The organism is Candidatus Gracilibacteria bacterium (genome assembly GCA_041660965.1).
GTDB lineage: Bacteria > Patescibacteriota > Gracilibacteria > BD1-5 > JAGOOR01 > JAGOOR01.
In genome coordinates this window covers 173014-230684 of sequence record JBAZVH010000001.1, presented here as the reverse complement: position 1 = coordinate 230684, position 57671 = coordinate 173014, and the positions used below count along the sequence as shown (strand labels likewise).

Genomic DNA, 57671 nt, shown 5'->3' with positions numbered 1-57671 from the left:
TGTGATGGTTGACGGAATGAGGAAACTGGTGCACGATGTATGTCGCCAGCAGAATTTCTCAATCGAAATGAAGCTGGTCCGTATTTTATCATTATGATCTATGCGTATAACATCTTTAAAATACAAGATGCTAATAAGTTTTCCTTGGACAAATTATGTACCGCAGAGACTGGTTCCGATAATACGGTACAATATCAAACTTCTGAGTCTTGTATTAAGAGCTTAATGGGCATTGTTCGTAATTTTTGACTCAGTCTGATAGTGACTATATTTTTTGCGATAATGCTGATAGCACTATGTTGGATTCTCTTAGCGCGTGCGATAAAACTCTGGATATATATTATGCTCTCGCCACTTTTTTGATTGGCATTTTTTACATGAGAATGACTCTGAACACCTGTCTGAGAGGGATGAGAATCTGGGATGGGTTCTGTTGGTTTTAAGGCATTTTTTAAGCTCGCCATGGTACCTGTGCTTGTCTCAGCGGTTCTTGCCTTTGGACTCCTTTTTGTCTGAGTCGTGCGGGATAATTTTCATAGCTGAGTTGGCAAGCCCAATGAACAAGGCGTAGAATATTGTACAAAAGAATGAGTAGGTAATATGGTGACATATTGTATTGTAGAAGAATCAAGTGCTGATGGTCCTGTTTTTACTTCCAGACTGCTCATCGGGACGACTCCTATGTTGACATCAGCCAAGGTAACAAAGGAAAGTACTACAGATTCTGTGATTATTCTCAATTTTTGAGATACGTTTTCAAATATTATCTGAGGCGCGGGTAATGCAAGTATCGCTTCAGCATGAGGTGCGACAGCAGGACTGATAGGTGGCGTGGAGGATATCTTTGCTCATATTATTTTGACGATGCTCGCTCTCGTATTTATGTTTATGTGAGTCAGTGTAGCTGCGAAGTATGATGACGTCACAAAAGCAGCTTTTGCGCCTTTTGAGAAACTCTGAAATAGTGTCGGAAACTTCGTCGCTCATTCACCGAGTTATCTTCCATTGCCACATCCAGCATTTGCTGCTTTGACGAATCCGGCTGCTCTCGAAAATATCGCACGCAGCATCAATACCAGCGTCACAAATCGAGATGCACAAATCGGGAAAAGTATGAGCGATATGATGTGAGGACAACGACAGTCATATGAAAAAGCTTACAATGACTTTAAATCTAGTGTTGGAACATTAGATAATGTAATAAATAAATATTTACAGACAACAGAGCGTGATCCAAAAGAGGCCAAAAATTTGGTCTTGGCAGCAATTGAAAAACTTCTACCAGATGAGAAAAATACTCCTGAGATGAAAGCATTTAAGGTATCTGTTGAAAATAGTAGAAACTGATCAGATATGGCTGGCATTCTCTGAGATCATCCAGCAGCTGTTGAAGCTGCAGGTCTTGGGACGCTTCGCGATGGTCTCTGAGCTCAAGCAAAGGCAGCCGAACAACCATTTCATAATGCAACGTTTGAAAATGACGGTACTATTAAAATGTGATCTAATAGGAATGCAGTGGCTAAAGATAATACCGGTAAATATACGTTTAATTTAGATCCATCCGAAAAAGCACACGTTAAAACTGTTTTAAAGTCCATACCAAATATTCCAGTAGAACCGGCTAAAATAGATGCTTTATTTAGTCAAGTGTTTCCACAACTCAGTATACCTAATACATTTGATTTCAAGAAGAAGAAGCTATTGCTTGAAGAGTTAAAAGCTGATATAATTAAATAATTATATTCCTCTTTTTTTGATATAAGGAAATATCTCTCTTTTGCCTTCCAGGTACTTCTCACTATAATGCTGGAATATGCAATTTCTCGCTACCTGTACTCCGTGAGTTGAGCGTCTGGTGCGCAGTGAGCTCGAGCGTCAAAATATTCAGATAACGTATGGTCAAGATCGATTGGTGGGCTTCTCGTGAGATATGATGACGATGACCACGGCGAATATATGGTCACGTACTGCCAATCGTATTTATATTGAACTAGATAAGATAGTTTTGACATCGTTTGATGGACTCTTCGCGTGTATCGAAAGTATCGACTGGAGCCAGTGGATACCAGGAAATACGCCCATCAATATCTCTGCGACAAGTATTCGTTCAGCACTTTCCAATACGCCTACGATTCAGTCGGTGACAAAGAAAGCCATTATTCGTCGACTCTCGAATGGAGATGATGAGTGGCATGAAAATATGCTGCATCAGCCAATCGAGATATTTATTCTCGTCGTCGCTGACGAGGTACATATCTTGATCAATACTTCATGACACGCACTTCATAAGCGTGGATATCGGACTCTGGCAGGGGAGGCGCCCATCAAGGAATCTCTTGCAGCAGCCATGATACTTCTCAGCGGTTGGAAATATATTAAACCGTTTTATGACCTGATGTGCGGAAGTGGCACGATTCCTATCGAAGCGGCGATGATAGCTCGCAATATCGCTCCAGGACTGCAGAGAGATTTTGATTTTCTGCACTTTCTCTGGTATGATACAGCTCTTCATACTGAAGCTCTTCAAGAAGCGAGAAAAAAAGTCTTCAAACAGTCCTACCAAATATTCGGAAGTGATATCGAGCCAGAGATGATAGCTATTTCCGAGGAGAATGCTCGTAGAGCGGGAGTAGGGGATACCATTACTTTTACCGCGAGACCACTTTCAGATCTTGAATGCATCGATGGAGGGCATCTCGTGACAAATCCTCCATATGGTAAACGGCTCGAAAGTGATGATCTTGATTTACTCTATCGTGATTTGGAAGATACATTTCTTACCTACCATCTGACTGGTGGTGTTATCACCACTTATGATGATTTTCCTCACCATGCTTCACTCTGGTCAAAGACGAATCTGATGAATGGGGGAGATAAATGTCAGTTTTGGAGGAAAATTTTACAAAAAGAAGAAAGCTAATAGGAGCGATAGTCATAGTAATAGTCATAGGTAGGAATTTTTTTAAAACTCCCCCTTATTTATGAGGGGGCTGAACAATTAGGATTAAGATTGGGGTGTCTTACTGGCTGCCTTTTCGTACTTTTGATGGCAAAAGTACGAAAACCACTGAGAGGAAATAAACTCGCTATCATCCAAGTTCAGCAGATGTTCTGAATGCATCCCGCTCAAACAGTGTTTCCTCTCAGACTCTCATCTCCGAATGGCAAGAAAACAAGTAGCTTGCCCCCTTGATAAAGGGGGGTAGGGGGGATTTTGAGATCCTGTCCGCCGAATGAAATAGGCGGAACAAAGGAGATAAAAACGGGGGTGTTTGAAAAGAAGGAGACAGCATTCCTGTATTACGCAAAAAAACGAAGAATATTTTTTATAAATCCACCCTGTGAAAAGTTCCCAGTCATAATGGTGCGAAGTTTTTGGACATCTTGAAAGGTTATTTTGCCTGAATGACGCTTTTCTCCGAAAGCTCCTGTATTCATGCTCTCTGTAAGGTCTTCCCAAAATGTGGCATCATAGATCATAGTATAGGCGGGGAGTTCTCGTAGAGAATCCTCAAAAAGGTCTATGATATCACTTTTCTCTCCTCGCATAATTCGTTCTAAAATCTGATATAGCTTCCCGAGAGAGAGATGAAAATTTTGATGGAGCACTTTGTAGAGTGTTTTTTCGAGGAGATCGTTCTTCGCTGGATGGAGACGACCTCGTTTGTGTTGTTCTCTAAAATAACTGGTTATGTATTGTTCGAAGAGATTTTCGAGAATTTTTTGGTAGGTATTTGTGACGACAAAGCCATCAAGCTCCTTGTTTCGTACAATATGATAAAAATTTATCTCTGAATCTATCAGAAGTTTTTGATTTTCCTCACCGAGTACTGCTGATTCCTCTTGGAAATATTTTGTAATTCTTTTTTCGATATGTTCGGGCGTTTCGGTGAGTTTTATACGTGTAGTATTGGTGGCTTCTTCTTTATGACGGCGGAGTTGCATATCAGAAAACTCCCTCCCAATCCACTGCTCAGCAGCAATGAGCTTTTCTCGGAGTTCTTGGTTTTTTTTGGCAAGTTCTTGGATGGAAGTATCTTTTTGTACCATACAGATACTACTCTAACATATATTTTCCACTATTTCAAGAATTTGTCTGAAATAAGTACTCCATCGAGGTGGTCTATCTCGTGTTGCACAACTCGGGCACCAAAACCAGTGATTTTTTTCTTCATTTTACGTCCTTTGATATCAATCCATTCTATCTCAATCGTCGTTGATCGCTCTATATTTCCTGTGATTCCAGGCAGACTGAGACAACCCTCTTCATCAATAAGAGTTGCTTTTGAGGAGGAGAGAATAGTAGGATTTATCATCACGACAAGAGGATACCCCTCCTCATCCCTCTGCGTAGGAAGCCCAGCCACGATAAGACGTTTATTGATACCGACTTGAGGTGCCGCCAGTCCTATTCCATGATGTTTTGGGTTTTTGATATAATTCAGCATCGCTTCACTTAAAGCTTTGCAAGTATGGAGTTCGGTTATTTTCACGGGCTTCGAAACTGCTCGGAGTATTGGGTTATCGGTTCATGTCTGGATGGTGAGTCTCATACAGAAAATGTATCAGAAAACTCTTAAAAGTAAAGCTTAATTGCTCATTTTTCTGCTCTCTAACGATATTCCTGTCTTCCTTTCAGTGCGTTCATCAGTGTCAAGCTATCCACATAGTCTATATATCCAGCATTTGGGAGTCATCGAGAAAGCCGAGAAATCCGAATATTTTGTGGGATATTTTCTCTGAGATAGAGCGCTGTGGCCTCTCATTCAAAATTTGGATTTGTCGCGAGGATGATTTCTTCGACACCATCAAGTCGTTTCATCAGGGATCCAAAATTGAGGTCCTTTGGTCCTCGTCCATGGAGAGGAGAGAGCGATCATCCCAAGACGTGATAGAGGCCACGAAAGACACCAGTTTGCTCTATCGCAAGAAGGTCTGCATATTCTTCTATTACACAAATGGTTTTACTATCTCTCGTGTCGTTTGCACAGTATTTACACATTTCCACATCTCGGTCCTTGAGCCCATGACAGAGAGGGCAAACAGAGATATTTTTTTCTACGAAGAGCAGTCGTTCGGAGAGTTCTTGAAGAAATCATATCTTTTTTGTCACGATATAAAAAACGAGCTTCATCGCTGTTTTTTCACCAATACCAGGAAGCTTTGCAAAAGCATCTATCAGCTGTTTGAGGGATTCTGGCATTTTTTAGGGAAGTGTAATATAGGTAATTTCTTTTAGATCTACTGGTCTCATTCTATCATCTTTTCGATAGAGTTCATCGGGGGATTCTTGTTTTGCAATCTTGGATCGTAGGGTATGTTTTGTCTGTTGCCGTTCTCGTCGGATACTCTCTATGCTGGTCATCTGATAACCACTATTTGCGTTAGCATTTAAAATCCATACATAGAGACCTCCGACCATAATAAGTAAAATAATCACGAGTCAGTAGGCACGAGAAAAAGAGATTTTTACCTTTTCTCTCGCCTCCTTTCTGATGGAGCGGAAAGTTTGTTCGATTTTTTCTGTAAAGTATTTATTCATACGGTATCCTTTTTAGAAAAAGAAATAGAGTTTCATTGTATGAAAAAACTGTATTTTTTCAAAACCAACTTTTATTGCTTTTTTATTTTCGTGCTGTTACTCTCAAAAGCGCACTTCTTGATCGAGGATTTGCTTGTATTTCTGCCTGTGTTGGTGTGATAGGTTTTTTTGTGATGATCTCGAGTTTTCATTGAGTGGTTTCCTGGCCAGTTATTTGGTCTACTTCTCCGTGACTGTTATTGCGAAAAAAGTTTTTGACGATACGGTCTTCCCCAGAATGAAAAGAAATAATCGATATATTTCCTCATGGAAGCAGTAAATCAGTTGCACCTGAGAGAAGTTTCTCAAGCGCTCAAAACTCATCATTGACCGCTATTCGGAGTGCTTGGAAAACCCGAGGAAGGGCATCACGAGAGATACTGGTGATTATCTTTGTGAGTTCTTCTGTCGTAGAGAGCGGCTGTATCTTTCGGGCTTCGAGAATTTTTTTGGTAATAAAGCCCGCCTTTGGCTCATCCCCGTAGACGCGGAACATCTCCGCCATCTTATCATAGGGGAGTGTATTGATGATATCTGCTGCCGTCGTTTCTTGACCGATATCGAGACGCATATCGAGTGGTCCATCAAAGCGAAATGAAAACCCACGTTCTGCGGTATCAAAATGCACACTGCTCACTCCGAGATCAGCGTAAACGCACGTTAATTCGTTTAGTTTGTTTAGTTCGTTTAGTTTGTTAATGGGTTGATAGGTTGATAGGTTCCGAATGATTTCTTTTATATCACGGAAGTTGCTCAGAATACAGTAAATGGTTGGTTGATTTTCGACTGATTTTTCTGATATGATTGAGAGGAGATGTTGTGTTGCACTCTTCAGATTTGCTTCATCACAATCGAGACCAATAAATACATCTCATTTCCCCAGTTTTTGTATCACTCATGTGGCGTGCCCACCCAACCCGAGAGTTGCATCGACGATGATATTCTTTCCAGTTTCAAAAATACGAAGAGACTCAATGAGCTCTTCGTATAAAACTGCAATATGTTTTTGAGTGTCTGACATTATTTTTTGCTACGTTCAGTTGTTGGTGTTACTGTAGTGGGAGCGGGAGTTGGTTTCATAGCATTTATATCGTAGATTGGCTCAACAATACAACCATTTTTAGGGAGTTGGGCCACTTTTTCTACGAGCACTCTGACCATGCTATCACATTTTTGAGCCACTTTAGCAGGATCATCGTTATCTATTTCTCGTTGTAAATTCTTAATAGCATTTTCATATCCTTTCTTAGATGCCTCAGCTGCACTTGCAAGAGAACATGTGAGATATTTGATAACTGGCTGACAGACTTTTGCTGATTGTGCATTATTTTCGATAGGTGTTTCTGGAGTTATGATGACGTCATCGAGATTTGGTTTACCACACGATACGAGGAATATTGATGCTGCCACAAGTGATAAGACGGTGAATTTGTTCATAAAAAAAAATTAGAAAGTGCGTAAAGGGTAAGATTTTTGTATGTTATGTCAATACATCCGTCTTGACATCATGAATCTCAAAATATCGTTTATCATTTCGGAGAGTGATATCAATTGTCTGAGTCGGCTGTACTCTATCTTCGAGTATATCCGGCCATTCTATGAGGCAGATATTTTCTGGATTCTCGAGTATTTCATCAGCCCCTATGCGTATAATGTCCTCTACACAGGTCGCACGATAGAGGTCAAAATGATAGAGATTTTTCCCATATTTCTGATAGTATGTATAGGTTGGTGAGACTATTGTGAGCTTCTTATCTCACATATGATGGCGGATAAGTGCTTGAATGAAGGTCGTTTTTCCAGCTCAGGGAACTCATCGGAGAAACACCCTATCACCTGGCGTGAGAGAGAAAATGTGTTTATCGATGTCAGAAAGAGCAACGTACATAGGAGAAAATTTTTTACGTGACAAGTTTTGATTCCAGAATACTTCATATTTTCTGACATATATTCTCTGTGGTCACTTCTTTTGCGTCTAGGAAATTTTGTCACATTTCCCTGAGGATAGCGCGCGTCTTTGCGCCATAGCTGATAGCTATTAGTGGTATATTTCCTACTGAAGCAAGTATGATACTATGGAGTCTCATCCCGACAATGCAATCACACATCGTATATGCGGCGAGAGTTTGCTCTATTGTTTGTGTGATGCTGACTCCTGGTAAGAGAAATTTTTGGAGATAATATCCATCATGCGCTTTTTCGTCATCTGGATGGAGCGAATGAGGTAGTAAAATAATATGATAATTTTTTTTCAGCAGTGTTTGTATGATATTTTTTACTAGTGTATCTGATAAAAATCCAGATCGCAGAGCCATACCTATCGTATGTTTATTTTTAGTCATCTTTGTTTTCTGAAATGTATATTCGAAGACAGGATCTTGCTTGATGGATGACTTATAGCCAACTTCTTGAATTTTTTTTTGGCTCTCAGTATCTCGGACAGTAATGGTTGCTCATTGAAATAATCCATGAGCATATTTTTGAAGCTCCTCTTTTTTGGTACTTACTCCGAGAGAAAGGTAGGTGAGTGGTTTCTTGAAAAATTTAATTATTTTTGCACGCATCCACCAGAGACGAAGAGGAGAATGTCACTCCTCAGAAATACTGTACAATAAACCACCACCACCGATATAGGTATGATTTGATTGTCTGATGACTTTGAGCGTTTGAAAAAAATATACAATATTTTTTAGAGGATTCTTTCGTATATTGGTTGGGAAATAGGGGAGTATGATGAGATTTTTTTCTGCGATATTTTGTGACCGAAAGAATCTCCATGTTCGAGCTGGGCTATGAGAGAAGAGGATGATATTCGTGTGTGTGTTTTTTTCTCTGAGCGCTTTTATCTCACATAGAGTAATCAGCTCATCACCGAGATTTTCAGCGCCTGTGGCGGTCATGAGGAGTATAGTGTTCATAAGAAAATGAGCGTACTCAGTTTACTCAGTTTACTCAGTTCCACAAGGAAATTCTATTTTTTGCATTTCAGTTTGAAATTCACAATCAAAAAAATACTTCCCAAACGAGAAGTATTTTTCTAAAAAAATAAAATAATTATTTTTTCTTAGCTGCCTTCTTGACGGCCTTCTTAGGGGCTGCCTTCTTGACCACTTTCTTTGGAGCTGCTTTTTTAGGAGCTGCTTTTTTCTTGACCACTTTCTTTGGAGCTGCTTTCTTAGCTGCTTTTTTAGGAGCTGGCATAGTAAAGAAATTAGGAAATAAAACACGTACAAATTTAGTATATATATTTTTTTATATATCCAATTATAGCACAAGAAAAAATACCTTTCCAAAAAACATATTTATATCACAAAATAACACTACAAAATATCGTACTCATTATGCGAGTATTTTTTATATCTATTTTTCTTCTTTTTTGTGGAGATATTTTTCGATATCATTTCGTATTTCATAGATCTTTGTGAGATCAGTGATAGAGGCGAGTTTGAGGTCGGGGATGCCGGATTGTCGTACACCGTAGACTTCGCCAGGACCGCGTAATTCCATATCAATTTCTGATATTTCAAATCCGTCATTTGTTTTTTCAAGTGCTTTTAATCTCTCGGAATTATTTTTATCAGTCAGAAGATAACAATACGATTGCCACTCTCATCGTCCGACTCGTCCACGGAATTGATGAAGTTGAGAGAGTCAAAAACGATGTGCATCTTCTATACAGACAACGGTTGCACGAGGATTATCTATGCCGACTTCTATCACGGAAGTGGCGGACAGAATATCATATTTTTTATCAAGAAAATCTTGCATGATCATATCTTTTTCTTCTGCTTTCATTTTTCCATGCAAAATTCCTATATTTCTGTGTGGAAAAATCATCTTGAGTTTTTCTGCAGTTTCGTGCACGGATATGGCATTGATTTTTTCATTTTCATTTACAAGAGGAGAGATCCAATACGCTTGAAAACCGAGCTCTATCTGTGCTTCAATCCATTTATACGCTTCGTGTACGTGATGCTCTGTAACGATTTTTGTGATGACTTTTTTTCTCTCTGCTGGATATTCACGGATAATGGAGATATCTTGATTCCCATACATCGCCATAGAGAGCGTTCGCGGGATAGGCGTCGCCGTCATCATCAGAACGTGGGGCATGATTCTGACATGATTGGTGGGGTTTACTGAGTTTATTATGTTTCCTAAGTTTACTGAGTTTCCTGAATCAAGATTTCCTTCATTTTGTATTTTGTATTTTGTATTTTGTACTTCTTCTAGCTTTTCTTCGTGTTTTAAATTTGAAGTGTATTCCGTGAGTTTTTCTCTTTGCTCGACGCCGAATCTATGCTGTTCATCGATGACGACATAGCTGAGCCGCTGAAATCGGACATCTTCCTGTATGACAGCATGTGTTCAGACTACGATAGAAATTTCGCCATTTTCGATTCATTGTTTGATTTCTTCTTTTTCTTTTTTCTTCAGACTGCCTATCAACAGCTTCGATGTGATACCATAGGGTGTCAGAAATTCTTCTAATTTTTTTGCAATCTGTGTTGCCAGTATCGTCGTCGGTGCCATATATGCTATCTGTCCTCCACCTCACTGTATCCAGTGAAGCATAGAGAGAAATGCTACAATTGTTTTCCCCGTTCATACATCTCACTGCAGAAGCCGTTGCATACAGATATCTTTTTCCATATCCTTGAGGATTTCAAAAAGTGTTATCTTTTGTTCATTTGTGAGTCAAAAAGGCAGTCTCTCAATAGCTTCTTTCATTCGCTCTACACTCAGAGGAATACTCGATACATGGCCTATGCTCGCATCTTGAATAATCTTTTTTCGTTGGATGGCACGATACTGGAGCTCAAAAAGTTCTTCGTATGCGAGCTCATGTTTTGCAGCTTCAAAATCCTGAAGCGTTTTCGGAGCATGGAGTGTTTTAATATTCTGTATTCTCGGTGCGTGTTTTCTTTCCTCTCGGATTTCCACTGGCAGTACTTCTGGTAAGAGTGGCAGATAGGGGAAAAGAAGGGGGATTTTTTCACGAAACCATTTTGTCGAGATTCACTGAATCTCAATATAGGTCGGGAGATATGCCTGTCGCTCTGGATCAAAAAATTCTATATCCGGTTGTACAAACGTGAGTTTTCCATATTCATATTTTGGCTTTCAGTGAATAATGATAGTATCTCACAGCTTAAGTGGTTTCTTGAAAAATGGTGTATGAAAAAAGACGCACTCAGTCAGCATACCATTACAATCTGATATGACAAACTTTGTGAGATTTTTTTGGTACTTCGTTTTTTCATTGACGATATTTATGAGTGTCACTTTGATAGTGTTTTTTTCTTGGATATTTACGTAAGCAAAGCTCTCCAAGACATCACTGGTATTTTCGAGACCTTTTGGGAAAAATAGCAAGAGATCTTCCACAGTTTCAATACCACTCCGGCGAAGTCGCTCGATATAGTTCTCTGTGGTATGAAGGAGGGATTTCGTCAATTGCATAGGATTTGTGTGTGGTAGGAAAATCAATAGAATTATAGTGTAATTTTTCTTATGACAATGAAAAAACATCTTTCTCCTGTCGCTGACGATGATTACTACGTGGTCGAAAGATCACGTATCGCTGAAGAAGCCAAAAAAGCTCATAGAATCCACGAAAAAGAGGTCGAATCCCATCTTAACTCTGTAATTCCTTACTATGAAGATGCCGACGTGGAAGAAGCACGGCTTTTGGTTTTACTCAATAATATCCTCGTCAATCGTTTCAAAGAGATAGGACTGGTCTATTGGAATATCTTTCGTCATGCACCGATTGAAATCCGTGACTATTCTGATATGTTTTGAGATGACTTGAACGCTTCTTCTGTGGAGAGAATTATTGCATTTCTCGAAGAAAAAAAGCATGACTCTGAAAATCTCATAGCTATCTGATTTGATGATCAGGATATTGGGGATGGGTTTGGGGTGGTGGGGGAGAGTGGTGATGGTGATGCTGATAGTGAAGAAGAACTCGAGCAAGTGGCGTAAAATATGATAGAAGAATCTGTGAGCCAACTTTCTCCTTGATCCTTCCCCTTTAAATCCTTCATTGGTACTCAGTATTTCAAGAGGGAGTTTGGCTACTGTTCCCGACTCACCCTGGATTCTCCCCCTTAAAAATTCACCAGAATTTTAGAGGGGGTAGGGGTGATGTATAGACAACAAGTACTGCGAAATATTTTATGGTAGAGAATTTAGAGTCAAAAATACTTGATAAACAATAAAAAATAGGATACTATTACACAAGTTCGCTCTATTTTCCGTTTTTTTATCAAGAGAGAGAGCTGCTATTTCCTTATTTTTCTTTTATGATACGCAAACGCAAACTTGCGATCGTGGTAGCAGGAGTACTCCTCCTTGCTGGTATAGCTTTTGGTCTTTCTGTGACAAATCGCGATGGACTGAAGTCTAGCATAGTCGGATCTGTTATGAGTCGTGGTGGGTTTGTCTGTACTCCACAAGCGGTCACTCCTGGTTCAATAGAAACGAGGCAGTATACTGCAGATCTAGCCGAAGTCCAACGTCTTCAAACACGACGTGAGGAATTGACCTTGGATACAAATGTTCTTGAAAACACTTGTAAAAATCTCAAAGGTCAAGCAAAAACTCAGTGTCAGAGAAATGTTGTCGAGCTTCGTACTGTAGAAAGACGACTGGGACTACTCAATATAGAAATTGGTCTGTATCAAGACTGTAAGGCAAATGATATCGTTTTCTCAAACCCTAAAACACGACTCAGTTTTTCTCCATATAGATCCTCCGTAGTAAATACTGTAGTTCCTGGAACAGTAGGTAATCTCTGAGAATGGACAGTATCAACGAATAAATGAACGGCTGCTGTTAAATATTTACAATTTCAAATGGTAAATATCAAAGGTGACACTACGTGTGATATCTTTGGCGAATACGAGCTTCGTAATTCTTCGGATGTGGTATTCTCAGTTGGGAAAGTGACTGATTCAATAGTACGATTTGATTTTTCTCCAATCTTTATTGCAAACACTAAAGCAAAGACAATAAAATTAGTCTGAAGTGGTGCTCCAACTCGTGGTGAAGGACATTTCGACGCTAAAGAGTGTATCATGGAAATGCGACCAACAGATATGGCACGTTCTCATATAGCAACTGAAGGTGATAATAGTGGATTTGGGCCATATGGCATTTTGTATGATGTTGTTGGAACCCCTGCAACATGTACCGATAGTGACGGTGGTCTGAATTATAATGAAAAAGGTAAGGTTCATGGTTTAGAAGCTCCCAATGTGTGGGATGATTGGGTAGATTATTGTGGCACAGCCGATGAGGAAACTGGGAAACTCGTTGAATATAGTTGTGAACAAAATAATTATGGAAAGAAAAATTTATATGAATGTCCAAATGGATGTAGTGATGGAGCATGTATTAATATATATTCATGGCAAGTTGGTCCTTGGGCGGCATGTGTAGATAATACTCAATACCGATCCGTAACTTGTTCAGACAGTTCATGACAAGTGGTTCCTCTTGTAAATTGTACTGGTGAGCATCCAGCCGTTTCACAACCTTGTATTGTCGTGCAGGATCCACTCTGCACCCTCTTTCCAGCATTGTGTATTTAATCTCGACCTTTATTAAAAGACCCACAGCAATGGGGGGGGGGGGTCTTTTAGTTAAAAACGTAACATGGCGGTTCGTCTTGGATTCGGTCGCTTCTCCGCCAGCGACCCGGCTCTCCTTGTTGAAAAGCAAAAAAATTTGCTTTTCAACTTCGGATTCTCATCCCTCACTCATCAGAATAAAATTGCCATAAAAAATCTCCTCACTTCGGAGGAGATTATTGATGTCATTACATGGCGGCGAGTGAGGGATTCGAACCCTCGCGGCGACTTTCATCACCCTACAGGATTAGCAATCCCGCCCCTTCAGCCACTTGGGTAACTCACCATGTAGAAAGGATTGTATGAAAACTTTTGATATGAGCAAATTTTATTTCTAAAAATTGGAATGATCATATATGAATAGGTTTTTCAATGCCTTCAAAATACTGGTGGATAGAGGATAAAATCGGTCTCTAGAACAATTCTCTCGATAAAAATTGACTTATTTGAAGTATCGCTATAATTCCCGCAAACTCTTTAATTTCCTTTTTGTATGTCTCCCTTGACTCTCGTAGCTACTGCACGTGATCCAAAAGCCGATCTCCGTATCGTCCGTGGTACAGCAAACCGTGGTGGTTCTGTGCCGGGTGTAGTCTATGGTAAAAAGGTGCCAAGCACACCTATCCTTCTCGATACTTCTGATCTTCTCCGCGTGTTTCGTGTTTCTGGATTTTCTCATATTATTGATTTGACTCTCGATGGAAAAAAACACCAAGTGATTATTCATGATGTTCAAGTACATCCTGTATCTGGAGATTTTCAACACGTTGATTTTTATGCTGTTGTCGCTTCTGATAAGCTCCACGTCACTGTGCCAGTGAAGCTCGTTGGAACGAGCCAGGCAGCCCGTGATGGTGCCATCATAGAACATGTTATGCAAGATATCGAGGTCCGCTGTTTACCAGCTGATATTCCAGCCGAGATAGAAGTCGATATTTCTGTCCTAGAAAAAGCAGGTGATATGATTCATATTTCTGACCTTACTATCGATCGCAAAAAAATAGAAATTTTGCACCATGAAGAAACGGAGGCAATCGTTATTGCTTCTGCATTCCAAGAATATGTCGAAGAAGTGGTTGTGGCGCCTGCTGATGTGGAAGTCTTGACTGAAAAGAAAGAATGAGAAGAAGGTGAAGCTCCTGTTGAGGAAACAAAAGCTGAATAAATTATATGTTAATTCGAATCGTCTGAGAAGGTCCTGATGCTGAAACACTTTTCTCTCGTGTGCAAATAGCTCTTGAGGAGTTATGACTTCTCTCTGACGCTATATTGGAGCGATACGATACGCCAGTATATCGAGAAGAGCTCCATATCACGACTACACCAGCACTTTGTATAGAAGAATCAAGCATTGATTTCCGAGATATGATTTTTGAATGAGTAGTGCCAGAACAAAATGAAGTGAATAATGTGATGATTTCTCTCTTTGGTACTGGGGAATCATCATCCAGCTGTGGTACGTGTTCGGGCGGTTCGTGTGATGCATGTTCGGGTTAGTTTTTATTTTTTTATTTTCATTGTATGAAAAAGATTATTTTTTTCCTCTTCGTAGGACTTCTCCTCTCTTCTTGTACGGGAACAGGTGAGTATAAAAATCTTACTACCTGTCTTGCTGAGAAAAAGGTGGTTATGTTTGGTGCCTCATGGTGTCCACATTGTGCGGAACAAAAAAAGTTATTTGGTCGTTCTGCAAAAGATATGCCATATTTTGAATGCTCAAAATGAAATAGTCAGGTCCAGGAATGCACAGAAAGAAATGTGATGAGTTATCCGACGTGGCAATTTAATGAGGAAGCTCTGAGAGCTCTTCCAGAAATCGCTCAGATTAATTTGCTGAATCCTGAAATCGATATTGTACGAGCTTCTATCAAGAGTATCCGTGATTCTATACCAGCTACTGATACAGCATCTCTCAAAATCATCAATGATTTTAGTGCTGCAACCGAGTCCATGATTGTTTCTGATTTGACGCCATTTGAAAAACTTACGAAACTCACCACTCTCTCTATCGGAAGCGATAAAAAGAGTGTTCAAAAAATACCTGTTTACACGTTGTGACGTATCGCAGGAGCTCGTCCACTCGATGAGATCGCTCTCTACAGTGGCTGTATGGATGCCTATCAAAAAGATATCGCACAAACTCCAAAAAAATAATACTTCTGCCCTCTTAATTTTTTATGAAATACCTGACTATTGCTATCATCGCTCACGTCGATCACGGAAAAACAACACTCGTCGATGCCCTCCTCAAACAAGGTGGTGCCTTCCGTGATAATCAAGCCGTTGAGGTCTGTGTTATGGATAGCAATGACCAGGAAAAAGAACGAGGGATCACTATCTATGCAAAAAATACAGCTATCCAAATCGGTGATACAAAAGTAAATATTGTCGATACTCCTGGGCATGCGGATTTTGGTTCAGAAGTAGAGCGTGTGCTCCGAATGGCTGATTCTGTTCTCCTGCTCGTCGATGCCTATGAAGGTCCGATGCCTCAGACTCGTTTTGTGCTTCGTAAATCTCTCGAACTCGGCATACGTCCTATCGTCGTTATCAATAAAATCGATAAACCAACGGCACGTCCTGACTATGTTCTCGATGCGGTTTTCGATCTTTTTGTACAGCTCGGAGCAACAGATGAACAATGTGATTTTGCTCATATCTATACGATTGCTCGTGATGGTGTTGCAAAGCGAGAAATCGTTGATACATCAGAAAATCTTCAACCACTCTTTGATATGATTCTGGAGCGAGTTCAGCCACGAGACAATGATGAGACAAAGCCATTTCGTATGCAAGTTGCCAATCTCGCGTATGACTCTTTTATGGGTCGACAAGGTATCGGGCGTGTGGCTGATGGAGTGGTGAAAACAGGAGCTAACATCTTCATTATTGGTAATGATGGTGTAAAACGAAAAGGGAAAATCAGTAAAATCACTACTTCTCTTGGACTTGTAAAAGCTGAAGTTGCAGAGGGTATCGCGGGAGATATCGTCTCTATCGCAGGTATTCCTGATATCTATGTGGGAGAGACCATTACAACAGATGAAAATACAGAAGCACTTCCACCTATTCATATCGATCCTCCGACCTTGAAAATGCAATTTTTCGTCAATGATTCACCATTTGCTGGTCGAGAAGGGGATTATGTTACTTCTCGGCACATCCGTGATCGTCTGGAAAAAGAACTTGAAATGAATGTGGGATTGAAGGTAGATTTTACAGAAGATGGGTCCTTCGTCGTTGCTGGTCGTGGAGAGCTCCATCTTGCAGTGCTTATAGAGACGATGCGTCGAGAAAAATTTGAGCTTCAGGTCGGTGCTCCAGAAGTTATCTTCCACGAGGAAGATGGTGTCAAACTGGAACCATTTGAAAAATGTATTATCAGTGTCCCAGATGAATCAGCTGGCTCTGTTATTGAGCAAATGGGAAAGCGACGAGGAATCATGCAGGATATGAAGTCTGAGAGAGGCCTTACAACACTTGAATTCTTTATCCCAACTCGTGGGCTCCTCGGTTTCCGACGTGAATTCACGACGATGACTCGCGGTGAAGGTATCCTCGCAAGTGCTTTTGATAAATACGCTCCCTATGCTGGCGATATGAATAAGCGTGATGTAGGATCGATGATTTCTGCGTGTGATGGTGCTGCTATGACTTTTTCACTCTTTAATCTCCAAGAGCGTGGCCCTATCTTTATCGAGCCACAGACTGAGGTGTATGAAGGTATGATCGTCGGAGAACATCTCAAAGGATCTGATCTCGTCGTGAATGTAACAAAAAATAAACAACTCACGAATATGCGAGCATCTGGTACTGATGAAGCGATGCGTCTGACTCCACCTCGTGTGATGAGTCTCGAAGATGCTCTCGACTATGTCGGTCCTGATGAGTATGTCGAGATCACTCCTACAAAGGTTCGTCTTCGAAAGAAGAAACTGAAAGAGAACGAGAGAAAGAGGGGATAAAGATAAAGAATAGAGAAGAAATAAAAAAGAAGAAAGAAGGAATTTTATATCTTACATCTATGAAAAAAGTCCTTTGAATTATTTGAACTCTTGCTTCAGGAAAAGATACTCTCGCTGAAATGATTTCAGAAGAATTTCAATTACCCTTCTATCAGATTAGTAGTACTCTTAAAATGATTGCACAAGAACGCGGAATGAGCCCAGATAGAGAATATCTTATTCGTCTTGGGAGAGAGCTGGCAGAAAAATATTGAGACGAATATCTCGCTCGGTATCTTGTTGAAAGAGCTCCTGAGGAGACCTTGGTTATAGCAGGCATGAGGCAGTTGGGGCAGATTAAATATCTTCGAGAAAATACTCATTTTATGTTAGTAGGAGTTGATGCTGATCCTCGGATTCGTTTTCAACGACTTCTAGAACGTGGTAAATTCTGAGATCCTACTGATTGGGAGGAGTTTCAGAGAATAGAATCTATGGAAGATACTTCTGATAATGCCCAAAAGATAGGGGAATGTCTCAAATTGGCAGATTATATTTATGAAAATAATGGTACTTTTGATAATCTTAAATCACAGATTCAAGTTATTTGAAAGATGTTTCATGTTCGGTAAAGAGAAAGTGACAAAAATATAAAATCCCTATAATCCTCCTATGATTGATTACATCTTGCACATCAATGGTCGAGGAGGGAGTGGCAAAACTACGCTTATCAAGATGCTGAATGAGCGACTAGGACTTGAAAAAACGCGTAATTTTACTACTCGAAAACCACGTTTTAAGTGAGAATCGGATTATCACTTTGTCACGGAAGAAACTTTTGTTGAATATTTTAAGCAAAGTAAGATCATCGAGTGTTATTATAAAGACTCCAGTCGAGCTCTGTATGGAACAGCAGCTCCAGAGAAGACAGGCATCTATCAGTCAGAAGTTGTCGCTCTTGTAGCCCTTAGGAAATGGTGTTTTGAGCACAAGGTTCCCTTTTTAAGCATTTATCTTGATATCGATACCCAGGTTCTTTTAGCACGTCTCAAAAAACGATCTGACAGCAACGAAACTCCTGACGAAAGACTCGAAGAAGATGAATATTATGAGATTTTTAAACACTGGTCTGATATCGTCTATGATTATAATAATATTACTGTAGAACAGGCAGTAGAAGATATTATTGGGATGATGCGGGGGGCTGGATTGATATCCTAAAAATTATACTCCAATTGAAATTGACTGTTTGTATCTTCTTGAAATTTATTGAGAGAAGGAGAATATGTTGTGACACTAATACGATTATTTTTGGGTGAGAATTGTAGGATACGGAGCCACCCATTGCCTCCGTAATCTTCTTCTTGAAAATCAGCAAGCATTTGATGCACATCGTTACCTGCGAGATTTTTATCAGTTCTCATATTTTCTGCGTGGACATGACCTGATACGACGAGTTGAAGATTTTTGTGGAGCTTCACAAAATCATTCCAGATATAGCCAGTATCTGTGCAGACATGGGGTTTTCTTCCAGCATCTTTATCCAAAAATGCATGCGTTGAGAGAAGCGCCTTATGGTCAGGATAGCGCGCTAGGGTTTCGTTGCCCCATTTGATTTCCTCTTTTGTTGGACAAAAATCGAGACTGATAAAGATATATTTTTCTCATGCGAGTGTCAAAAGAATATATTTATTATCTGTATCTTTCCCCATCTGTCCTCCCCACCATGGCCTTTGATTGTATCGTGAGATAGGGAAATACTTGTCATAGAGGGTTGATGGATGATCGTGGTTTCCGAGAGCAAGCAATACTGGCATATTTTTTTCATCGAGTTTTTTTATACCTTCGTCAAATGTTTTCCATTGTTTCTCATCACTGGCGACATTGACCTGGTCTCCTACATGTACCACAGCTTTGATATTGAGTTTTTCTGTGTTTCCTAGAATCCAATCTATTTGGCTCATAAAAATTTTTGGAAAGTTTTGGACTTCATTTTGTGTATCTGGGAGTACAATAACAGAAAAATTTTTTTCCGTTGAGACGGCATGTATAGGAAGGGGTCTTTGAGAGACACAACTACTGAGGACAAAAACGCAGAGAAGAGAAAGAAATATATTTTTTTTCATAGTCAGAGTATATCCTATTGTGTATTTATTTGCAATAAAATGCTATTTTTTTATCACTATCCCATAGAGAAAACCTGCAATAGCGCCAGAAAGATGTCAGAGAAGACTGATACTTCCATAGAGCCCGATACCAATATTGAGAGCGATCAAAAGAAGTCATCATCTGTATTCAGGATCACCACGCTTATAAAAATCGAGCGTATAAATAGTGAGAAGTGCCATCGCAAATCAGCTTCATCCGATAGTTGGAACTGGAGACAAAAACATCAAGCATGTTCCTACGAAAAGTGTTGTCCAGAGCCAGAGTCTCCAAGCATAGGATTTTCCATGCGTGATTTCTACGATTCTCCCGATAAATAAGAAGAAAATGACATTACTCAGAATATGAAGGATGCCTCAGTGGAGTAAGCTATACAGGATAAATTGTAGAATATGGTGTACCGGTGTTGCTGGAGAGGCATACATACCATATTGGATAACTGGTGGATAGAGCATAAAAGCTATGCCACCGATAATAGAGAGCAACGATATCACTGTAGTAGGACTTTTCAGGTTTATGCGAGGCGTGAAGATGTTCATACATTATTTTTTTCTTGTGTACCAGACGAGATCAAATTCTCCTTTATTTTCTCGTGAAATTTCGATGTAGAGATCTTGAAAATCTGGGAAATATGCATCGCCATCATATTCCTTATGAATTTCAGAGAGACGTATCTCTGAGCGTGGATCATCGAGAAAAAGCTGATAAATCTCAGATCCTCAGAGAATCAAAACATTTTCCTCATTTACCACAGCGAATTCTAATTCTTCCTTGGAGGTATAGATTTCTATCTGTCATTTTTCACCTCCGTCCACATACCATCTTCCATCTTGATTGAGAGTAGGGAAGTCTCCTATTTTTACAGAAGCTGGATTTCGTGTGAGCATAATATTGCGTCGTTTTGGAAGAATTCTTCCAAGTCACTCATACGTTTTTCGCCCCATGACAATCGTTTTTCATTGTGTGAAAGCACGAAAATCAGTCATTTCTTCAGGGATATCCCAGGGGAGTTGATTATTTTTTCCTATGACTCTCCTTTTTGTCATGGCAGCTACGAGTATATATTTCATTCTTTATATTTTATTGAATAAGTGGTCTAATCGCCACTCGGAAATACCAGATTGAACATCTTTTTTTGATTCTTTTGTGAGCATTATTTTGTCTCAAAATGTGTAGGTAATAATATCGTCATGATTGAGTAACGCATACAAAGGGACTTTTTCTTCATTGCGGTAAATATTTACAATATAGGGGAATTTTTCGGGTTCTAGATAAATAATTGCATCAAGCATTGTGAGACCAGGGGGCATATAAAAAACTGGTTTTACCATGCTATGAAGTGGTATTTTTTTTGCAAAAATATGTGTTGTCACACTTTCCATAAATGCTTCGGAATTTGATGTGGTTGCTTCATTAATAAGGTCGAAATCTCGAAATAATACTGGAGAATAGATGTTCGCAAGTTCTACAAAAGTTCTTCCAGCGATAATAGAGTCTTGTGTTTTTTTTGGGATTATTCTGATTTTCATCCTACGAGATCCACGAAAAATAACCTCAAAATGCAACCCGGAATATCCTGAAAAACGGGGATTATTAATAAAATTCGCTATTTTCCCAGACTGTATACAGTTTGGATCTTCTCGATGTCCTATATCATAGAGTATAGCATAGCAATCTCCTGGTTCCGCTACAACGAGGTCAGTTGCGCACCAGCCATTATTTTGAAAATATTCTCCATCACTGATGGAAAAAGGTGAGAGAAATTCCGTAGAATGGGTTATGATTTTTTTTGACCATACTTGTTGCTCTAAATATTCCTGTAATTCCTCTGATTCCGAACGCATACCCTCTTCTCTTGAGAGGAGAAAAGTTTCTAGGGTAATCCATTTCTCTGGCTCAAGGAGTTCCATACAGAGAGCTTGTAGAAAGTGGTATACCGAACGTAGTCAACATCTTTTTGCGAGGGGAACATAGATATTTTTTGTTTCTTCAGCGATGCGTTTTTGGCCTCCGGGATTTTTCCCAGAAATGGTAATCATATTATGGAAACGATCGAATATCTTGAGAAAGAGAATACGTATGTCTCTTTGTGATGCGGAGAGAATTTTTCGAATCGTTTCAAATTTGATTTGTTCTGGGGTAAAATAGATATCTTCTTCTTCATTTCATCCGCAACCTATTTTCGTGGCTCAGTCCACCAATATCGCTACAACAGGAGATATTTTTTCTATATCTTCCATGTCCGTTGTGGTATCTTCGATGGTGTCATGCAGCAGTGTAGCGGCTATCAATTCGGCATCGGGTTTGTAGGGGAGCATCATACACACGATGGTGAGCGGATGTGTAAAAAACGGTTTTCCCGTTTTTCTCGCCTGTCCTTTATGTGCTTTTTTTCAGAATTCATAGGCCTGCAGAATCAAGATTTTATCACTTTTTGTAAGATATGCTGTCCCTTCTTGTATTTCAGAAAACAAATCATCTATACTACGATCTTCATACCCCCTATAGTGATCTACATAGGTGTGGAAATTTTCAAAAAAAGTTTTTTCTCGATGCATAGATACATTGTCTGAAATCTTTGTAAAAAATCAACTCTTATTGCAAAAGGAAGCTCTTTTTGCATACTGTTTGTATGAAACAAGGATATATATGAGTCGATGAAGCATGACGATGAGCATGGGCATGACCCGTAGTGGCGGCTTGTGTTTTTTGGTCATGAAGGTGTCCAATACGTGGTATTCTCCAGGATTCAAAGCAGATGTCGCCATCCGAACGAGAACAGACGTATGATACCATTCTAGAACTTGCGAAAAAGAAAAAACTTTTCTTCGCAGTCTGAATTATTTTAAATGAGATTATTGATACAGTGTGAATTCGTGAGGCGAATCGGCTGGCAATGCTTCATGCATTGCAGGAAATACAAAAGACAGAATACAAAATACAAAATGACGGAATTCGTTTAATGATAGATGGGCGAGATAATTATCAGTTTGATATTCCCGATCTTCCAAAACCGGAATACGTTATTCGTGGAGACTCAAAAATTAAACAGATTATGGCGGCATCTATTATCGCAAAAGTAACACGAGATAGGATGATGCGGGAGTATGATCTTGCATTCTCATGATACGGATTTGCCCAACATAAAGGGTATGGAACACCATGACATCAGAAGGCGCTTCAGAAACTAGGCATATGTAAGATTCATCGAAAAAGTTATAAACCAATCCGAGAACTAAGTCAAAAGTAATAAATTTGTAAAGATAGTATATTAGGTATACTTTCCTTGTAACCCACTTTTTATGATTATACGAAACCCTGAGCAACGCGTTGCCATCCTCGTCGACGTGCAAAATCTCTACTACTCTGCCAAGAATCTCTACCATTCTCGTGTGAATTTTAAAAATATTATTCAGCTCGTGACTCAAGGACGTAAACTCACTCGAGCGATTGCATATGCAGTTGATACGGCCGAAGAAACCAACAAAGTCTTTATCGATGCTCTCCATGAAGGAGGATTTGAGATCAAACAAAAACCAATACAAGTCTTCGTCGATGGGTCAAAAAAAGCGGATTGGGATATCGGTATTGCTATGGATGCGATTCGTCTTGGCTCAAAAGTTGATTCTATCGTACTTGTTTCTGGCGATGGAGATTTTTGCCCTGTAGTGAATTATCTGCAACAATCGCAGGGGTGTCTCGTAGAGGTCATGGCCTTTGGGCGTACGACCAATAAAGAGCTTCGTGAAATCGCTGATGATTTTATCGATATCGAAGAATATCCCGAAGAACTCCTTTTTCGCTCAAAGCGATCTATTGGTACTAGTAGAAATAATAAGAAAAAATAATATGTCAGGGTACGATGATTTTGCTGAAACCTTTGGTGCGAGTCGCCAGGATATGCGATGGGGAGAGGTGAATATGCTGCTCGATGATTTTATGCAGTCTTTTAAAACTGAGGATATTTGGAAAATAGCTGATATTGGTTGTGGGAATGGGCGACTGCTTCGGCATATTCTGGAAGTGCCACAGTATCTTGAAGCATTTCAATCACATCATACCCATTATTTCTGAGCTGATCTCTCTGAGAAGCTTCTCCAACAAGCAGAGGGGGACCCTATTCTCACGCAAGCAGCCGAAGTCATCGAGTGGAAGCAGATGGATATGTGCGATATGGGGAAAGTATTTTCTTTGCCTCTTTTTCATGCATTCTTTTTTATTGCGAGTTTTCATCATCTAGAAAATTCTCTCGACCGTTTACGTGTCCTGCAAGACGCTAAAAAAATACTTCTTCCTGGAGGAAAAATATATATGACAAATTGGAATCTTCTTTCACCAGAAAATGAGCGTTACGTGACATCTAAAACTTTAGAATATCCTGATGGAAGTGCAGACTTTACTATCAAAATAGGGGAGTACCAGAGACTATACCATGCTTTTTCATTCGCTGAATACCAAAAACTTGCCGAGGAAGCTGGATTCACTCTTGAGAAATGTGAGTTTGGAGAGAGGAATAGTATTGTAGTATTTTCCCGCTAATATCATTAAGTCTTCCTTCAGAATAGATACTCAAGTACCTGAAGTGCGCTATATGATGTTTCTCCTTGTTTTAAGAGTCTTTGCACGAAACTTGTGTCATCCCCGAGAGTGATTATAGCTGGCTCTGTATCTCCTACTCCAGCTGTCGCCATCAGACCATTGCAGAGACATTTCCTTCCAACTGTATCTTCTTCTTCTCCTCATTTTTTGATATAATGATCCACGGGCTCGCTCGCACATCGATACCCTATACCACCGTTTGGTTTTTGATAAGCGGATCGAAGAGCACATTGATCACAGACACGTTCCCTCGTCTTATAGATAACCTCTTCAGACACGGTTCACTGTATCTGTGCGACTTTAAATGGAAAACCAGTTGGGGAGGCACGTTTATCTGTTATCACTCGGAGCATCCCATTATAGGCCATCTCGATTGCTTGCTCTCTCAGGTCTGGTCTTATGCCAGATTGCTGAGAAAATGCAAATATAGATCCTACTTGGATCCCGACTGCACCAAGATCGAGAGCTCTCTCTAGTCATTCCGGAGAGGCATATCATCCAGCGAGCCAATAAGGTAGTCATATCTCTCTCATTTTCTCAAAATCTACTGTATCTTTTGGACCATATGCTCTTTTATCTCTTGGAGGAGCATTATGCCCACCAGCTGTTGGTGCCTCAATGATAAATCCTGTCATAAGCCCGTGTATTTTTTTATTAAGGATTTGCGCTAATATATCTGTTGAAATAATAGGGAGAAATTTTGGCACTTTCACTTCAGGAGTTTCTTGATGAAAGAATTCTTTTGGATCAAATGTCATCTCATAACCATCTTGATTACCAATTACGGGGATATTGCATGTGGCTACTTTCCCTTCTGAAAATGCCTGAAAGATGGGTGGTATTCTGCGGGGTATTCCTGCTCACATCGTCACAAAATCAACATCTGCGAGCATAGCGCCATAGATAGAGGAGAGATGTGGCATGTCTATCTTATCGAGATAATTGATACTAACGGGATTGTTGTGCCCCCTTTTAGCGAGTTTTACAAAGGCATAGTTTGCACAGATAACAAGTTCGATGAGATGATTCGATGGTTGTACGGTAAAAACGGGTATTCCTGCCTTGGCATTATTATGGTATTTCTTGATAATCCTCTCAGCAACGTCTGGAAATGGAAAATCTGCGAGAGCTCGAATAATGTCATCAGCATCAGTATCGCCTATTTGCAACATTCGTGCCATCACTCTCTCAAGTGCAGTTCCTGATATAGTCCCAAGGGTTTCTCTGCCGGGTCTGCTCGCACCAGAAACGGTTGCTGCGAGAAGAGGGCTCGATACATTTGCACCCATGCCTCATTGGATAATTTTTGGTAACACATCTTCTCAAGGAGCTTCATTCATACCCCAATCATATCAATTTTATATATTTAGCAATTCTTTGTCTCAATACTATTTACGCAATAAAAAGCCGCCCCATAAAGAGACGGCCTTGAAGATATATGATAAGAAAAAATTACCAGCGATTACCGCCACCATTGTTTCCGCCACCATTGTATCCACCTTCACGACGAGGAGCACGATCTCCACCAGCAGGACGCTCCTCTTTTGGACGAGCTTCATTGACAGTGATAATACGAGCACCACGATCGTCAGCCACTTCTGTTTTACCATTGTGTGCTTCGATAGCAGCAGCAGCTTCTTCCTCAGTAGACATCTCTACGAGAGCGAAACCACGAGGTCTTCGAGTCTCTCTATCGAGAGGGATGAAAACATCAACTACTGTACCATTTTGAGCGAAAAGCTCTTGTAACTGATCAGCCGTAATACGATACGGAAGATTTCCCACGAAAAGGCGCTTGCCCATACGAAAAAAAGAAAAAAATAAACATCGACTGATAAGCTCACACGTTCGCGGGTTAGAACCACTTCACTAGTACGTTTATCTGACGACGCGCACAGTATAGTGCTTTATTTTGAGAAGTAAAGAAAAACATGTGTTTTCTTTGAAGGCAATTTTTATACTGCTGCTTGTGCTCCTACAAATCGTTCAATAAGAGACTTGATTTTGTCCATTATTGTTGCTGTTTTTGCTTTATTCTGAACCATCTCTTGATAGTTTGTTTCATTCAAAATATGAGGTGTATAGTTTGCGTTAAATCCGGCATAACTGTCGAGAGCATTAGTGAGTGTCTCTGCTGAGAGATTGTGCTCATTTGCAAGCGCTATCCGCATACGAGAGACATCATCTGCGATATCGATTGCTTTCTTTACCCCACGTTCATTTCCATAAAAAATACCGATATTATTCGAAGCCATTTCTTCATAATAGTAGAGATACATATGGTATACACATTCTTCATAGGAGGCAGAATCGAGTAAATCCTTACGATTAAATATTTTATCCTCATCTCCCGCGGAGAGACATTCGTGCTCCTTTATTTCTCCCTTGATCTCACTATTGAGCTTTTCGAGATAGGTGATAGAGGGTTTGGTAGGTTTATGGTCTTTTATGATTTGAGAATGAGCTGCATACTTTGATTTTAGTATGGCGCATTTAAAGAGAGTGTTTTGCGTTGTTCTATAGCTTTTTTTGATATCCTCAAAACTTTTTTTCTCTTTTGAAAGATCAGGATATTTTGCTGCATCATGTTTTTTTACGAGTTGTTTGCTGGTATTAAAATCCCATCCATCGGCACCTGCTCTATTTCCCAGGCACATATTTTTGACATTGCATTCATAGGAATATGGTCCGTCACTATACTCGTCAAATCCTGCTGTTTTAGCATTTGGATTACACAGAGCGAAAGCCTGTATAAAAAATACAAAATACAAAATACAAAATACAAAAAGAAAGGATTTTTTAGACATATCAAGAATAGGATTACTAGATAACGAGATTTGCTATGGGGCTCAAATACGGAACATAATTTCTCGATTGACGAATTCTTTTTCACGACCATATTTCAGACGAGAGAGTTCTGTGAAAGCTCGCATCAGTTTTGGGTCTCATTTTTCGAGGTAAATATTTTCTGGTATGAGACTAAATGCTCGTGAGACTTGTCCATCGATCATCAGTCGCATCACACCCTTAAATTTATCCATATTGACGAGGTCAGAGCCAGAAAAATTTGGTGCAAATTCTTTTTCGAGCTTCTCAGCATCTTCGGCTCAGACCTTGTAGCTCATCATCGAACCGACGTTACCAAAGACTGCATTTTTGAGGTTTACAGAGCTTTTGGTGAGTGCATCGGATTGCTCGAGCTGAGAAAGGTATTGATGACAGACATTCAGAGAGAGTCGGTATTTACGAGCTTCTGAGAGGATAGATTCGATACTATCTGTGACGAAGTTTTGGAACTCATCGATATAGAAGTAAAAATCTTTTCGGAGTTCTTTGTCGATTTTTTGTCGTGCCATCGCTGCACTCTGGATCTTTGTGACAAATATCATACCAAGCAGTTTGGAATTCAGATCACCGAGAGTACCTTTTGAGAGATTGATAAGGAGGATTTTCCCTGTATTCATCACCTCGTCAACCTGAAAAGAACTCTTGGTCTGACCGATAATATTTCGCAGGAGCTCATTGGTAATAAATCCAGAAAATTTTGCCTGGAAGTAGGGAATCATTTCTTTTTTCTCACGATCTCACATCGCTGCATAGGTATAGTCCCACCATGATTTGACGATTTTATTTTGGACGGTTCGTCGTCGCTCCATCTGAAAATTTTCATCTGTAAAGAGACGGACTATATCGGTGAGAGCACCACCACCAGGGTATTCCATCAGTGTGTGCACACCATTCAAAAAGTAGTCCTGAATACGAGGTCCAAAGATCTCATTTCCAAACAACTTTATCATCATCTTATTGGCATCCTGTGCGACGAATTCTCTCTCATCTTGGTCTTTTGCCTCGAGCAAATTGAGACCCATCGGACGGGCTGTATCGCTTGGATTGAAATAGATGACATCATCAGCACGACTACGAGGAATATGCGCGAGCATGCTATTGGCAAAATCTCCATGAGGGTCCATCACGGCCATACCATGCCCGAGTTTTGCATCTTGCCGAGCCATGGATTCGAGAATGGTAGTTTTACCAGTACCTGTCTGACCGATGACGTAGAAGTGCCTCATCCTATCTTCTGAGTGCATATAGATAGGGAGCTTTTTCCCACGGTAGACATTGTGTCCGAGGAGGATTCCTTCCTTTGGAATATTATCTGGTGCTTTTACGATTTTAAATTTTTGCCATTTTATCTCAGGCGTGAGATTGTATTTACTGTGAGGGAAGTGAAAAATAGAGGCGATTTCTTCGACATTGAGAATCATAGGACCAATCATCGGAACCATATTTTTCCAGTAAGGTCGAGCAAAGTTTCGATAGAGCATATTTCTCACAGTACGCGCGCTGGCGTGTTCATGCGAATCATGAAAATAGTTCGTATCTGGTGAGCGAAATTGTTCAAAAGAGGCGAGAATATTTTTCATCTGTATCTCGCAAGAGTGATGGTCTTTTGCGACTGTGAGAAGACGAATAACCGTGTCATAACCGACCTTTTTACTCTTTTCATCGATGAGTTTTACTTCCTCTGATTCGAGCGCAGATGGTCCTTCTTTTTCTTCTGGCTTATGTTCATTTTTCTCATCTACTTTCCAGAAATTGATAAATCATGTGAGGATGCTCATCGGTGAAAAACCAGTATCATGCCCATGTTTCTGGAGATGTCCGGCATGTTTACTGGCGTGCTTTTGCCAATGATTATTCGTCGGGCGGAGCATAATCTGTATCATACAGGCCTCATCTTCATCGAGTTTTGAGAGTGCGTTGGTGATATTGTTGATGGGATCAGATTCGAGCTTTTGATGTGTCTTTATCGGAAATATATAGTTATGTCCGAGTGTCAGGCATTCAGTCGCATAGTACAAGTCTTTTCATTCAAAGAGATTGATTTCTTCGACTTCCTCGACGACGGCATCGGAGAAGAAACTCGTCACTTGTTTTTCTACGAGTACCTGATATTTTTTTGGAAAGACGATAAAAAAGAGAATCTGATTTTTATACGCGATATATTCGAGCGAAAAGGTCTCTTGTCCACGGAGTTTATTCCAAAATTTCTTCGAATAGAGGGAATTCATCGCAGCAAGAAGCTGCTCCATCAGACCGATATAGTCTTTAAAATCCTTGCTGGTATCCTGTTTTACATCAGCATCACTATCCTTGCGAGGTATCAGGACCTGTAGATGGACTTTCTTGAGAGAGCGTGATTGGTCGATACTTTTTTTGTACCAGAAGACACCTATTCATCCGAGAAGGGGTACCAGTATAATAAGTGTTAAGAGAAACAGTGGTCCATTCATAGTCTATCGATGGGTTTAGTATACTCTCTTTATGCCTTTTTTGCAAGGATAATCTCCGCTTTTGGCAAGAGAGTACTTGCATTGAATTGGAAACGTGTACAAAAGAGTATTATGTTTATTCAGAAATATTTGACAAGTAACAGAGAGAGGATAAGATTGTTAAGTTTATTAAATGTTTTTATATGGTATGAGACGCAATCGAACCACGGTATCATTTTGACTATATTGCATTTCGTAGATTACGTGAAAAATACGAACCGTGTGATGGGGTGACAGATGCTGTGGTTAAGACTGTTTGCCAAATTCTAGAGACCCATGGGGGATGATGTTGGTTATCATTTCAACACAAGACTACCTGACAAAAACTTATAATTTTATATTTGGAGACTATTCATAGAGAACTTAGATTAGGCGCCCCAAAACAAATTGGTGACTTTAAAATAGTTCCATGAGATCATCAACATGCACAGCTCGGTTAAAATATTATTCTTAATTATATTATATGTCCTTGCAACATCTACCACCTCATCAAGCTCATTTGAATCCACTTGGAGCTGATGGTCCGGAGTCTTTATATTGAGAGGGGATACTTCCAATATCCGAGGTACTTACAGAAGCATACCTTATAGATGAGTATCGTGATCATATTATGCTAGTGATGGCCAAAAAATGAGCTAACGCAGAAGATATAAAAGATCTTGAGAAAGCTCTTATAAAAGCATTACAACACAATAATTATTTTTCCCGTAGATGTAAATTTACAGTTCTTTTACATAGAAATAAGCTTTTAGTGTTACTCTTGAATGCTCATTATGCAGAGCATATTAATGGAGCAAGAGCACTCCTTTCCGATAAGTGAGAAGATGCAAAATTTTATGGAGCAGGTAGGATATATGCCAACCGTAAAGATGAACCATGGTATCAAAATATTTGATGGTGATCAGAGTCATGTAAAGCCAATCCACCTGAGTGATTTGGTTTTGACAGACCACAACTCAGTGATCAAAATAGTTGAATACTTTTATTAAATATTCAGCAAGCTTGTCAAAACAAGATTGCTGAGATTGCTCAGAAGCATAGAACACCAATCGTTGAAGAATAAAACTTCACACAATCTCTACACAAAAAAGGAAAAGTGAGTATAATGTACTGAGCTAGAGAAAGAGCTAGAGCCAGAGAAAGGAATATTTTTATAATCCATTCTTCTGCTTCTGCTCTATCTATGGCTATTGTTCTTGTAAAGGGGGTGACCGGTATTCTATCGGTACTTGCGGTAACATAGTTGCTTTTCGGTAGATGTCTTTATCTCCCGTTATCACCAAAAAAGACACAATCTAAGTGCTAGCTTCAATGCTTCACGTGGACGAGTATTTGCTGCTGTAAAAAGCGTATTTACTCCTTCATTCGCTCTCACTGCCTAATACGCAGGAGTAGCAGTCATCCCCGCTTAGGCGGGAGCCAGGAATTTCCTGATGACACACGTTATAGTGGTGCATGAGGAGCCCTATAAGGTTTTAATTTCTTCATCGAGTTTTCTTTAGTCTGATAGGCACGGGAATTCGCGTATTATGTCTATCAACAAACTACGGCTGTTTGAGTGTTTACTTACGTACTTTGATTTTCTAAACACCTATAAAAGTAGATACTATGGTACTGTGTATCGAGACGTGAGTTCGACTCTCGCCACCTCCACCATTCTTCGCTCTTCGAGCTACGAATGGCGCAGCCATGAGTAGGAAAGAAAAATAGCGAAGAATGCCCTACGTAGTGCTCCGAAGCTTTAGTGTAGGATGTACGAAGGATGGGCAATGAATATTTTTCGTCATCCTGAACTTGATTCAGGATCCATTCCTGACTGCTCTTTGTACTTTTTCTGAAAAAAGTACCAAAATCATTCAGGGGACATAAACTCGCTATAAACTGTATTCATCAATTTTTAAATTTCATCCCGCTCAAACAGTATGTCCCCTAAAAACCCGTTTCTGTTTTTCGATTTTCATTTTTAAAACTATGTCCTGAAATGATACTTGAGCTGATACCGTGAGTCAAATACAGTCGGCAAAAGATGCTGGCTATGTTGTACCACCTGAACTTGCAAAGATTGGGGATGGTATTGCGGATATTCTTTCCAGATCACCATGTAATACTTTAGGAAGCATATTAGGATGGTCTTATATAGTCACATTAGCGGAAGGTGGTTTTTCAGATCCAGAAATTGAGGAGCTGTCACGATTTATGGTTTTGCTAGCAATTGATAGTGAAGATAATGATAGATGTCTTAAATGAACTTAATTATGCCTCACCTCGAATTTCCCAATCTCTCGCATAAACAGTCCTATCTGGAAATGATAGGGGAGTGGAGAGAGGCGGGAGAGGAGATTATCCCGAGTCGAGTATTTTCGGATGAGCCATTTGAGACATTTATTGAGACCATTTCTCGAGACGTTACTGATAGTCCAACAGGGGTAAATGCGCATCTCTTTTTTCTCATAGAGAATGGGATGCTTCTTGGTGCGATTCAAATTCGTCATCATATCAATCATCCAAATCTTATCGAAACGGGAGGACATATCGGATATGGGATTCGTCCGAGTGAAAGAGGGAAGTGATATGGTCAGCAGATGCTTCGTCTCGCCCTCGTGGAAGCGAAAAAACTCGGACTTGAAAAAGTACTTATTGCCTGCTATGATGATAATCTCTGATCTCGATGAGTTATCGAAAAAAATGGTGGTGTTTTTGAACACTTTGTCATGCAGAACGGACGGAAGAAACGACGATATTGGATTACACTCTAGTTGAGATATTATCCGAGAGTTGCGATAAGTGTCTCCATTCTCTCGACGAATTTTTCAAAATCTTTTATCTCGATATATTCCTCGGTCGTATGCATATTATGAACAGTTGCTCCGACAGAAACCCACTGCGTTTGTGGGTATTTTTGCGCGAGCATCCCTACCTCTACGGCTGCATGGGTGGTGACAGCAGGGAGTGGTTCATCATCTGCATCACGGAATACTTCCTGAATATTTACGACAAATGGAGAGGTGGCATCACTGAGCCATACAGGCGTATCCTGACTCATCGTCCATTCGGTTTCGGGAAGCGCAGTTACCAACTCTGATTTCATTGGCTCTATTCCGTCTATGAGATTGCTCCGTAGGAAATAGGAGGTGGTGATTTTTCCTTGTTTCATCGTGAGGAGTCCGAGATTCCAAGATGAGAGGGGAGTATTGTGACTTCACCATACCTGCACGCCGGTTCCTGCTTCTATACTATCTGAGAGTAGTGGGAGGACTTCCGTACGTCAGTACAGCGTTACTGGTTTAGTAGAGTCATTGGCCAAGATAGTAATAGATTCATTTTTGTACTTTGTTCGGAGGAGTTTCTGGATATGTCCGAGTTGATTGCGGAAGAGATTTGGATGACCAGAATAGCTGACAATGCTTTTTGCATTTCTCGGAATGGCATTATCCGCGTCGCCACCGGTTATTTCTCAGATGTATCTTATTCCTGAGAGATCTTCGATTATTTTTAGTATTTCTATGAGAGCATTCCCTCGATAATACCTGATATCCATCCCAGAATGTCCTCACCGCATCCCGCTGAGGACGACTTCAAATAGGTTCCCCTGATCTTCTTTTGTATCACTTCATCACTGTGGGATTTCTCTGGTTCCATGCATGAGAAGTGTCGATCCACAACCAATCCCGATACTGTCTGAGTCACACCAGTCGAGATTGAGCGCGAGCGGTGATCAAATCGGCAGCGTGATATCGTGCGCTCCGACGAGTCCTACTTCTTCACCTATGGTAAACACGAGCTCGAGTGTTGGACGGTCTTCGGTGTCTGCGAGTGCCATCATGGTGGCGATAGCGATGCCATTATCCGCTCCGAGTGTTGTCTTTTGCGCCATAAGCTTCCCATCTTTTTCGATGATCGTCACGCCTTGTGTCATAAAGTTATGGTGTCACACGGAGACACAGACCATATCCATATGTCATTGGAGACAGAGAGATTCTTCCTTGTTTCCTGGAGCTATCACGAGGAGGTTTCCGATAGTATCTTTTTTATAGTTCCATCATCTCTTCTCTGCCCATGTGATAATCCATGTTCTTACTTTTTCTTCATGGAGGGGCATACGTGGAAGTCGAGAGAGTTCTCGGAAGTAGGCGAGAGTGGTTTGATAGAGGTTCATACGCTGGATTGTATAATGATTTTTTGATTATACAAGCACAATAATAAAATTACTTTTGTTTGCTTTCAGTTTATTTTGTCTATAATTCGTTTACTTTTTTCTTATGTCTTTTATCCTCATTTATCAGTTGCTGTGGGTGGAGGTACTGCTTTTTATAGCAGGAATCGGGTATATCGTTTTCCACACCTTTCATGGTGTCTGGGCAAAATATACGCATGTGCAGGCCTCTGCACTTTTTCGCCGAAAAGAGCGCACGAAGAGTCTTCGTAGACATACGATGGAACAGAAAAAGGTAGAAGTACAAACACGCCGAGCAGATGTATCGCTGAATATCCCAAAGAAAAAACTCAAGGCGAGTGAAAAAAAGGCACTCGAAGCTCTGACAAAAAATATCAAAGCCAAGCTCGCTGTGCAAGAATACGAAGAAGCTCGGGCGGCCATCATAGAAGGGCTCATCATCGATCGTCATAATATGGAGCTCAATATCCTCCTCGCTCAGCTCTATGAAAAAGAAAATGATTTGGAAAAGGCAGAAATTCTTTTCCGTGATCTTCTACTTCATCACGATCCAGAAAAGGCGGGCATTTATGTGTATCTCGGGAACAATCTTATTCGTCAAAACAAGCAAAATCTGGCATATGATATTTTCAAAAAATGACTCGGAAAAGAGCCCCGTAACGCAGAGCTTCTCCATATTCTCGCAGAGCTCGGATATGAGCAGCATGAGTATGAAGAATCACTGCTCTATTCTCGAAAACTCTCAGAAGTACAGCCAAAAAATATTGAAGCATTTGAGATACTCTGACTTTCCTATCTGCAGGTAGGATCTGATCAAAAGGCATATGATGCGTTTTTGTCACTCCGAAAACTGGATCCATATAATCAGGTTGTACTTTCCTGGCTTCCAAAGGTGGAAGAAAGACTCGGCGTACATCCGGATTCAAAAATATTTGAAAACCAGGCAGAAAAAGTGAAAAGTACCAAAATATAATCTTGTTTTTGCACCGAAAGAAATCGTTGTAAAAAACGATGGTTATTTGGAGTTTTTGACTTGACGGTGCCTTCACAAAAAGGATATTCTCGTTCACTCAAATTTTTGCTTTATAAAACTCTTTTTATACATATTCTTTACAATATAATACTTCTTTCTATAATCACAGTATGCAATGAAAACTTCCACCTTCTGCACTAGAATCGGAGCGTAGCTTGCTCGGGTCTCTTCTTATCGATCGTGATAGCGTTATCAAGATATCAGATCTTGTTTCGAGAGGAGATTTTTACGATGATAATCACGGCGTCATCTATGAGGCCATTTTGGAGCTTTACAAAAAAAATAGACCGATTGATCTCGTAACGGTTTCCGAATTTTTATCAGGCCGTGGAGAGCTTGACTTAATCTGAGGAAATCAATATCTCGCTGATCTTACGATCGCTGTTCCGACCAGTTCTCATGTTTTTGAATACGCACAAATCGTCAAATCAAAAGCCATACTTCGTCGTCTGATCAATGCGGGAAATACAATTGCTGCACTCGGATACGATGAGATTATTGACATCAATGTTTCACTCGAAAAAGCAGAACAATCCTTGTTTCAAATCACACAGACATTTATCAAAAATCGACTTACCCATATTCGTGAAGTTCTCGATATGCGCTATGAAGAATATGCTGAGATTCATGAAGATCCCAAGAAGATCGAGAATACCCGTGTGATGACTGGTTTCCGCAATCTCGATCATAAGCTCCAATGACTCCGTGGTGGTGACCTCATCATCCTCGCGGCTCGTCCATCGATGGGAAAAACTGCCATGGCGCTCAATATCGGTCAACAAGTTGCAAAAAAACGTAATGTTGCCATCTTTTCGCTCGAGATGAGTAAAGAACAACTCACTGATCGTATGGTCTGTGCTGCAATGGGTATTGATTCTTGGAAGCTCCAAAAAGGAGAGCTCTCTGATGATGACTTTGCTCGTATTGGTGAGGCACTTTCTCAGCTTTCGACTTCACAGATTTATATCGATGATTCTGCGACTATGACACTTCTTGAGATCAAATCAAAATGTCGTCGACTCAAGATGGAATCAGGTCTTGATATGGTTATTGTAGATTATTTGCAGCTGATTCAGGGAACAAATCCGATGAATCGTGTGCAAGAAATTTCTGATATTTCTCGAGGTCTCAAATCGCTTGCTCGTGAACTCTCTGTGCCGATTATTGCCCTCTCACAGCTCTCTCGTAATGTGGAAAATCGTTCCAGCAAAGAGCCAATTCTATCCGATCTTCGAGACTCAGGATCTATAGAACAAGATGCCGATATCGTCCTCATGATCTATCGGGAAGAATATTATAACAATGCTGAAATGAGTGAAAATGATATGAATAAAGGCAAGACAACGATATTTATTCGTAAAAATCGTAATGGACCGATAGGGAATGTCGACTTTGCTTTTGATGCTAAATTTATGAAATTTAGAGAAATGGATATGAATCGAATTGGTTTTTAATCGATAAGCCCCAGATTTCTCGCTCCAGTGAGATATTGTGTGATATTTACACAAGCATTCTCTCCGAGTTTTTCATCAGCTTTATATGCTGTGTCTATCAGCGCGAGCACTTCGTCCATGGTATCTACCTGAATGGTCATATTGGCTTCTTCTGTAGTTACGAATCATTTTTTTAGAACAGAAGTATTCATAAAATCTTTGAGTCATTTGTATGCTTCTCACCAGAGAATAATAGGAGCATGGCAGATATGTCATACTTGCATAAGTTGCCATGTGTAGAAAAGTTCTAATAGTGTTCCGATGCCCCCAGGCGTTATCACAAAAACATCAGAAAGAAGTACAAAGGTATCAAGTCGTGCCGAAAAAGTTGAAACAGTTTCCGTGACATCGAGATAACGATTTGGTTTTTGCTCAAAAGGAAGTTCGATATTGATACCGATAGCGCTCGAATCATCACATCGCTCACATGCAAGATGATGTCCGAGTGAGGATGCTTCCATAGCCCCTGGTCCACCTCCTGTCACGATATCGTATCCTTTTAATGCTAGATTTTTAGTGAGTTCTGATATAGATATGTAGAGCTCATCTTCTGGTTTAATCCTAGCAGATCAAAAAATAGCTATCCGAAACCTCCCATCTTGCAAAATATGTTCAAGGTTTTTATGGTTGAGAATATCTTCAGGAGAAAGTAACTTTTTCATAGGTATATTTTCTGGAAAATATTTTTTCTTGATCCGACTATTTTTACAGTACTTCTTTTTTCCCGATTCTTTCGAGCTCTTTGTTGAGAAAGAAATTCAATACTGTACGAATGATGACGATGCCGCCAAGAATGGCTATTCTCTCAAGTGTTGGAGTAAAAACCGTTTCCAGTATATCAGCTGCTACGAGAAATTCAAGCCCGAGGAGGAGGTAGGTACCGAGTTTATAGCGGACAGTATCGATATCGAGATGATGGGTATTTTTAAAAAACTCCAATGAGAGATAGATTTTGAGAGACTTTAAAACCCCTACAAGTATGATGAGCACCCCGAGACTTCAGACCATAAGTCCGCACGTTTTGAGAAGTTCAGCTATAAGGATTTCATTAGTCATATCAAGTATTATTGTGTAAGTGTTTTTTCGGCTGATTTGAGCTTTTCTTGTTCTATTCGAGCAGTTTTTCTCGCTTCCAAGAGAGCAGCACGTTTTTTGGCTATCATCTCTGGTGTTTCTGCTTGAGTAGTACCGAGAGCACTACTTTTTAAAGAGTTCGTAGTCTTTGTGTTGGATTCTTGTGATGTGTCCTCTGAAATTGTTTTTTGACCAATATCGATACTTTTCCCCCATCTCGAGAGAATATTTATGTTGAGAATCTCTACAGCTCGGTCAATCGTATTCGTGGCGAGTGACATAATAAAAAGACTACCAAATATTGCGATACACCACGCTCCCACTTTGGCCATTTTCACACAGCCATTTATCAGCGCTTCGAGCCATGTAAGCCCCTGTTTTGAAATTATTTGGAGAGTACAGAGTGTTTTTTCAAAAAATGTTGCACATTTTGGTATCTGAATCGCATCTTCTCGAGATGTATTTTTTCATTCTTTTTTACAGATAAGCCCCCTTGGAGCAGTATCATCTGTTGCCGTAGGGTGCGTTTTATATGTACTGAGAATATCAGACATATCTGGAACTGGTATGGTATTGTGTATTTCAGTCATGCTATAGGGAGTATACTCTACTTTTTTCCACTTTGCAACTCTTTGAAAGAAAAATAAACGATAAAAAACTTGCAAAAAAAAGATACTCTATATTATGTTCACGTCGAAGACAGTAGGCCACCAGAAACAATCGTTATTTTTGCTTTGTGCTTTTTTAATCTTTGCTTTTTGAAATAAGACCTACCGAGGCAAAAACTCTTAGCATTCCACTAATAGAATACGCCTTTTCGGGTGTATTTTTGTTTTTCCTATCCGCCTAGGTGGATCGACAATTTTATTTCCTATCCCTTTTTTGTTATGACTGTGTCAAAGGCAAAAAAGTCTGAAACTCTTGCGGAGCTCAAAGCTGATCTCACTCGTGCTACATCGTTTTCTCTGGTTCAGAGCAATCGTATCACGGTAGCCGAGGTTAGCGTCCTCCGTCGTGGACTCCTTCCAGTAGAGGGCAAAATGATTGTCGCTAAAAAGACGCTCATCCAGCTCGCTATCAAAGAAGTAAAGGGTGTCGATATCCCTGAGGAGATGCTTCCAGGTCAGGTGGCCATTATTATGGCATTTGCTGACCCGATTGCTGTCCTCGGAACTGTCAATACTCACGCGAAGTCATTTGAAGGTGCTGATAAGCTCGTTTTTACGGGTTCATACCTTGAGAATGTTCTCCAAGATGCTCAGACGACACAAAAGCTGGCCTCTCTCCCACCTCGGGATGTATTGCTCGCAAAATTCATGGGTTCTCTCTTGTCACCCGTGAGCTCTCTCGCTCGATTTTTTGACGGCGCGAAGCAAAAACTTCAAGAGGCAAGCAAAACAACTCTTTCAGAGATTGTTGTTGCCAGTGCATAGTGGTAGTAACAGTTATAGGATGGATTTTTTAATATTCCTACCTATGACTATGACTTTTACTATGACTTCGTTTTTTATTTTTTTACTGTTTTAATTTATGACAGATCATGCACAAAAAGTTCTCGACCTCGTCGAGAAACTCACAATCGTCGAACTCGCTGAGCTCGTCGAAGCTATGGAAGAGAAGTTTGGTGTCTCAGCTGCTGCTCCAGTAGCTGCTGCAGGTGGAGCCGCTGCTCCAGCTGAGGATGAAGGTGGTACTGTAAGTGTGGTTCTCAAAGACTGTGGTGCCAATAAAATCGGCGTTATCAAGCTCGTACGAGAAATCACGGGTCTCGGTCTCGGTGAAGCAAAAACTCTCTCTGAAGCTGGGGGGAATATCAAAGAAAATATTGAGAAGAAAGAAGCCGATGAGCTCGTGGCAAAATTTAAGGAAGTTGGTGCCACTGTTGAGGTGAAGTAATCACTGTTGTTCTAATAATTTCTAAAAAATACCTCTCCAGAAATGGAGAGGTATTTTTTAGAAAGGAATCTCATTTTCCTAAAGATCATCGAGTGCATCATCAGAAGCTTCAAGCGTGAGGACGACATTGTCTTGTCATTTTTCTTCTGCCTTTTTGAGGAGGGAATCGAGTATTTGATGAAACCTATCAATATATTTTTGTTTATCTGCTTCAGAAAGTGTTGCGAGATGGGCTTCAAATCTTACCTTAAGTGTTGCTACGAGAGCAGCATATTGTGTTGATTTGAGTGCTTTAATATTTTCTCGAAGAGCTTCACGTTTTGTTTTGATGACGGCTTCGCAAGCAGTTTTTACAGTTGCTTTATCAGCTTCTGCAGCCGCCTTTACGCCTTCCTGACATTTGGCTCTTAATGCCTTGATCTCATCTCGAAATTGTTTCCTTGTATCTTTTACGTCTTCCTGAGTTTCTTTTTTAGTATTCTTGACAGTATCTTTTATTTCTTTTTTAGCATCATTTTTTGCTTTTACTTCATTCTTTTTTTCAGGATTTTTAATTTCTTTTTTATCAGAAGTATTTTTTCTCAGTGCTATCATTTGCGCAAAACACGTTGTTTTGATCGCTTCTTTTTCGGCTTCTGTCGTAGCCACCTTAAAATCTGCTTGGCATTTTTTTATGAGAGCTTCGATGGCATCTTGATTTTCTTTTTGTGCCGCTTCTTTATTTCTCTCTTCCTGTTTTTTTAGGGATTCTTTCCTCTTTTCTTCTTGTTGTTTGAGAGCTTCTTTATTTCTCTCTTCCTGCTTTTTAGTATCTTTTGCCGTCGTGCTCATGCTCTCGTCATGTCCACTCGTGACTTCTATGGAGGAAGTATCTGTACCAGTGACTTCCTGATCATCATCTGCCCATACAGAGACTGCAGAAATCGTCAGAAGAACACATGCAACCATCGAGAATATCTTTTTCATAGAGTGGGGGTTAAAAATAAAAAAGCTCGCACAGTGTAGCATAGAAAAAAACGATTGCAAGAGTACAGAGGATTTCTTCACAAAAAATCCCCCAAGAGGAGGATATTTGAGAGAAGAGATAAATATTATTTTTTTCCTTTTGCTATACGTGCATTGAATCGATCTACTGCACCAGTACGTACGATTCTCTTTTCACCCGTATAAAATGGATGAGAAGCGGAAGAGATCTCGATATAGACGAGAGGGTAGGTCGCCCCATCGACTTCGATAGTTTCTTTTGGGTGGAGTGTAGACTCTGCAATAAGAGTAAATCCTGTAGAGAATTCTTTAAAGCAAACCTTTTGAGAACCTGGATGAATATCTTTTTTCATAAGAATAGAGGTAAATATGGTGTGATTATAAAAAGAAATAGGGAAATGCAAGGTTTTTTCGTCTTTTTTCGAAAAAGTTTGAGAAAAATCGGAAATACCTATAATTCTCTTGCAGAAAAGCACAAATAAAAAAGCAGAAAGCACAAAGAAGGTAGTTAAAAAAATCATTTTTTATTATCTTTTCTTTTTTCTCTCTTATTTTGCTTCGCAAAATGCCCAGATGGTGGAATTGGTAGACACGACGGCCTTAGAAGCCGTTGCCGCAAGGTGTGGAGGTTCGAGTCCTCTTCTGGGCACCATTATAGACTAAAAAAGAGGACGAGAATCGAGTATAAAGAAGTGACTTTTGTCACTTCGACTGCGAGAGAGCCGTTCGCGGCGGAGAGCGAAAGAGTCCTCTTCTGGGCACCAAACTGTTTTGCAAGGCAAAACAAAAATAATAAAGAAAAGATAAAAGAGAAGAAAGAAGGAATTTTACTAATTCGGGAACAACTTAGAAAACCTAGAAAACTCAGTAAACTTTAGTATACTCATTAAACTGAATCAAACCTGTATTACACCACCTTAGACCCAAAAAATGCTCCATCTTTTGTGAGGCCTGCAAGCTTGGAAATATTATCAATATGGCACACTCCTATCGGGAGATGGTGTTCCCGGGCGAGAGCAATGGCTGTTTGATCGATAAAACGGAGATTTTTTGAGAGAACCTCATCATAAGTGACGGTATTATATTTTTCGGCTGTGGTATCTTTTTTTGGATCCGCAGAATAGATACCGTCCACATTCGTACATTTTATCATCATATCACAATTCATTTCAATTGATCGCAATACTCATGCAGTATCCGTTGAGAAATATGGATTGCCTGTTCCTCCTGAGATAATAACCACTTTCTTTTCTGAGAGATTTTGTTCAGCTTTTCTCGAGTAAAATGCTTCACCAACTGTCGAAATATCTCGGGCTGTATAGAGATAGGTCTTTTGCCCGTCCTGAGAGAGGGCATCTTGTATCAAGAGCCCATTGATAACTGTGGAGAGCATTCCGACCGCATGAGCCGTATTCTCTGATACGCCATGTTTATGAAATTCACCCCCACGGCAGATATTTCCTCCTCCGATGACGAGGGCTATCTCGTGAAATTCTGTGAGTTGGTGTATCTCGTGAACGAGCTTTTTGATATGATCATGGTCAAATCATTGACCACCATTGCCGAGAGCTTGACCAGAGAGTTTGAGTAGGAGACGCATAGAGTATATTAAAAAATATTGTGAGTATTATGTTCAATGATAGAAAAAATCAAACAAACTAGTAGAGAATATTTCTGTAGCACGTTTCACATACTATTTTTTCTGGTCTACTCGGTGCATAGGTTGTTATGATAGATTTCTGACATTGAGCGCACTCTCGTTGGTGAAAAGCTCGAGCATTTCGGAGTCCCATCCGTGCCTTATGTCGTTCATCTGGATGGAGAGAGGGTATGTTGACAGCATTTTCTATATAAAATGCGAGCTCTTGTGGTACGATTTTAAACGGTCGACCAGATATCGCACATTTAATAGTTTCTGCTAAGAGTATATCAATATTGTTTTGAGCTTTTTCATATCCCACTTGTTTTTCATCGTATTCTCGTATTGGAAGGGGGCGATATCCTGTACCATCAAGTGTCGTAGTCGCTCCACTGTGCCAATTCCATCCTTTCTCTTCTACTTCTTTTTCGGTAAGCGGAAAGTACTCGTTGGCAAGTGTTTCATTGTATCAGAAAGGAGACAGTTCATGAGGGAAAAATTCTCACCACTCTCCTGTACTCCTCATATGATCGACAATCTTCCCACAGAGTGTTTCATATTCCTGGACAGAGTAAGGGGTGTTGAGGATACAGTGATCCACATAATGCATATTTACACACCCAAAGCAGTCGTGTGATTTTTTTACTTCGAGACAGTACAAAAAATTTGTTCCCTTACCTACCACTCCTGAAAAGAGAATATGTTGCGATTGTCTCCCAATTGATACACCTTCATACATATATTCTGCTATTTCTCAAAAGTCAGAAACATCCATCAGATGATGACTATCAATGATGGACTCGCAGTATCGACAGTGTGTTGAGGAGTTGATATTAAATCCGAGACAATCAGAGACATTGTAGAGCGTATCTCAGATGCTGTTTTCAGCATTTACGTTATTGGTTGCTGGAAAAAAGCTTGCAAGGTAGAGTTGGCTATATCGTTTATCTATTTCTCTTTTAAAAGAAGTGTCTGTTATGTATTTTCAAACAATAGTCTTATATTCTTCTGGACTGACCGGACGATTCAGAACATGATATTTTTTATGATCGAGATTGATACAAGCGAGACAATGAGAGCATCCTTTTAAGAGCCGACTTTTGAAGCAGTATGTCGAATTGGTAACATATTCACACCATCGACAGGCAGCCGCATCATGACATGCGACACACTCATAACAATCTTTTGCCTTTGAACACGAAAGGCAATCAATACATTGTTCAGATTTCTTGATATCAGAACAGTAGTATGCATCAGTGACTTGATTGGCATTGCTGATAAGATAGCAGTTTTTGAGCTCAGATGTATGATTGGTATAGAGGGCATTATTTGTAGCGTTATGGGATGACCCTACGAGATTTTGATACGGGGTGGTCTTTATAAGATGATGTATTTGTTCAAAGAATGGTACGTCAAAATTCACCGGTATGCCAAACTTTTTTGGATCCCAAGAACGATCACTCCATGCCTCAATAGAATAGGTCGTCAGACCTCTGTCTGGCGCTATCCGAGAAATGATATTTTTTCCAGTGATGGCACAGGTATTTTTATAGAGAAATCGTTGATTATAAAAACTCAGTCGTCTCCTACGTCTCTCATCAAAACACAGTGTCGGACTCGGAATAGCATACTTTTTCCCTCCAAATATTGGTGATATGGTATCATAAAACTCTACATCTTTATCTGTCACAAAAAACTCCTCTCAGCTTATGCGGCAGATTTTCTTTTCAATAATTTTTTCTCAAGAAGGAATAATGGACATAAAAGGGGATTATCTGGTGCGACGTGATAATTGCTGTATTCACCAGGAGATTACTGATATGAGAAGTGCCACGAGAGATACATACAGCACCAGTTCATAGCTTACTCCAATATGGTTGCTTGTGAGGACAACAATAACAATTGCGATTAAATCACCAGTGACAAAAATAGGAAAGAAATATTTATAAGGAAGACGACTGAGTCATGCTCCATATGCGAGTAGATCAGTCACATAGATAAACAGAAAACAAGTAACAATAAACCCTTTAACACTCGAGATATTTTTCACGATTTTGTGGAGTAAGCCAGATTCATTTTTTGCTATATGATCCTCTACATATTTTCTTCCAAAATGTCGACTCAGAAAAAAAGCGATAGAATACCCTATAGCATCCCCGATAACAAGAAGTACTATCGCTGGCCCAACTCCAAAGAGAGATCATGCTACAATGAAGAGGGGTGTTCCTGAAAGAGGAGCAAACACGATAGTACTTATCTTGAGAAGAATAAATACTATTGGTGCTATAGCTCCCGATGATTGCACCAGATTTTGGAGATTTTCCTCTCAATAATATTTGATGCCATAGATACACAAGAGCAATACTAAAATACTTACCCCGATATTCTGTATGTATTTTATGAGTATTTTTCTCATAGTATTTTACCTATTTTCAGAAAGATACCGCTCAATCGTCGTGTAAATAGTCTGATCTACCGGAGGAATCAAAGCAGGTTTATGATATGATGTATACTGACTGAGTACTCCAGAAAGTTCTTTTTCTAGGTTTTCTTGGAGGATACATTCATGTCATTTTTTTTCAAATATCTTTGCATTGTAATATTGATGATTATTGCCAGTATGCGGATGGGGGACGAGGATCATATGGAGCCCAAGTGCTTCAAATTCAAAGACGCTCGATCCGCTCCGAGTCAACACGATGTCACAGGTATAAACCAGTTGAAAGTATTCTTTCTGGTCGTAGAAAAAATCATAGATGGTGACATTTGGAAATGAAGCGAATTTTTCTCGATACTGTGGATTTTTAGTTCCCAAAACGAGATGAATATCAAAATCTCTAGAAGGCGAATTGTCTTTCTCAAGCATCTTCAGAAGTATATCAAAAATAGTGCTCGATCCCTGTGAACCACAATTCACTAGGAGTTGGGTTCGTGGAGATAGAGGAGCTGGTTGTTGGGTTATTATTCCGATATCTTCTGATAAAAGCGGTCCATATCCGCAGATTTTTTTGCCTTCGAAAAAGGTCTCTGCTTCACGAAAAGTACAAAAAATACCACGAGCAAATCGAGCCACGAGTCGGTTTGCCAATCCTGGTACTGAGTCGGATTCATGGAGATAGACTGGTACTCGGAGCATCCATCCAGCGACAGCGACAGGAAGTGAGACATATCATCCTTTTGAAAAAATAGCTCGAGGTTTTTCATCGACGATGATGATAAGTGATTGGAGTATTCAAATCATTATCTGAAAAGGCACCAGGATGGTCTTCCATGAAAAATATCGTCGAAGTTTCCCACAAATTATAGGAGAAAATGGGATATTGTTTGTTTCTGCAAGACGTGATTCGATGCTGTCTTTTTCTCCAATCCATCGGAACGCCTGTTCAGAGAAAATTGATTTTTCAGAAGGAATATTTTTTTGGAGATAGTGTATCAGGTTCAGAAGTGGAAAAACATGTCCTCCTGTTCCGCCTCCGACAACAATCAGTGTTTTATTGGGTGTCATGGTGGAAAAAATCATGAAGTGAGTATAATGAAAAAGTTCTATAATTCCACTTAAAATTAAGAATCCCAGCGTCTTGAGGTGAGGTTCTTAATTAATTGATATTATACTCTTTATAGAATATAATATACTTATGAAACTCTCAAAAAAACATATGATTCTCGGTGGTGCCGCACTTTTAGCTGGTGCTGGATGATTGGTACACCAGAAAATGTCTCCCTCAGTAGCAGATAGCAATAATGCCAAAATCGCTGCTATTTTGGACCAATTGGATCCATCATTGCCTACGAAGGTAGACAAAATCAATCAGCTTACGGAGCGTTATGATATAAGCGACCCTACTGTTAGAGGATTGATAGAATCAGAAACGCGTCATATCCTCGATGTTCCAGATAATATTGAGCTCAATCTAGGAGATGGTACTGTATTTCATTTCCAGCATGAAAAAGGTGGTTCACAAAGGATATGGATTGAATCCCAGGAAACAATATCATGACATACAGTAAAAACCACTTTTACGGATACTAATTGAGACTGTGAGTTTGATGATTGTGAGGTTAAGGATGGAGCCAATGTGTCTACCCGTCCATGTGCACCTGAAGATCGAGAAGAAATTCGCCTATTGCTTGATAAGGTACTCAAAGCGAGCAAAAAATAAGCAGTGAGTGTTTTAGGTGTATAGATTATGATGCAAATAAAGATACGAAACCGAATGAAGAAATATTGACGTTACTAAATTTCTTTATAGGATAGGTAGGTATTTTTTAAATACTTTTTTATGCAATATACTCCTACTCATACGCTGTCCGTCGAAGCAGAAGACACAGCAAACCAATTTATGCGAAAGGTCTACGGATGGATGGCGTTTGCTCTCGCCATATCAGGCGGTATGGCATATTATGTCGCGACCGATCCAACACTTTTTAACTTTATTTTCTCACGAGGACTCTTCACTGCACTGATAATCGTCGAGCTCGGCCTGGTCATCGCGCTTTCATGGCTTATCAATAAGATCAATGCGTTTACAGCGACACTCTTTTTCGTGCTCTATTCACTCGTGACTGGTCTGACACTTTCCGTGGTGTTTCTTGCTTATCAATTTAATTCTATCGTCTCTATCTTTACCTCGACGGCTATGATATTTGCGGCGATGAGTATCTACGGCTACATCACTCGTCGCAATCTGACAGGCATCGGAACACTCGCAATGTTTGGGCTTATCGGTATCATCATAGCATCCCTTATCAATATGTTTGTCGGGAATGGTATGGTCGATACGATTATCGCTGGTATCGGCGTTATCGTCTTTATCGTCCTGACGGCGTATGATACACAAAAGATCAAGATGATGAGTCTCGGGCATACTGCCTGAACGGATAATAGAAAAAAAGCCGCTATCAGTGGTGCATTGATGCTCTATCTCGACTTTATTAATCTCTTCCTCAGTTTGCTGAGGTTATTTGGGAATAGGAGATAATTCTTACCCCCAAACACTTGGTCTCCTACTCTCGATAAGTTCTTTATTCGCTTGTTCAAATACTTGAGCGACTGTGAAGACTTTTTCTTCTCCGAGCTTTGGTCCCATAATCTGGAGACCGACAGGGAGGGCGAGCGAGGCGTCGTCACTAGGTGCAGCGTAGCCAGCAGGCACAGAGATGCCTGGGATACCTGCGAGGGCTCCTGGGACGGTGAAAATATCTGCCATATAGAGAGCGAGAGGATCATCAGCTTTTTCTCCTATTTTCCATGCTACCTGTGGTGAGACAGGGGTAGCGAGGACATCGACTTTGGTAAATACTTCAGCGAATTCTTGGCGTACCATCTCGCGAACGAGAGAGGCACGATGGTAGTACGCATCATAAAAACCAGAGGAGAGCGCAAAGGAACCAATCATAATTCGTCGTTTCGCTTCTGCACCAAATCCTTCTGAACGCGTATGACTAATCCAGTCGGCATAATCTCGGAATGATTCACTGGTGACATGTCCAAATCGTACACCATCAAATCGTGCGAGATTGGTAGAGACTTCAGAAGGGACGATGATATAGTAGGATGCGAGCGCATAGTCGGTCGTAGGAAGAGAGACTTCGATAAGTTCTGCTCCGAGGTCAGTGAGGGTTTTCTTGGCTTGTTCGATGACCTCTCGTGTGCCACTCTCGACACCATCTCAGAAATATTCTTTTGGAAGACCGATTTTTATTCATTTTAAATCCGTGCGTGACCAGATGTCAGAGGAGACTGAGATTCTTCCATCCAAGCTCGTTGCATCGAGAGGGTCGTGGCCCTGCATCGTATCCCAGATAAGGTGTGCATCACGGACATTGCGTGCGAGGACGCCCATAGTATCGAGTGAAGATGCCATCGGGATAACACCATACCGAGAGATGGTTCCGTAGGTTCCTTTGAAGCCGACGACTCATGAGAGAGAGGCAGGTTGTCGCACGCTTCCTCCTGTATCAGTTGCGATAGAGGCAGGCGCCATCCCAGAGGCGACAGATACTACTGACCCAGAGCTGCTTCACCCCGGAACTCGAGTGATATCCCAGGGATTTTTTGTGATACGGATAGCTGAATTTTCGCCTGTGGTTCCCATCGCAAATTCATCATTGTTTACTTTTCCGAGACTGATAATGCCCGCTTCTTTGAGACGTTTTGTCGCGGTCGATTCGTAGGGTGCGACATAGTTTGCGAGCATCTTACTCGACGCCGTGGTCGGTACTCCGACTTCACTATACACATCTTTGATGGCTATTGGAAGACCAGAAAGTGATCATTCATGTGCAATAGGCATGGCAGGCGTACGAAAATTGTATGCCTGAAGTGTCGGATCAAGCTCATCAGAGACATGTACAAAGTGTTCCCAAAGATCAGTTTTTTTGAGCGTGCCATCGCGGAGACCAGCGAGCATTTCGATGATAGAGGCGGAAGAGAGGTTCATACAGTGCTAAAAAGAGAAAATAAGGGATTTTATTTATGATGCAGATTTCTGATACACCAAATAGTTCGGTCGCCGATACCTGTGAGGTGTGGAGGGATTTCGCTGATGCTAAATTCGACATTTTTTCGGTCATACCCCATACTGATAAGGGATTGTATAATAGACTGGTCTTCTGGCGAATAGGTGTTTTCTGGTGTCCTTTTTCTTTGAGGAGCAGAGATGTTTTGAAGTGTCTCGGTATCGAGGGTGCCACGGAGTTCGACGATGATTTTGCTCGCGAGTTTTGGTCCGACACCGACGGCTTGAGTGAGGCGCTTGGATTCTCCGCTTGCTATCGCTTGCATGACTTCATTTTGTCCGAGATCGAGAAGAGAGAGCGCTCATTTTGGTCCGAGACCATTGACACTGAGGAGCTTGGTAAAGAGTTCTTTTTCTTCGTGATCGATAAATCCTATCAGCCGAGAACCCGCTTCTGTCTGATGATGGTAGATCCAGAGGCGGATCTCCTTTCAGATATTTTTTAGTCCGATGACTTTACCTGATACACTGACGGTGTAGCCGATATTATTTACGAGGACGATGATGTCATTTTTCTCGATATATTCGAGAGTACCGATGAGGAGAGCTATCATAGCATCAATAGTATGGAATTTGTGGTAGAATCAAGTTTCTTTTTTTCTTGTAAAATAGAGGAAAGACTTATACTTTTTTGTATGGATTCAAATATGATGTTCATTAGCATTTTCACTGGGGCATTTGGTGCTGGGTATCTGATTTATGGTATCAAACAACAAGCATTTGTAGCACTGGGGTGTGGTATTGTCCTCAGTGTATATCCCTATTTTATACCTAATATTTTTCTCTCAATAGTAATTGGGGTAATTTTTATTGTATTGCCTTGGTTCTGGAGAGCATAGCGAGAGTTGTATTTGCCCAGTATCTGCTATACTGATATGTACCTTATTTTTCTGGTACATTCTTAACTTTTTTTTATGAAAATATTTCTTGCTTTTTTGCTGGGAGTTATCCTTACAGTTGCATCATTTGGTTTGTATCAATTCTATGTTATCCAGAATAATACTACTGTTCCAGTTACAAAACCAGATATCACAATCCCAGTTACGACTCAGCCAACTATGCCAGTAAATACGGATACTCCAAAGACGAATTGTGCCATAGAAGAGATTGCGGGTACTGGCTATACTTTTTGTGCTCCTCTGGATCACAATATCACAAAAAATACTCTTCCTGATAATTCAAAAAAGTTTATTTTTACAAGTCGCACTACAGGTGATACTATCACAGTAGAAGAAAAACTCAAAAGTGTCTCATACACGGATTCAGATTCAAAATTTGGTGATGTAAAAGTTGCCTATAACACTCAGAAAAATATATGGGAGGCGACAGGAGCATGTGATTCCCCAGTTCCGTGTAATCGCTCATTGGTTACGAATCAACGAGTACAGGTATTTATCGGACGATCACGATGGTTGACCTATATTGTCCCTCTCGATAATGTTGGCATCCTCGTCTTCAATAGCACAGGTGGTGGATTCGTTAAACCGTTAGAGGAATTGATACAGACTCTGAAGATAACGAAATAGTAATTATTCTTTGCAATTCTTCTGGGCTCAATAGAATAATTCTATGATAGCAAAAATCTATTCCGTCGTTGTCTCAGGTCTCGACTGACAGCTCGTCGAGGTTGAGGTAGATATCCACAATGGTATGCCAGCATTTATCATCGTAGGTCTACCCGATGCTGCTATCCAGGAAAGTCGTGAACGTGTCCGTTCTGCTATCAAAAATTCTGATCTCCCATTTCCCAGAACAAAAATCACTGTCAATCTCGCACCGGCTGATATCCGAAAAACTGGTCCAAGTTTTGATCTCCCCATAGCGCTCGGTATCGTCGCTGAAGAATGCAAAATTCCTCAAGAACTCTTGAATGAAACTTTGGTAGTGGGAGAATTGGCCCTTGATGGAGCGGTGCGTTCGGTCGCTGCGATTCTTCCGACGGTGATTTTTGCACGAGAACATGGCTATAAACGTGTGATAGTTCCAGAAGAAAATGCCATCGAAGCGGCACTGATACCTGATGTCGAGATTATTCCTGCAAAAAATATCAATGACCTCGTCAAAGCCCTCGCTGGTGAGATACCGATGCCTATTCAGCCGGCTTCTTCTATCGCTGACATCGTCAGTCATACGCCAGAGGAAAATATCGATTTTTCACAAATTATTGGACAACTTTTTGCCAAGAGGGCACTCCTGATCGCAGCGGCAGGTGGGCATAATATCATCATGGAATGACCACCATGATCAGGGAAGACGATGCTCTCAAAGGCACTTCGAGGAATTCTCCCACCGATGGGCTATGAGGAGATAGTCGAGGTGAGCAAGATATATTCCGTCGCTGGAAAACTCTCACGAGAACATCCACTTATCACACAACGACCATTTCGATGTATCCATCATACTGCATCAGCGATTTCTATTATTGGTGGAGGACGAGATTCGAGACCTGGAGAGATCTCTCTGGCGCACAAATGAGTCCTCTTTCTCGATGAGCTGCTTGAGTTTCCTCAGGTGGTACTCGAGACACTTCGACAACCCCTAGAAGATGGTGTTATCTCGATAAACCGTGTACAGAGTAGCTGTGTGTATCCAGCGAGATTTATGCTGGTTGGTGCGATGAATCCGTGCCCATGTGGTTTTATGGGCGACACAATGAAAAAATGTACGTGTCCACCTTTTGCTATCGAGCGATACCGTGCACGACTCTCATGACCACTTCTCGATCGTATGGATATCTTTATTCACGTGCCACGTGTCAATGTTGATGATATCGCACAAAAGACCGTCATTGGACAGACTTCCGCTGAACTTCGAACTCAAGTAATCGCTGCAAGAGAGATGCAATTGAAAAGACTGGCTGCAACGGGCAAAACTTCCAATGCTGAGATGGGCAATAAAGAAATCGAGCAATATTGTCAGCTCGACACGGTCGCTTCAGAAATCCTTCAAAAAGCAGTTCAGAGACTCGATCTCTCGACCCGAGCATATTACCGAACTCTCAAATTAGCACGAACTATTGCCGATCTAGAAGGAGCTGAGGATATCAACCCCACTCATATTACTGAGGCACTTGGATATCGGGAGAGGAGTAAGTAGCAGACGAATCATGTAGTTATGCATCTATTGCTCAAGAGATTATTTTTTTGATCTTTTGCATTTTATTTTTTGTAGTAAGCATTTTCTTCCAAAAATTACCTTCTCATAATTGTATAAAAAATTTTTGAGATATTTTATTTCGTATTTTTTTTAAGCATTTTTTCCCATATTTTGGGAAATACAGAGAGAGGTGACCTCATGTATCATCCTTGCACACAGTATATTCTGAGAGAGTTCATCTTTTGGTCCAATCGTATGTCTCAGAAATAAATATATTTTTCTGATTACTGAGAACTCTCAAAAAACCCTGTAATTGATTTTTTATTCAATTATGTCTAATATGATAGATGTCATCATTGCATATATGTCTTCTTGTGAGTCATGAGACACAAAGGCGCATATAGATGTCATCATCGTCATATCACCAACCTTTCATAATCTCATTATATCAGCGTATTGCTCAGAAATTTTCTGTATGAAGGTACAGCAATCATGCTATATGGGCTTCGTTTGCATCTCTCGCTTTTTGTCGATCTCATGCATAAAATATGGTATTATCTTCTAAAGGGTGATGCTCGAAGAAATTATCTCACAGGATATAATCACAATCCAGTTTTAGTATCTTCGATTTTGACACAAAACGAGCTGCAAGATTATATGCTCTTGTTAGCTCCCAATGTGGTTCATCTTTGACGGAGATAATTTTTATTCTTGGATCTCTTTTCCCGACACTATCGAGACTTTCGTCAGAATCCCAGTCTACGATGATAATTTCATCTATTTCTGCATGTTTTAACCAGCTTCCTATCGCAACCGAGAGGTTTTTTGTCCTATTTTTACATGCGCAAATAGCTGATATTCAAGGTTGTAATTTCATAGGTTATTTCTTCTCAAAAAGTATCTCTGGTTTTGTAATTGTATTCAAGTCAATATTCATCGGTGTATCAAGTGTCGTATTTGGATTTATTCCCATGGCTTTCATCACTTTCCCTGTTGCTTCAGGAATAAAAGGGGAGAGGAGGAGGGTTGTATAATAGACATAGACAAGTCCTGTCACAAGAATTTTTCCTTTTTCTTCTCCAGATTTTTTCCAAGGTTCCAATCGATTAATTCTTGCATTTGCTTCATTTAAAATTCATTCAATGCACATAAATGCTTTCCTAGTGTCATATTCAGCAATAGCATTTTTGTACTCAATTCATCCTTTATATGTTTCTTCGAATGAAGGTTGATTCTCTAAAATATCCCATCATTTTCATTCCAGTTCAGTTAGTGTTGGTATTTCATTATCTCGAAAATTAGTCCATAGTGATAAAATTCGGTTTACAAGATTCCCGTAATTATTTGCGAGCATATCATTGTGTATTGCTTTTATGCGGTCATCGCTGAAATTGAGATCTTGCCCGACACCGACTTCACCTGTGATGTAGAGTCGAAAAGTATCAGAACAATACGAATTTACCATCTCGTGAGGATCAATAACATTGCCAACGGATTTACTCATTTTCGCACCATCTTTATCATTGACGAACCCGTGCACGAGGATTTCCGTTGGAAGTTTTATCTCTGCCGAGAGAAGCATACCAATCCAGGTGAGACAATGGAATCGGGCAATATCTTTACCAATAACATGGAGATCACATGACCAATTTTTGAAAAGTTCATCGATATTTCCATGATTTTCAGGACTGCCAGAAATGTAGTTTGTCAGAGCGTCACACCAGACATACATCACATGATTATCATCATTTGGTACGGGGATTCACCAAGAGAGCTGTTTCTTTGTACGAGAGAAACTCACATCTTCGAGACCATCACCGATCATCGCAAGCATTTCATTTTTTCGAAATTCTGGAATGATTTTTACATCATCATTTTCTATTTTTTTCTTAATATCATTGCTGTATCGACTGAGTCGGAAAAAGTAATTTTCATCTTCTGCCCAGCGAGTTGGCGCCCCTGATTCGATAACATTTTTATCTGCATCAAGTTCTGCTTCTGTTACAAATCTTTCTTCTCGATCGCAATAATACCCAGCATATTGCTTCTTATAAATATCAGATTCGCCTGTTTCTGGATTAATATTTTCCACCATTTTCATCCAAAGTGCTTGCACGACTGGCCAGTGTTTTTCTTTGTCTGTCGTGCGGAGATAGTCGTCAGCCACAACATTGAGATAGGTATTCATTTCTTGAAAACGAGCAACATTTTCATCGAGCATTTGCACGACTGGCACTCAGAGTCATTCAGCAGTTTTAGCGATTTTACTCCCATGTTCATCAGCACCGGTGAGGAAAAATATATCATCTCCGATAAGTCTTCGTCCTCGCACGATAACATCGGTAAGCACCATTTCAAAGGCATGCCCCACATGAGGGGCGCCGTTCATATAGGGGATAGCGGTGGTGATAAGGTGTTTTGTCATAGAGGGTATTATAGTAATATTTTTTGAGACTCCAGAAAAATCTCTATACTGTCAGTATTATGGATGTTTCACAGAAAAAAATAGCACTTGTAACTGATTGGATTACTCATTGGGGTGGTGCGGAGAGGGTGTTTGAACGACTGATGCAGCTCTTTCCTGAAGCGGATATCTATACTTCTGTCTATTTTCCCGAGCGCCCAGAGGTCTTTATGGGCAGAAAGATTAAGACGAGTTTTATCCAAAAGATTCCTTTCTTCAATCGTAGACATAAGCTCTGTATGCTCTTGCGTCCAATGGCTTTTTCTCGGTTTGATTTCTCGGGATATGATCTTGTGATTTCCTGTACTTCTGCGGAGGCGAAGTGAATTCATACTTCATGAAAAACAAAACATATATCGTACTGCCATACACCCACTCGCTATCTCTGGAGTCATAGTGAAGACTACAAAAATTTTCTCGAATTTTGATGGCTGAATTGGCTGGCAAAACTTGTGATTCCGACGGCTTTTTCTCTGATGAAAAAATGGGATAAAAAAGCGGCACAAAGACCAGATATTTTCATCGCTAATTCGAGGAATACGCAGGAAAGAATTAAAAAATATTATGGGAGAGAAAGTACAGTTGTGTATCCATTTTTCATACCAGTTAAGAGTTCCAAGTTAAGAGTTCCAAGTTTTTCTTCTGACAAACAACTCGGCACTCGGCACTCGGCACTCGGCACTTATTTCGTGTGTCTCGGCCGTGTTGTCCCGTATAAGCGCTTTGATCTCGCAATTCTTGCTTGCAATGAGCTTAAAATCCCTCTTAAAATATTTACGAGCACGATAAATGATGAAGTGAAGCGATTGCAGGATATCTCATGACCAACGATTGATTGGATTTTTCATGCTTCAGATACTGAAGTAGCCGAGTGACTCGCAGGAGCAGCAGGATTTCTGATGCCACAAGAAGAGGATTTTTGAATTGTAGCCCTTGAGGCGATGTCACATGGGATACCCGTGATTGCCTATGGAAGATGAGGCGTTCTCGAAACGGTTTCCCATGGGGAAAGTGGGATTTTGTTCCCAGAACAGACAGTTGATTCTCTTGTTCTCGCTATCCAAATATCTCTTGCAAGAGAGTGGAATGCGGACATTATTCGAGAACATGCGAATAAGTGGAGCGTAGAGCGATTTGACCGTGGATTTTTGGAAGTCGTGGAGGGTGTCTTGTAAAAAGGTGGTTTTTCCTATACTCTTTTTGAATTTTATTATGAAACTTCTTATTTTTTGAGACATTTATGGAAAAATCGGTCGCAAGATGCTTGCGGCGCATTTACCTGCACTTCGAAAACACTATTTGCCTGATGCCGTTATCGCCAATAATGAAAATATCTCACATGGGAAATGACCGCGTCTCAATCAGATTCATTGGCTTGAGTCACAATGAGTCGATATATTTACAGGAGGGAATCATAGTCTCGAGTCTCGCAATGATATCGCTGACTATATGAATGCCCCTGACTCAAAGCAGCTTCGTCCACACAATCTGATAGGAGAGGATCTTCCATGAAAAGGGTATCGAGTCTATGATATCGCGGGACAAAAACTCCTTGTTATCAATCTCATAGGCACTGTCTTTATGAAAGAGGAATCAGAGAACGCATTTCAAACAATTGATACTATTTTGGCACAGTATTCAAAAGATGCCGTGGATGCCATCGTGGTCGATTATCACAAAGAAGTCACTTCTGAGGGGTATGCAATGGCGAATTATCTGGATGGTCGTGCTTCTGTACTCTTTGGAACTCATACCCATGTTCAATCCAATGATGCAGAGATTTGGCCGAAATGACTCTGATTTATCAATGATATCTGATTTGCGTGAGCTCGGCATAGTATTATCGGTGTCGATTGGGAGCTCGTCAAGCATCGTTTTATTGAGTGACGTATGGAAGGATTGATGTCTCCTGATGAACATGGACTATGAGTCCTTTCTGGTCTTTTCGTTGAAATAGAAAATAAAAAGTGTATCAAACTGGAGACGATTCGGATTTGTGAATAATATTATGATTACTATTACCATTGACTGACCTGCTGGAAGTGGAAAAGGCACAACAGCTAAACTTCTTGCCGAAAAACTCGGGTTTCAATATCTCGATTCTGGAGCGATGTATCGTGCGGTTGCAGTGTATCTGGCTGAGAGATGAGTCAATTTGGAATCCGTTACAGAAGAGAATATTTCGTGAATTATTCTTGATTTTGATGGGCAAAATCATATTTGTATTAATTGAGAAGAATATGAATCCAGGATTCGTACGGCCGAAGCAGGAATTTGATCATCCCAGATTTCTTCACAACCTATCGTGAGGGCTTGTGTCATCTCTGCAGGTCAAAAGATTCTTGAAAGAAATAATTATGTTCTCGAATGACGAGATACGGGAACTGTCTGGGCACCATCGGCTGATGTAAAAATTTATTTAGTTGCCGATCCTACAGTACGTGCACACCGTAGGTTTCTGGATCTCAGACATAAAGGGGATGATATCACAGAAGCGGAAGTTCTCAAACAAATAGTTGCTCGAGATTATCGAGATATGTCACGTCTTGATGGACCTCTTGTAAAACCAGAAGGAGCGTATGAAATCGACACAACACATATTACTATACCAGAACAGGTGGAACAGATTTATGAGATTGTAACAAGAAAGTCAGCTATTTATTCAGGTGAAAATACCACAGTATAGTCACTTCATAGCATCATTCTAGTTGTTCATGAGCCAAAAATAGTTTTGACAACTCTCGTGAGAAACTCTTTTGGATATAGATCGTCTAGTTTGATTCATTTTTTCTTTAAGGAACTTTCTAAGAGCGGATGGAAATCATTTATTCATATACAGTTTCCTTCTAATTTTCATGCTAGTTCTTCTAGCATTTTTTTTGGGATTCTACACTTAATCTCTTTCTCTCATTCAATTGCTTCTTTTTTTGCTTTTTCAATTATTGGGGCAAGTGATTGAAAAAATGTATCAAATTCAGTCTCTCAGATAGCTGATATTTCTTTTCATTTATCTTGCGCAGTAATCATCTGAACTCTGTCTCCAATTCATAATTGCAGAGTCTCGACTTCTGGTCATGCCTTTCCTGAATCTATATTGATAGTCCCATCAGGCAGTGATCAAGGTTGTGTTTTATATTGAGTAGACATAGAAAAATTAATGACAAAGTATACTACCATATACTACCACACTTTTTTACACATTGCAAATTACTTTGCAAAATACAAAAACTTCATAGTATCACTATGCCAGAAGGAGACATATGCCCCGCTCATTTTAGTCATCACTTAGATTTCTACTGTATGATGACTAAAATGAGCGGGGAGGAAAGTCCGGACATCGCACCCCGCTCCTTTTTATTCTTTTACTTCATGTATGTACTATGTTTACATGTTGCACAACCCGGTAACAGGCAAGTATTACATAGGATATAGCTCTGATCTCAAAAAGAGATTTTAAGAACATATCTCATGAAAAAATACCTCTACATGCAATCATTGTGCTGATTGGAAACTCGTGTATTATGAGGCATATATGACCGCAAAAAGTGCGAGAAGTCGAGAAAAACAGCTTAAGGCACATGGTAAATGAGTCGCTGTTATCAAGGCCCGCATACAAATAGGTACTGGAGAATAAAAAGGAGCGGGGGAACCTGAGAGCTAACGGCTCTAGCTGTATAGGTGACTATATGGTATGGAAAGTGCCACAGAGACTCAACAGTGCTATGATAATACGAGAAAAGAATTCGTTCATAGTGCCAAGGTGAAAAGTCTCAGCAGTTCTTTTCCTCGCTGAGAGGCATTCGAGCAATCGAAATGTCTCGGTAAACCCCAGGTGATGCAAGCATACTGGTCCCGCTTCGGTGGGGGGTATGCGCTTGAGTCAGAGAGCAATTTCTGACCTAGAGAGATATATGTCGAGACACAGAATCCGGCTTATTACTTCTGGCATTTATACGATTTTTTGTTGGTGAATATACTTTTCGATCGCTTTTCCTGCTCATGTGATAAATTCGAGGAGGAGGATGTAGAGTGGTACT

General features: G+C 40.2%; 63 protein-coding genes, 2 tRNA genes and 2 other RNA genes (2 of these 67 only partly in view). 32 read left to right on the top strand and 35 right to left on the bottom strand.

What is annotated here, in order from left to right:
• Both WC753_01215 and WC753_01210 read left to right on the top strand, forming a co-directional pair.
• Nucleotides 1-1737 carry the 3' portion of a hypothetical protein gene (locus tag WC753_01215; protein MFA6080082.1) on the top strand. The gene continues 642 nt to the left of window position 1, outside the view, so the window shows 1737 of its 2379 coding nt (coding positions 643-2379); the start codon falls outside the window, past its left edge; the stop codon is at nucleotides 1735-1737.
• Nucleotides 1738-1813: 76 nt separating this feature from the next.
• Nucleotides 1814-2920 carry a class I SAM-dependent RNA methyltransferase gene (locus tag WC753_01210; GenBank protein ID MFA6080081.1) on the top strand — a complete coding sequence of 369 codons (1107 nt, stop codon included), beginning with the start codon at nucleotides 1814-1816 and terminating at the stop codon, nucleotides 2918-2920.
• Between the two features lie 380 nt (nucleotides 2921-3300).
• On the opposite strand, the gene WC753_01205 is transcribed toward WC753_01210, so the two are convergent.
• The 10 genes from WC753_01205 to WC753_01160 all read right to left on the bottom strand — a co-directional run bounded on the left by WC753_01205 (nucleotide 3301) and on the right by WC753_01160 (nucleotide 11044).
• Complete coding sequence (locus WC753_01205) at nucleotides 3301-4050, bottom strand: hypothetical protein (protein MFA6080080.1); 750 nt, start codon at nucleotides 4048-4050, stop codon at nucleotides 3301-3303.
• 29 nt (nucleotides 4051-4079) lie between these two features.
• Nucleotides 4080-4553 (bottom strand): peptide deformylase, encoded by a 474-nt coding sequence (def, locus tag WC753_01200; GenBank protein ID MFA6080079.1) that lies wholly within the window; start codon nucleotides 4551-4553, stop codon nucleotides 4080-4082.
• Between the two features lie 59 nt (nucleotides 4554-4612).
• On the bottom strand, nucleotides 4613-5203 hold the full coding sequence (recR, locus tag WC753_01195) for a recombination mediator RecR (GenBank protein MFA6080078.1): 591 nt from the start codon (nucleotides 5201-5203) through the stop codon (nucleotides 4613-4615).
• A 3-nt stretch (nucleotides 5204-5206) separates the two neighbouring features.
• Nucleotides 5207-5542 (bottom strand): hypothetical protein, encoded by a 336-nt coding sequence (locus WC753_01190; protein MFA6080077.1) that lies wholly within the window; start codon nucleotides 5540-5542, stop codon nucleotides 5207-5209.
• Between the two features lie 82 nt (nucleotides 5543-5624).
• Nucleotides 5625-6602 (bottom strand): 16S rRNA (cytosine(1402)-N(4))-methyltransferase RsmH, encoded by a 978-nt coding sequence (rsmH, locus tag WC753_01185; protein ID MFA6080076.1) that lies wholly within the window; start codon nucleotides 6600-6602, stop codon nucleotides 5625-5627.
• On the bottom strand, nucleotides 6602-7018 hold the full coding sequence (locus WC753_01180; GenBank protein ID MFA6080075.1) for a hypothetical protein: 417 nt from the start codon (nucleotides 7016-7018) through the stop codon (nucleotides 6602-6604). Before WC753_01180 ends, rsmH begins: the two co-directional genes overlap by 1 nt.
• A gap of 43 nt (nucleotides 7019-7061) precedes the next feature.
• On the bottom strand, nucleotides 7062-7469 hold the full coding sequence (tsaE, locus tag WC753_01175) for a tRNA (adenosine(37)-N6)-threonylcarbamoyltransferase complex ATPase subunit type 1 TsaE (protein MFA6080074.1): 408 nt from the start codon (nucleotides 7467-7469) through the stop codon (nucleotides 7062-7064).
• Nucleotides 7470-7482: 13 nt separating this feature from the next.
• Nucleotides 7483-8499 carry a polysaccharide pyruvyl transferase family protein gene (locus tag WC753_01170; protein ID MFA6080073.1) on the bottom strand — a complete coding sequence of 339 codons (1017 nt, stop codon included), beginning with the start codon at nucleotides 8497-8499 and terminating at the stop codon, nucleotides 7483-7485.
• Between the two features lie 136 nt (nucleotides 8500-8635).
• Nucleotides 8636-8782 (bottom strand): hypothetical protein, encoded by a 147-nt coding sequence (locus WC753_01165; protein MFA6080072.1) that lies wholly within the window; start codon nucleotides 8780-8782, stop codon nucleotides 8636-8638.
• Between the two features lie 159 nt (nucleotides 8783-8941).
• On the bottom strand, nucleotides 8942-11044 hold the full coding sequence (locus tag WC753_01160) for an ATP-dependent DNA helicase RecG (protein ID MFA6080071.1): 2103 nt from the start codon (nucleotides 11042-11044) through the stop codon (nucleotides 8942-8944).
• 51 nt (nucleotides 11045-11095) lie between these two features.
• Between WC753_01160 and WC753_01155 the strand changes: the two genes are divergently transcribed.
• On the top strand, nucleotides 11096-11569 hold the full coding sequence (locus WC753_01155; protein MFA6080070.1) for a hypothetical protein: 474 nt from the start codon (nucleotides 11096-11098) through the stop codon (nucleotides 11567-11569).
• Nucleotides 11570-11889: 320 nt separating this feature from the next.
• Nucleotides 11890-13179, top strand: a complete 1290-nt coding sequence (locus tag WC753_01150; protein ID MFA6080069.1) for a hypothetical protein — start codon at nucleotides 11890-11892, stop codon at nucleotides 13177-13179.
• 232 nt (nucleotides 13180-13411) lie between these two features.
• Here the strand turns inward: WC753_01150 and WC753_01145 are convergent.
• Nucleotides 13412-13504: transfer RNA gene (locus tag WC753_01145), tRNA-Ser, on the bottom strand.
• A gap of 207 nt (nucleotides 13505-13711) precedes the next feature.
• Between WC753_01145 and WC753_01140 the strand changes: the two genes are divergently transcribed.
• From WC753_01140 to WC753_01115, 6 genes are read left to right on the top strand one after another with little or no spacing between them, the layout of a single operon-like run.
• Nucleotides 13712-14383 (top strand): 50S ribosomal protein L25, encoded by a 672-nt coding sequence (locus WC753_01140; GenBank protein ID MFA6080068.1) that lies wholly within the window; start codon nucleotides 13712-13714, stop codon nucleotides 14381-14383.
• Between the two features lie 5 nt (nucleotides 14384-14388).
• Nucleotides 14389-14715 (top strand): hypothetical protein, encoded by a 327-nt coding sequence (locus tag WC753_01135; protein MFA6080067.1) that lies wholly within the window; start codon nucleotides 14389-14391, stop codon nucleotides 14713-14715.
• A gap of 24 nt (nucleotides 14716-14739) precedes the next feature.
• Nucleotides 14740-15372, top strand: coding sequence for a hypothetical protein (locus tag WC753_01130; GenBank protein ID MFA6080066.1), 633 nt, complete (start codon nucleotides 14740-14742; stop codon nucleotides 15370-15372).
• A gap of 23 nt (nucleotides 15373-15395) precedes the next feature.
• Nucleotides 15396-17183, top strand: a complete 1788-nt coding sequence (gene typA / locus WC753_01125) for a translational GTPase TypA (protein MFA6080065.1) — start codon at nucleotides 15396-15398, stop codon at nucleotides 17181-17183.
• A gap of 59 nt (nucleotides 17184-17242) precedes the next feature.
• Nucleotides 17243-17794 (top strand): AAA family ATPase, encoded by a 552-nt coding sequence (locus tag WC753_01120; protein MFA6080064.1) that lies wholly within the window; start codon nucleotides 17243-17245, stop codon nucleotides 17792-17794.
• Between the two features lie 40 nt (nucleotides 17795-17834).
• Nucleotides 17835-18383 carry an AAA family ATPase gene (locus WC753_01115; protein ID MFA6080063.1) on the top strand — a complete coding sequence of 183 codons (549 nt, stop codon included), beginning with the start codon at nucleotides 17835-17837 and terminating at the stop codon, nucleotides 18381-18383.
• Here WC753_01115 and WC753_01110 read toward each other — a convergent pair.
• Genes WC753_01110 through WC753_01095 form a run of 4 tightly spaced genes read right to left on the bottom strand, consistent with a single transcriptional unit; the run spans nucleotide 18380 to nucleotide 21886 of the window.
• Nucleotides 18380-19288, bottom strand: a complete 909-nt coding sequence (locus tag WC753_01110; GenBank protein ID MFA6080062.1) for a metallophosphoesterase — start codon at nucleotides 19286-19288, stop codon at nucleotides 18380-18382. The two genes, WC753_01115 and WC753_01110, sit on opposite strands and share 4 nt — an antisense overlap.
• 42 nt (nucleotides 19289-19330) lie before the next feature.
• Nucleotides 19331-19867 carry a rhomboid family intramembrane serine protease gene (locus WC753_01105; protein MFA6080061.1) on the bottom strand — a complete coding sequence of 179 codons (537 nt, stop codon included), beginning with the start codon at nucleotides 19865-19867 and terminating at the stop codon, nucleotides 19331-19333.
• A gap of 3 nt (nucleotides 19868-19870) precedes the next feature.
• On the bottom strand, nucleotides 19871-20398 hold the full coding sequence (locus WC753_01100) for a dihydrofolate reductase (GenBank protein ID MFA6080060.1): 528 nt from the start codon (nucleotides 20396-20398) through the stop codon (nucleotides 19871-19873).
• Between the two features lie 3 nt (nucleotides 20399-20401).
• The gene (locus WC753_01095; GenBank protein MFA6080059.1) at nucleotides 20402-21886 is read right to left on the bottom strand and encodes an HD domain-containing protein; all 1485 of its coding nucleotides are present in this window, start codon (nucleotides 21884-21886) and stop codon (nucleotides 20402-20404) included.
• A 74-nt stretch (nucleotides 21887-21960) separates the two neighbouring features.
• Here WC753_01095 and WC753_01090 point away from each other — a divergent pair, with 74 nt between their 5' ends.
• Genes WC753_01090 through WC753_01080 form a run of 3 tightly spaced genes read left to right on the top strand, consistent with a single transcriptional unit; the run spans nucleotide 21961 to nucleotide 23867 of the window.
• On the top strand, nucleotides 21961-22578 hold the full coding sequence (locus tag WC753_01090; GenBank protein MFA6080058.1) for a ribonuclease HII: 618 nt from the start codon (nucleotides 21961-21963) through the stop codon (nucleotides 22576-22578).
• Between the two features lie 52 nt (nucleotides 22579-22630).
• A complete protein-coding gene (locus WC753_01085; GenBank protein ID MFA6080057.1) occupies nucleotides 22631-23176 on the top strand; it encodes an NYN domain-containing protein in 546 nt (181 codons plus the stop codon).
• 1 nt (nucleotide 23177) lies between these two features.
• Complete coding sequence (locus WC753_01080; GenBank protein MFA6080056.1) at nucleotides 23178-23867, top strand: class I SAM-dependent methyltransferase; 690 nt, start codon at nucleotides 23178-23180, stop codon at nucleotides 23865-23867.
• Nucleotides 23868-23872: 5 nt separating this feature from the next.
• Here WC753_01080 and WC753_01075 read toward each other — a convergent pair whose 3' ends face one another.
• The 4 genes from WC753_01075 to WC753_01060 all read right to left on the bottom strand — a co-directional run bounded on the left by WC753_01075 (nucleotide 23873) and on the right by WC753_01060 (nucleotide 29224).
• Complete coding sequence (locus WC753_01075) at nucleotides 23873-25267, bottom strand: nitronate monooxygenase (protein ID MFA6080055.1); 1395 nt, start codon at nucleotides 25265-25267, stop codon at nucleotides 23873-23875.
• A 112-nt stretch (nucleotides 25268-25379) separates the two neighbouring features.
• Nucleotides 25380-25730 (bottom strand): RNA-binding protein, encoded by a 351-nt coding sequence (locus WC753_01070; protein ID MFA6080054.1) that lies wholly within the window; start codon nucleotides 25728-25730, stop codon nucleotides 25380-25382.
• A gap of 152 nt (nucleotides 25731-25882) precedes the next feature.
• The gene (locus WC753_01065) at nucleotides 25883-26734 is read right to left on the bottom strand and encodes a hypothetical protein (GenBank protein ID MFA6080053.1); all 852 of its coding nucleotides are present in this window, start codon (nucleotides 26732-26734) and stop codon (nucleotides 25883-25885) included.
• A 33-nt stretch (nucleotides 26735-26767) separates the two neighbouring features.
• Nucleotides 26768-29224, bottom strand: coding sequence for a DUF87 domain-containing protein (locus tag WC753_01060; protein MFA6080052.1), 2457 nt, complete (start codon nucleotides 29222-29224; stop codon nucleotides 26768-26770).
• 182 nt (nucleotides 29225-29406) lie between these two features.
• On the opposite strand from WC753_01060, the gene WC753_01055 reads away from it, so the two are divergent.
• From WC753_01055 to WC753_01035, 5 genes are all read left to right on the top strand, one after another.
• On the top strand, nucleotides 29407-29703 hold the full coding sequence (locus WC753_01055; protein ID MFA6080051.1) for a hypothetical protein: 297 nt from the start codon (nucleotides 29407-29409) through the stop codon (nucleotides 29701-29703).
• A 23-nt stretch (nucleotides 29704-29726) separates the two neighbouring features.
• The gene (locus tag WC753_01050) at nucleotides 29727-30326 is read left to right on the top strand and encodes a hypothetical protein (protein ID MFA6080050.1); all 600 of its coding nucleotides are present in this window, start codon (nucleotides 29727-29729) and stop codon (nucleotides 30324-30326) included.
• 140 nt (nucleotides 30327-30466) lie between these two features.
• Nucleotides 30467-30919: a transfer-messenger RNA gene (ssrA, locus tag WC753_01045) on the top strand.
• A gap of 315 nt (nucleotides 30920-31234) precedes the next feature.
• Nucleotides 31235-31516, top strand: coding sequence for a hypothetical protein (locus WC753_01040; protein ID MFA6080049.1), 282 nt, complete (start codon nucleotides 31235-31237; stop codon nucleotides 31514-31516).
• A 2-nt stretch (nucleotides 31517-31518) separates the two neighbouring features.
• Entirely contained in the window at nucleotides 31519-32019 is a 501-nt protein-coding gene (locus tag WC753_01035) for a GNAT family N-acetyltransferase (GenBank protein ID MFA6080048.1), read from the top strand.
• An 8-nt stretch (nucleotides 32020-32027) separates the two neighbouring features.
• On the opposite strand, the gene WC753_01030 is transcribed toward WC753_01035, so the two are convergent.
• On the bottom strand, nucleotides 32028-33419 hold the full coding sequence (locus tag WC753_01030; GenBank protein ID MFA6080047.1) for a M20/M25/M40 family metallo-hydrolase: 1392 nt from the start codon (nucleotides 33417-33419) through the stop codon (nucleotides 32028-32030).
• Between the two features lie 103 nt (nucleotides 33420-33522).
• Between WC753_01030 and WC753_01025 the strand changes: the two genes are divergently transcribed.
• Nucleotides 33523-34410 carry a hypothetical protein gene (locus WC753_01025; GenBank protein MFA6080046.1) on the top strand — a complete coding sequence of 296 codons (888 nt, stop codon included), beginning with the start codon at nucleotides 33523-33525 and terminating at the stop codon, nucleotides 34408-34410.
• Nucleotides 34411-34580: 170 nt separating this feature from the next.
• Entirely contained in the window at nucleotides 34581-35924 is a 1344-nt protein-coding gene (gene dnaB / locus WC753_01020) for a replicative DNA helicase (GenBank protein ID MFA6080045.1), read from the top strand.
• On the opposite strand, the gene WC753_01015 is transcribed toward dnaB, so the two are convergent.
• From WC753_01015 to WC753_01005, 3 genes are read right to left on the bottom strand one after another with little or no spacing between them, the layout of a single operon-like run.
• The gene (locus tag WC753_01015) at nucleotides 35921-36625 is read right to left on the bottom strand and encodes an LOG family protein (GenBank protein MFA6080044.1); all 705 of its coding nucleotides are present in this window, start codon (nucleotides 36623-36625) and stop codon (nucleotides 35921-35923) included. The genes dnaB and WC753_01015 overlap by 4 nt on opposite strands.
• Nucleotides 36626-36668: 43 nt before the next feature.
• On the bottom strand, nucleotides 36669-37019 hold the full coding sequence (locus WC753_01010) for a DUF1622 domain-containing protein (protein MFA6080043.1): 351 nt from the start codon (nucleotides 37017-37019) through the stop codon (nucleotides 36669-36671).
• Nucleotides 37020-37027: 8 nt separating this feature from the next.
• On the bottom strand, nucleotides 37028-37627 hold the full coding sequence (locus WC753_01005; protein MFA6080042.1) for a hypothetical protein: 600 nt from the start codon (nucleotides 37625-37627) through the stop codon (nucleotides 37028-37030).
• Between the two features lie 297 nt (nucleotides 37628-37924).
• On the opposite strand from WC753_01005, the gene rplJ reads away from it, so the two are divergent.
• Together rplJ and rplL are read left to right on the top strand one after the other, a co-directional pair.
• The gene (gene rplJ, locus WC753_01000) at nucleotides 37925-38470 is read left to right on the top strand and encodes a 50S ribosomal protein L10 (GenBank protein MFA6080041.1); all 546 of its coding nucleotides are present in this window, start codon (nucleotides 37925-37927) and stop codon (nucleotides 38468-38470) included.
• Nucleotides 38471-38567: 97 nt separating this feature from the next.
• Nucleotides 38568-38933 carry a 50S ribosomal protein L7/L12 gene (rplL, locus tag WC753_00995; protein MFA6080040.1) on the top strand — a complete coding sequence of 122 codons (366 nt, stop codon included), beginning with the start codon at nucleotides 38568-38570 and terminating at the stop codon, nucleotides 38931-38933.
• A 78-nt stretch (nucleotides 38934-39011) separates the two neighbouring features.
• Here rplL and WC753_00990 read toward each other — a convergent pair whose 3' ends face one another.
• Together WC753_00990 and WC753_00985 are read right to left on the bottom strand one after the other, a co-directional pair.
• Nucleotides 39012-39899, bottom strand: a complete 888-nt coding sequence (locus WC753_00990; GenBank protein MFA6080039.1) for a hypothetical protein — start codon at nucleotides 39897-39899, stop codon at nucleotides 39012-39014.
• 125 nt (nucleotides 39900-40024) lie between these two features.
• On the bottom strand, nucleotides 40025-40270 hold the full coding sequence (locus WC753_00985) for a type B 50S ribosomal protein L31 (protein MFA6080038.1): 246 nt from the start codon (nucleotides 40268-40270) through the stop codon (nucleotides 40025-40027).
• Between the two features lie 214 nt (nucleotides 40271-40484).
• Here WC753_00985 and WC753_00980 point away from each other — a divergent pair.
• Nucleotides 40485-40569, top strand: a tRNA-Leu gene (locus WC753_00980).
• 255 nt (nucleotides 40570-40824) lie between these two features.
• Here WC753_00980 and pyrH read toward each other — a convergent pair.
• Genes pyrH through WC753_00960 form a run of 4 tightly spaced genes read right to left on the bottom strand, consistent with a single transcriptional unit; the run spans nucleotide 40825 to nucleotide 45076 of the window.
• Entirely contained in the window at nucleotides 40825-41517 is a 693-nt protein-coding gene (pyrH, locus tag WC753_00975) for a UMP kinase (GenBank protein ID MFA6080037.1), read from the bottom strand.
• A 58-nt stretch (nucleotides 41518-41575) separates the two neighbouring features.
• Complete coding sequence (locus WC753_00970; GenBank protein ID MFA6080036.1) at nucleotides 41576-43318, bottom strand: hypothetical protein; 1743 nt, start codon at nucleotides 43316-43318, stop codon at nucleotides 41576-41578.
• Nucleotides 43319-43327: 9 nt separating this feature from the next.
• Entirely contained in the window at nucleotides 43328-43972 is a 645-nt protein-coding gene (locus tag WC753_00965; protein ID MFA6080035.1) for a VTT domain-containing protein, read from the bottom strand.
• A gap of 6 nt (nucleotides 43973-43978) precedes the next feature.
• Nucleotides 43979-45076 (bottom strand): UDP-N-acetylglucosamine--N-acetylmuramyl-(pentapeptide) pyrophosphoryl-undecaprenol N-acetylglucosamine transferase, encoded by a 1098-nt coding sequence (locus WC753_00960; protein ID MFA6080034.1) that lies wholly within the window; start codon nucleotides 45074-45076, stop codon nucleotides 43979-43981.
• Between the two features lie 115 nt (nucleotides 45077-45191).
• On the opposite strand from WC753_00960, the gene WC753_00955 reads away from it, so the two are divergent.
• Both WC753_00955 and WC753_00950 read left to right on the top strand, forming a co-directional pair.
• A complete protein-coding gene (locus tag WC753_00955; GenBank protein MFA6080033.1) occupies nucleotides 45192-45716 on the top strand; it encodes a hypothetical protein in 525 nt (174 codons plus the stop codon).
• Nucleotides 45717-45836: 120 nt separating this feature from the next.
• Complete coding sequence (locus WC753_00950; GenBank protein MFA6080032.1) at nucleotides 45837-46535, top strand: Bax inhibitor-1/YccA family protein; 699 nt, start codon at nucleotides 45837-45839, stop codon at nucleotides 46533-46535.
• Between the two features lie 3 nt (nucleotides 46536-46538).
• On the opposite strand, the gene gatA is transcribed toward WC753_00950, so the two are convergent.
• Together gatA and ruvA are read right to left on the bottom strand one after the other, a co-directional pair.
• Entirely contained in the window at nucleotides 46539-47996 is a 1458-nt protein-coding gene (gatA, locus tag WC753_00945; GenBank protein ID MFA6080031.1) for an Asp-tRNA(Asn)/Glu-tRNA(Gln) amidotransferase subunit GatA, read from the bottom strand.
• A gap of 29 nt (nucleotides 47997-48025) precedes the next feature.
• The gene (gene ruvA, locus WC753_00940; protein ID MFA6080030.1) at nucleotides 48026-48628 is read right to left on the bottom strand and encodes a Holliday junction branch migration protein RuvA; all 603 of its coding nucleotides are present in this window, start codon (nucleotides 48626-48628) and stop codon (nucleotides 48026-48028) included.
• Nucleotides 48629-48709: 81 nt separating this feature from the next.
• Between ruvA and WC753_00935 the strand changes: the two genes are divergently transcribed.
• The 3 genes from WC753_00935 (at nucleotide 48710) to WC753_00925 (ending at nucleotide 51170) form a co-directional block, all read left to right on the top strand.
• Nucleotides 48710-48913 (top strand): hypothetical protein, encoded by a 204-nt coding sequence (locus tag WC753_00935; GenBank protein MFA6080029.1) that lies wholly within the window; start codon nucleotides 48710-48712, stop codon nucleotides 48911-48913.
• Nucleotides 48914-48988: 75 nt separating this feature from the next.
• The gene (locus WC753_00930) at nucleotides 48989-49600 is read left to right on the top strand and encodes a hypothetical protein (protein MFA6080028.1); all 612 of its coding nucleotides are present in this window, start codon (nucleotides 48989-48991) and stop codon (nucleotides 49598-49600) included.
• A gap of 43 nt (nucleotides 49601-49643) precedes the next feature.
• Nucleotides 49644-51170, top strand: a complete 1527-nt coding sequence (locus tag WC753_00925) for a YifB family Mg chelatase-like AAA ATPase (protein ID MFA6080027.1) — start codon at nucleotides 49644-49646, stop codon at nucleotides 51168-51170.
• Between the two features lie 16 nt (nucleotides 51171-51186).
• On the opposite strand, the gene WC753_00920 is transcribed toward WC753_00925, so the two are convergent.
• Both WC753_00920 and metG read right to left on the bottom strand, forming a co-directional pair.
• Nucleotides 51187-52047 (bottom strand): galactosyltransferase-related protein, encoded by an 861-nt coding sequence (locus tag WC753_00920; GenBank protein MFA6080026.1) that lies wholly within the window; start codon nucleotides 52045-52047, stop codon nucleotides 51187-51189.
• A 3-nt stretch (nucleotides 52048-52050) separates the two neighbouring features.
• On the bottom strand, nucleotides 52051-53595 hold the full coding sequence (gene metG, locus WC753_00915; GenBank protein MFA6080025.1) for a methionine--tRNA ligase: 1545 nt from the start codon (nucleotides 53593-53595) through the stop codon (nucleotides 52051-52053).
• A gap of 23 nt (nucleotides 53596-53618) precedes the next feature.
• Here metG and WC753_00910 point away from each other — a divergent pair, with 23 nt between their 5' ends.
• Genes WC753_00910 through cmk form a run of 3 tightly spaced genes read left to right on the top strand, consistent with a single transcriptional unit; the run spans nucleotide 53619 to nucleotide 56320 of the window.
• Complete coding sequence (locus WC753_00910; protein MFA6080024.1) at nucleotides 53619-54809, top strand: glycosyltransferase; 1191 nt, start codon at nucleotides 53619-53621, stop codon at nucleotides 54807-54809.
• Nucleotides 54810-54846: 37 nt separating this feature from the next.
• Nucleotides 54847-55638, top strand: a complete 792-nt coding sequence (locus WC753_00905) for a TIGR00282 family metallophosphoesterase (GenBank protein ID MFA6080023.1) — start codon at nucleotides 54847-54849, stop codon at nucleotides 55636-55638.
• Between the two features lie 4 nt (nucleotides 55639-55642).
• Nucleotides 55643-56320, top strand: coding sequence for a (d)CMP kinase (gene cmk, locus WC753_00900; protein MFA6080022.1), 678 nt, complete (start codon nucleotides 55643-55645; stop codon nucleotides 56318-56320).
• On the opposite strand, the gene WC753_00895 is transcribed toward cmk, so the two are convergent.
• On the bottom strand, nucleotides 56293-56781 hold the full coding sequence (locus WC753_00895) for a hypothetical protein (GenBank protein MFA6080021.1): 489 nt from the start codon (nucleotides 56779-56781) through the stop codon (nucleotides 56293-56295). The two genes, cmk and WC753_00895, sit on opposite strands and share 28 nt — an antisense overlap.
• Nucleotides 56782-57212: 431 nt before the next feature.
• Here WC753_00895 and rnpB point away from each other — a divergent pair.
• Nucleotides 57213-57587, top strand: an RNA gene (rnpB, locus tag WC753_00890) — RNase P RNA component class A.
• On the opposite strand, the gene WC753_00885 is transcribed toward rnpB, so the two are convergent.
• Nucleotides 57584-57671: the 3' end of an AI-2E family transporter gene (locus tag WC753_00885; protein MFA6080020.1), read on the bottom strand. It continues 1067 nt past the right edge of the window; 88 of the gene's 1155 nt are visible here — the last part of the coding sequence; the start codon falls outside the window, past its right edge; it ends in the stop codon at nucleotides 57584-57586. The two genes, rnpB and WC753_00885, sit on opposite strands and share 4 nt — an antisense overlap.